Annotated in this window: 50 protein-coding genes and 1 tRNA gene (1 of these 51 running past the window's edge); 50 read left to right on the forward strand and 1 reads right to left on the reverse strand. The window is 43.2% G+C overall.

Annotated elements, in window-relative coordinates; translation table 11 throughout:
* The first annotated feature begins 185 nt into the window (after positions 1-185).
* The 39 genes from rlmN to DMI82_RS01260 all read left to right on the forward strand — a co-directional run bounded on the left by rlmN (position 186) and on the right by DMI82_RS01260 (position 44,685).
* Entirely contained in the window at positions 186-1,169 is a 984-nt protein-coding gene (rlmN, locus tag DMI82_RS01065) for a 23S rRNA (adenine(2503)-C(2))-methyltransferase RlmN (protein WP_002584956.1), read from the forward strand.
* Positions 1,170-1,642: 473 nt separating this feature from the next.
* Positions 1,643-2,080 carry a sigma-70 family RNA polymerase sigma factor gene (locus DMI82_RS01070; RefSeq protein WP_002604474.1) on the forward strand — a complete coding sequence of 146 codons (438 nt, stop codon included), beginning with the start codon at positions 1,643-1,645 and terminating at the stop codon, positions 2,078-2,080.
* On the forward strand, positions 2,064-2,306 hold the full coding sequence (locus DMI82_RS01075) for a helix-turn-helix domain-containing protein (RefSeq protein ID WP_002604473.1): 243 nt from the start codon (positions 2,064-2,066) through the stop codon (positions 2,304-2,306). The genes DMI82_RS01070 and DMI82_RS01075 overlap by 17 nt, the downstream gene beginning before the upstream one ends.
* A gap of 207 nt (positions 2,307-2,513) precedes the next feature.
* Positions 2,514-3,041: a DUF6870 family protein gene (locus DMI82_RS20190; protein ID WP_231311547.1), complete on the forward strand. Its 528-nt coding sequence runs from the start codon at positions 2,514-2,516 to the stop codon at positions 3,039-3,041.
* 94 nt (positions 3,042-3,135) lie between these two features.
* A complete protein-coding gene (locus DMI82_RS01090; protein WP_008979761.1) occupies positions 3,136-4,818 on the forward strand; it encodes a recombinase family protein in 1,683 nt (560 codons plus the stop codon).
* A gap of 102 nt (positions 4,819-4,920) precedes the next feature.
* Positions 4,921-5,316, forward strand: a complete 396-nt coding sequence (locus DMI82_RS01095; protein WP_278308613.1) for a collagen-like protein — start codon at positions 4,921-4,923, stop codon at positions 5,314-5,316.
* Positions 5,317-5,442: 126 nt separating this feature from the next.
* Positions 5,443-6,825: an MATE family efflux transporter gene (locus DMI82_RS01100; RefSeq protein ID WP_326928966.1), complete on the forward strand. Its 1,383-nt coding sequence runs from the start codon at positions 5,443-5,445 to the stop codon at positions 6,823-6,825.
* Positions 6,826-6,964: 139 nt separating this feature from the next.
* Positions 6,965-8,101 carry a flagellin lysine-N-methylase gene (gene fliB / locus DMI82_RS01105; protein ID WP_110102324.1) on the forward strand — a complete coding sequence of 379 codons (1,137 nt, stop codon included), beginning with the start codon at positions 6,965-6,967 and terminating at the stop codon, positions 8,099-8,101.
* Between the two features lie 139 nt (positions 8,102-8,240).
* Positions 8,241-8,723 carry a LeuD/DmdB family oxidoreductase small subunit gene (locus tag DMI82_RS01110; protein ID WP_022426042.1) on the forward strand — a complete coding sequence of 161 codons (483 nt, stop codon included), beginning with the start codon at positions 8,241-8,243 and terminating at the stop codon, positions 8,721-8,723.
* Positions 8,724-8,726: 3 nt separating this feature from the next.
* Complete coding sequence (locus tag DMI82_RS01115; RefSeq protein WP_110102132.1) at positions 8,727-9,977, forward strand: 3-isopropylmalate dehydratase large subunit; 1,251 nt, start codon at positions 8,727-8,729, stop codon at positions 9,975-9,977.
* Between the two features lie 44 nt (positions 9,978-10,021).
* Positions 10,022-10,513: a LeuD/DmdB family oxidoreductase small subunit gene (locus DMI82_RS01120; RefSeq protein ID WP_021653000.1), complete on the forward strand. Its 492-nt coding sequence runs from the start codon at positions 10,022-10,024 to the stop codon at positions 10,511-10,513.
* Positions 10,514-10,532: 19 nt separating this feature from the next.
* A complete protein-coding gene (locus DMI82_RS01125; protein WP_110102134.1) occupies positions 10,533-11,777 on the forward strand; it encodes a 3-isopropylmalate dehydratase large subunit in 1,245 nt (414 codons plus the stop codon).
* Positions 11,778-11,992: 215 nt separating this feature from the next.
* Positions 11,993-13,432: a L,D-transpeptidase family protein gene (locus tag DMI82_RS01130; protein WP_110102136.1), complete on the forward strand. Its 1,440-nt coding sequence runs from the start codon at positions 11,993-11,995 to the stop codon at positions 13,430-13,432.
* Between the two features lie 374 nt (positions 13,433-13,806).
* A complete protein-coding gene (locus DMI82_RS01135; RefSeq protein ID WP_022426047.1) occupies positions 13,807-14,601 on the forward strand; it encodes a CoB--CoM heterodisulfide reductase iron-sulfur subunit B family protein in 795 nt (264 codons plus the stop codon).
* A complete protein-coding gene (locus DMI82_RS01140) occupies positions 14,598-14,987 on the forward strand; it encodes a 4Fe-4S dicluster domain-containing protein (protein ID WP_015524685.1) in 390 nt (129 codons plus the stop codon). Before DMI82_RS01135 ends, DMI82_RS01140 begins: the two co-directional genes overlap by 4 nt.
* 4 nt (positions 14,988-14,991) lie before the next feature.
* A complete protein-coding gene (locus DMI82_RS01145; protein WP_059085575.1) occupies positions 14,992-16,980 on the forward strand; it encodes a CoB--CoM heterodisulfide reductase iron-sulfur subunit A family protein in 1,989 nt (662 codons plus the stop codon).
* Positions 16,971-17,414, forward strand: a complete 444-nt coding sequence (locus DMI82_RS01150; RefSeq protein WP_015524686.1) for a hydrogenase iron-sulfur subunit — start codon at positions 16,971-16,973, stop codon at positions 17,412-17,414. The genes DMI82_RS01145 and DMI82_RS01150 overlap by 10 nt, the downstream gene beginning before the upstream one ends.
* The gene (locus DMI82_RS01155; protein ID WP_110102138.1) at positions 17,402-18,376 is read left to right on the forward strand and encodes a 4Fe-4S dicluster domain-containing protein; all 975 of its coding nucleotides are present in this window, start codon (positions 17,402-17,404) and stop codon (positions 18,374-18,376) included. The genes DMI82_RS01150 and DMI82_RS01155 overlap by 13 nt, the downstream gene beginning before the upstream one ends.
* A 3-nt stretch (positions 18,377-18,379) precedes the next feature.
* Positions 18,380-19,417: a 4Fe-4S dicluster domain-containing protein gene (locus DMI82_RS01160; RefSeq protein ID WP_110102140.1), complete on the forward strand. Its 1,038-nt coding sequence runs from the start codon at positions 18,380-18,382 to the stop codon at positions 19,415-19,417.
* Positions 19,410-20,264: an FAD/NAD(P)-binding protein gene (locus DMI82_RS01165; protein ID WP_015524689.1), complete on the forward strand. Its 855-nt coding sequence runs from the start codon at positions 19,410-19,412 to the stop codon at positions 20,262-20,264. Before DMI82_RS01160 ends, DMI82_RS01165 begins: the two co-directional genes overlap by 8 nt.
* Positions 20,265-20,497: 233 nt before the next feature.
* On the forward strand, positions 20,498-21,211 hold the full coding sequence (locus DMI82_RS01170) for a 2Fe-2S iron-sulfur cluster-binding protein (protein ID WP_330409178.1): 714 nt from the start codon (positions 20,498-20,500) through the stop codon (positions 21,209-21,211).
* Between the two features lie 13 nt (positions 21,212-21,224).
* Entirely contained in the window at positions 21,225-22,835 is a 1,611-nt protein-coding gene (locus tag DMI82_RS01175; RefSeq protein ID WP_022426050.1) for an FAD-dependent oxidoreductase, read from the forward strand.
* 50 nt (positions 22,836-22,885) lie between these two features.
* Positions 22,886-23,728, forward strand: coding sequence for a fumarate hydratase (locus DMI82_RS01180; protein WP_015524694.1), 843 nt, complete (start codon positions 22,886-22,888; stop codon positions 23,726-23,728).
* 1 nt (position 23,729) lies between these two features.
* The gene (locus tag DMI82_RS01185; RefSeq protein WP_022426051.1) at positions 23,730-24,293 is read left to right on the forward strand and encodes a Fe-S-containing hydro-lyase; all 564 of its coding nucleotides are present in this window, start codon (positions 23,730-23,732) and stop codon (positions 24,291-24,293) included.
* Between the two features lie 248 nt (positions 24,294-24,541).
* Entirely contained in the window at positions 24,542-25,594 is a 1,053-nt protein-coding gene (locus tag DMI82_RS01190; RefSeq protein WP_110102142.1) for a Fic family protein, read from the forward strand.
* A 17-nt stretch (positions 25,595-25,611) separates the two neighbouring features.
* Positions 25,612-27,114 (forward strand): class I SAM-dependent DNA methyltransferase, encoded by a 1,503-nt coding sequence (locus DMI82_RS01195; protein WP_110102144.1) that lies wholly within the window; start codon positions 25,612-25,614, stop codon positions 27,112-27,114.
* A gap of 49 nt (positions 27,115-27,163) precedes the next feature.
* Positions 27,164-28,303 (forward strand): restriction endonuclease subunit S, encoded by a 1,140-nt coding sequence (locus tag DMI82_RS01200; protein WP_110102146.1) that lies wholly within the window; start codon positions 27,164-27,166, stop codon positions 28,301-28,303.
* A gap of 14 nt (positions 28,304-28,317) precedes the next feature.
* On the forward strand, positions 28,318-28,776 hold the full coding sequence (locus DMI82_RS01205; RefSeq protein ID WP_110102148.1) for a DUF3990 domain-containing protein: 459 nt from the start codon (positions 28,318-28,320) through the stop codon (positions 28,774-28,776).
* Positions 28,777-29,238 carry a hypothetical protein gene (locus DMI82_RS01210; RefSeq protein WP_110102150.1) on the forward strand — a complete coding sequence of 154 codons (462 nt, stop codon included), beginning with the start codon at positions 28,777-28,779 and terminating at the stop codon, positions 29,236-29,238. It abuts the gene before it with no gap.
* A 45-nt stretch (positions 29,239-29,283) separates the two neighbouring features.
* Complete coding sequence (gene rhuM / locus DMI82_RS01215; protein ID WP_110102152.1) at positions 29,284-30,222, forward strand: RhuM family protein; 939 nt, start codon at positions 29,284-29,286, stop codon at positions 30,220-30,222.
* Between the two features lie 66 nt (positions 30,223-30,288).
* Positions 30,289-31,839 (forward strand): hypothetical protein, encoded by a 1,551-nt coding sequence (locus DMI82_RS01220; protein WP_110102154.1) that lies wholly within the window; start codon positions 30,289-30,291, stop codon positions 31,837-31,839.
* 2 nt (positions 31,840-31,841) lie between these two features.
* A complete protein-coding gene (locus DMI82_RS01225) occupies positions 31,842-32,489 on the forward strand; it encodes a hypothetical protein (protein ID WP_110102156.1) in 648 nt (215 codons plus the stop codon).
* On the forward strand, positions 32,470-34,848 hold the full coding sequence (locus tag DMI82_RS01230) for an AAA family ATPase (RefSeq protein ID WP_110102158.1): 2,379 nt from the start codon (positions 32,470-32,472) through the stop codon (positions 34,846-34,848). The genes DMI82_RS01225 and DMI82_RS01230 overlap by 20 nt, the downstream gene beginning before the upstream one ends.
* A gap of 27 nt (positions 34,849-34,875) precedes the next feature.
* Positions 34,876-38,223 (forward strand): DEAD/DEAH box helicase family protein, encoded by a 3,348-nt coding sequence (locus tag DMI82_RS01235; protein WP_110102160.1) that lies wholly within the window; start codon positions 34,876-34,878, stop codon positions 38,221-38,223.
* 541 nt (positions 38,224-38,764) lie between these two features.
* Positions 38,765-40,159, forward strand: a complete 1,395-nt coding sequence (gene mgtE, locus DMI82_RS01240; protein ID WP_110102162.1) for a magnesium transporter — start codon at positions 38,765-38,767, stop codon at positions 40,157-40,159.
* Between the two features lie 247 nt (positions 40,160-40,406).
* Positions 40,407-41,798: an alanine/glycine:cation symporter family protein gene (locus DMI82_RS01245; RefSeq protein ID WP_110102164.1), complete on the forward strand. Its 1,392-nt coding sequence runs from the start codon at positions 40,407-40,409 to the stop codon at positions 41,796-41,798.
* Between the two features lie 135 nt (positions 41,799-41,933).
* Positions 41,934-42,536: a bifunctional phosphoserine phosphatase/homoserine phosphotransferase ThrH gene (gene thrH / locus DMI82_RS01250; RefSeq protein WP_015524708.1), complete on the forward strand. Its 603-nt coding sequence runs from the start codon at positions 41,934-41,936 to the stop codon at positions 42,534-42,536.
* A 16-nt stretch (positions 42,537-42,552) separates the two neighbouring features.
* Positions 42,553-43,401, forward strand: a complete 849-nt coding sequence (locus tag DMI82_RS01255) for an alpha/beta hydrolase (RefSeq protein ID WP_110102166.1) — start codon at positions 42,553-42,555, stop codon at positions 43,399-43,401.
* 177 nt (positions 43,402-43,578) lie between these two features.
* On the forward strand, positions 43,579-44,685 hold the full coding sequence (locus tag DMI82_RS01260) for a DUF362 domain-containing protein (RefSeq protein ID WP_110102168.1): 1,107 nt from the start codon (positions 43,579-43,581) through the stop codon (positions 44,683-44,685).
* A gap of 598 nt (positions 44,686-45,283) precedes the next feature.
* On the opposite strand, the gene DMI82_RS01265 is transcribed toward DMI82_RS01260, so the two are convergent.
* Positions 45,284-45,871: a cytidylate kinase-like family protein gene (locus DMI82_RS01265; RefSeq protein WP_021650917.1), complete on the reverse strand. Its 588-nt coding sequence runs from the start codon at positions 45,869-45,871 to the stop codon at positions 45,284-45,286.
* Positions 45,872-46,180: 309 nt separating this feature from the next.
* Between DMI82_RS01265 and DMI82_RS01270 the strand changes: the two genes are divergently transcribed.
* The 11 genes from DMI82_RS01270 to DMI82_RS01320 form a co-directional block, all read left to right on the forward strand.
* Positions 46,181-46,513, forward strand: coding sequence for an ABC transporter permease (locus DMI82_RS01270; RefSeq protein WP_110102169.1), 333 nt, complete (start codon positions 46,181-46,183; stop codon positions 46,511-46,513).
* A gap of 163 nt (positions 46,514-46,676) precedes the next feature.
* Positions 46,677-48,722 (forward strand): M28 family peptidase, encoded by a 2,046-nt coding sequence (locus DMI82_RS01275; RefSeq protein WP_199579952.1) that lies wholly within the window; start codon positions 46,677-46,679, stop codon positions 48,720-48,722.
* A gap of 20 nt (positions 48,723-48,742) precedes the next feature.
* On the forward strand, positions 48,743-49,378 hold the full coding sequence (locus DMI82_RS01280; RefSeq protein WP_015524714.1) for a GNAT family N-acetyltransferase: 636 nt from the start codon (positions 48,743-48,745) through the stop codon (positions 49,376-49,378).
* A gap of 11 nt (positions 49,379-49,389) precedes the next feature.
* Positions 49,390-51,066: an alpha-glucosidase gene (locus DMI82_RS01285; protein WP_022426070.1), complete on the forward strand. Its 1,677-nt coding sequence runs from the start codon at positions 49,390-49,392 to the stop codon at positions 51,064-51,066.
* A 122-nt stretch (positions 51,067-51,188) separates the two neighbouring features.
* On the forward strand, positions 51,189-52,001 hold the full coding sequence (locus tag DMI82_RS01290; RefSeq protein ID WP_022426069.1) for an FAD binding domain-containing protein: 813 nt from the start codon (positions 51,189-51,191) through the stop codon (positions 51,999-52,001).
* Positions 51,998-52,468, forward strand: a complete 471-nt coding sequence (locus DMI82_RS01295) for a (2Fe-2S)-binding protein (protein ID WP_015524717.1) — start codon at positions 51,998-52,000, stop codon at positions 52,466-52,468. Before DMI82_RS01290 ends, DMI82_RS01295 begins: the two co-directional genes overlap by 4 nt.
* Positions 52,465-54,759 (forward strand): xanthine dehydrogenase family protein molybdopterin-binding subunit, encoded by a 2,295-nt coding sequence (locus DMI82_RS01300; RefSeq protein ID WP_110102172.1) that lies wholly within the window; start codon positions 52,465-52,467, stop codon positions 54,757-54,759. The genes DMI82_RS01295 and DMI82_RS01300 overlap by 4 nt, the downstream gene beginning before the upstream one ends.
* A 1-nt stretch (position 54,760) precedes the next feature.
* The gene (locus DMI82_RS01305) at positions 54,761-55,825 is read left to right on the forward strand and encodes a DUF6077 domain-containing protein (protein WP_021650910.1); all 1,065 of its coding nucleotides are present in this window, start codon (positions 54,761-54,763) and stop codon (positions 55,823-55,825) included.
* Positions 55,826-55,859: 34 nt separating this feature from the next.
* The gene (locus DMI82_RS01310) at positions 55,860-56,690 is read left to right on the forward strand and encodes a hypothetical protein (protein ID WP_021650909.1); all 831 of its coding nucleotides are present in this window, start codon (positions 55,860-55,862) and stop codon (positions 56,688-56,690) included.
* A gap of 207 nt (positions 56,691-56,897) precedes the next feature.
* Positions 56,898-56,969, forward strand: a tRNA-Arg gene (locus DMI82_RS01315).
* 57 nt (positions 56,970-57,026) lie between these two features.
* Positions 57,027-57,671: the 5' portion of an SH3 domain-containing protein gene (locus DMI82_RS01320; protein WP_022426066.1), read on the forward strand. Its footprint extends 276 nt past the window's final position; the window shows 645 of its 921 coding nt (coding positions 1-645); the start codon lies at positions 57,027-57,029; its stop codon lies beyond the right edge, outside the window.

A 57,671-nucleotide genomic window follows, 5' to 3' on the forward strand; every position in this document is an offset into this window, starting at 1 on the left:
TAAGCCTGCTCCTTAGATTAGATTTAGAGTTTTTAGAGTCAACTCCCAAAACTCTAATCAATAGTTTACATGCAACAGCCAGAAATTTCGATACACCCTCTTATTGGACGCTTACGAAAAATTAGAGATTGTAATCAAAAATACAGAAAAACAAACTTTTATTATTTAGAAGAAAGGATATAAAAATGAAACGTTTACCTAAATATACGCCTGCGGAAGTACGGAATGATCCATACGGATTTACTTACAAAGAAATGTCGGAAGTTATTGGCGAGAATGAAGCAAAAGCCTTATATGAAGAATTATATAAGCAATTACCACGCAAAAAAAATCTATCAATGTTGGTAAAAAATATTTGCAAAAGCAGTGATACTGAAAAGTATGTTTACGAACTGAAAGACAACAAATACATTGAAACGGTTTTTATCAAGCGGCGAGATGGTGGAACTGTTTGCGTGAGCACACAAGTCGGTTGTCCTGTTGGTTGTATTTTTTGTGAGTCCGGGCGAAATGGCTTTGTTCGTAATCTAACATCGTCAGAAATCGTACAACAGATTATATTGTTGCGTCGAAAAGTAAACCGTATCGTTTTTATGGGTATGGGAGAGCCTTTATTCAATTATGACAACTTGATAAAAGCAATCCATATTCTCCGAGATAGATATGGGCTCAACTTTCCAACCGACGGCATTACCATATCAACAGTTGGTCCGGTCGATCAATTAAAAAAATTGCGCGAGGAACATCTTAAAATTCAGTTGACAATATCTTTACACGCAGCAACACAATCTGCAAGAAATCGTATTATTCCTCACATGCGCATATATGCTATTGAAGATGTTGTTAAGCAAGCCTTATCCTATTCTGAAAGGCATAATCGCAAAATTGTCTTTGCGTATTTGCTTTTACCGGGTATAAATGACCGGCCCTCAGATGTAAGACAACTTGCAAAATGGTTTCGGGGCAAAAAAGTTATGATTAACGTGTTACAATACAACCCAACAAGCAATTCAAGAATTAAAGCACCACAGAAACGGGAAATAGTTGCATTCAAACATCAATTAGAGCAAGCAGGACTTGAAGTTACTATGAGAGTTTCTCATGGCAGAGAGATTAACGCGGCTTGTGGACAGTTAGCTAACACATATAATAAATTCAAAAAAAAATGATTAAAAGTGCCAGACGCATAGACGCAGAGCCGATAACGCATTAGGTCAAAAAACCTATGTGTTATCGGCTTTTTTATTTAATATTGCGCAAAAGCCGCTGTTCCCTATTATAGAATGGATTGCGGGTAGTGTATTAAAGTCGCCCTTTTTTAAGGATACGGCGGTATCGGGGAGGTATCGCCGTGTCCATTTTTATTTACTGTAACCCGCCTAATGCTTTGCGGTCAAAAAAAGCTATGCTCCGCAAGCGGGATATTCCGGCTATGAATGTGAACTGTCAATACATTTAGCTACTGCTTACATTTCCTTTGCGCCCGTCCGCGTCTTGCGGACGGGCGCATTTTGCTTTTTTCAACTTTTTTCTGAAAAGCGCACTCAAGAGCCATCTCCCGAACGGGTACGGAGCGAAAGGGGCAGAGAGGACAAGCCCTTAACTCCCGTCCTCTACTCCACGCGGGAAGGAGGTGAACTCTATGGAGCTATCTTCTTCCGACAAGGAAAGAATACAACATCAGTACGACGCATTAGCAAAGAAAACTTTGGTCGGCGAAGCGAAAAGCCACCGCCGCACTCTTGCGAAACGCGCAGCACGCGAAGTTACTTTTTCGGATTTGAGCGAAAGCGAACTCGCGCAGCTTTTCACAACGGACGAATACGAAAGCGATTATTTCCGTTTTCAAGTGTCCGGCTTTGATGTACTCGTCAAAAATGAACTGCTTGCCGAAGCCCTTAACGCTTTGCCCGAAAGGAAACGCGACATTATCCTTTTGTCCTACTTCTTGGATATGAGCGACGCGGAAATTGGCGAACTGCTGAATGTTGTACGCACGACGGTTTTCCGGCACAGGAAATCCGCGCTTGCGAAAATCAAACAGTATTTGGAGGGAAAAGCAGATGATGAATACCGTTAGGAAGTCTGAAAATCTGTTGCCGTTCCCTGTCATTTCCGCAGCGGCAAACGGCGACACAACCGCCATGTGCGCGATCTTGAAGCACTACGAGGGTTACATAGCGAAACTTTGTACCCGCACGCTGAAAGACGACGCGGGCAATACCTATTCCTATGTGGACGAGGAAATGCGTAACAGGCTGCAAGTGCGCCTTATTACCCGCACCCTTGCTTTTCATGTAGGATAATCTTTTAGCCCATGCGGGGAGCGTGTCCCCTTTCCACGCTTCCCGTTATGGGCTATTTGTCGTTCCGCAAAAGCATATCCGCTGTTGATGTGCTTTTGCAGGCCGACAAAGCCTATTGTTCTTTGACAAAGAAAGCGGCCTTTGGTGCGCAGCATAACAGGCAAACGGGTACATTCCGTCTGTACCGAGCCAGTCGGCGGGTACGCCATGACAGCTTTTCCCCTACGGGGAAAAGTCGAGCGACAACTACCGCGCCGTAAAACAGGTTTAGCAGCTTGTGGGCGACGACATACAAGGCGGCACAATGATACTCCCGCGTTGAACACCCTCAAAGTATTGCGCGGCGCACCCATAAGCATGGGCCGGGGTGAAACTCCCGTGAGGTTGCAGCTAACAACCGCCCGTTTCAGCCTTATTTCTCATATCGTACAAGCCGGAGCGCATATTCTGTACTATGCCGCTAACCGGGAGGGAAAGAAGATGATTACCAAGTTACAACTTCAACAAATGAGAAATGTTGATATTACACAGGTTGACCGCAGCACTTTGGTTGATATTCGTAATATCCATATTGACAGTTCTTTGCCAGCAGCAAAAAAAATGCAAAGCTACTTGGAGCAGATCGTCAATCCGTATTGTTTTCTTTGCGGCGATACGCCCGTAAGAATACGGTTTGTCGCAGAGGATAGAACGCTAAAGCAATCATTGTGCGATTACTTTTTAAGTCTGAAATAACCGCCGACTTTCCCTAACTCTATGGGTAAGACCTTGTGATTACGGGGCGAAAATGGTATAATTAACTCGTAATTATAGGGGGAAAGGAGGTATAATGCCCCGCATACGCAAAGACAAAATGGCACGCAGTTATGCAGAGCCGTTTTGGAAAATTGGGCTATACATTCGACTATCCAGAGAGGACGACAACGAGGACGAAAGCGAGAGTGTTATCAACCAAGAAAAGATACTCCGCGACTTTGTAGACAGCTATTTTGAGCCGGGAACCTATGTGATTGTAGACGTGTTTGCCGACGACGGATTGACAGGCACCGACACAGCGCGACCAAACTTCAAACGGCTTGAGGGCTGCATTGTCCGAAAAGAAGTAAACTGCATGATTATCAAATCCCTTGCACGCGGTTTCCGCAACCTTGCCGACCAGCAAAAGTTTTTAGAGGAGTTCATACCCATTAACGGTGCAAGGTTTATTTGCACAGGCACACCATTTATTGACACTTACGCAAATCCCCATTCTGCAAGCGGCCTTGAAGTACCTATTAGGGGAATGTTCAACGAGCAGTTTGCCGCGACCACTTCCGAAGAAATCCGCAAAACATTCAAGATGAAACGGGAGCGCGGCGAGTTCATAGGCGCGTTTGCCCCTTACGGCTACAAGAAAGACCCAAACGACAAAAACAGCTTGATTGTAGATGAAGAAGCAGCGGAGGTTGTCAAAAGCATTTACCATTGGTTTGTCAATGAGGGGTACAGTAAAATGGGGATTGCAAAGCGGCTTAACCAAATGGGAGAGCCGAACCCCGAAGCCTATAAGAAGAAAAAAGGCTTTAAGTATAACAACCCTAATTCCGACAAAAACGATGGTTTGTGGTCTGCCAGCACGATTGTAAGGATATTGCAAAATGAAGTTTATACGGGCGTAATGGTGCAAGGCCGTAATCGCGTAATAAGCTACAAAGTACACAAGCAGATCAACGTCCCCGAAGAAGAATGGTTTGTCGTCCCCAACACACACGAAGCGATTATTGACAGGGAAACATTCGAGAAAGCGCAAGCCCTACATAAGCGCGACACAAGGACAGCCCCCGGCAAACAGGAAGTCTATCTCATGTCCGGCTTTGTCCGTTGCGCGGATTGCAAAAAGGCCATGCGGCGCAAAACCGCCCGCGATATTGCCTACTACTCTTGCCGCAGCTACACCGATAAGAAGATTTGCAGCAAACATTCTATCCGGCAAGACAAGTTGGAAAACGCGGTATTGGCAGCGTTGCAAATGCAAATTGCCCTTGTAGATCGGCTTGCAGAAGAAATTGAACGGATTAACAACGCGCCTGTTATCAACCGGGAAAGCAAGAGATTATCCCATTCCTTGAAACAGGCAGAGAAGCAGCTAAAACAGTACAATGACGCTTCCGATAGCTTGTACCTTGATTGGAAAAGCGGTGAGATTACCAAAGAGGAATACCGCCGCTTGAAAGGCAAGATTGCAGAACAGATACAACAGCTTGAAGCGAACATCTCCTATCTGAAAGAGGAAATGCAGGTAATGGCTGATGGTATCGGAACCGACGACCCGTATCTAACCGCCTTTCTGAAATACAAAAACATTCAGAGCCTTAACCGCGGGATTATGGTTGAACTCGTAAAAGCGGTTTGGGTGCATGAGAACGGGGAAATAACGGTTGACTTCAATTTTGCCGACGAGTACCAGCGAATTATTGATTACATCGAGAATAACCACAACGTTATCCGAGTGATTGAGAACAAGGCAATCTAACGGCTTGCCTATTCAACACAAAGGAAAATCTAATGTTGTGCATAAATAAACGGCTCTACAGGACCAACCGGTCCCAGAGGCTGTCCGGGAGTTCCGGGTCCTATGGGTCCTCAGGGACCGCAGGGGGAACCGGGAATACAGGGATATACGGGAGCCACGGGCCCGGCTGGAGCAACGGGTCCAGCGGGAGTCATCGGTCCGACGGGAGCAACAGGAGCCACCGGTCCTGCAGGAGTAACAGGTCCGACGGGAGCAACGGGAGCGACAGGAGCAACAGGAGCCACGGGTCCAGCGGGAACGACGGGGGTAACAGGTCCGGCTGGTGCGATCGGAGCCACGGGTCCAGCAGGTCCAACAGGAGCAACAGGAGCCACCGGCCCTGCCGGAACAGTAACCCCGGCAGCTGCTGTTGGAAATGCAACAACGGTAGATGATATTGTGGAGGATTTTAATGCACTTCTTGCAAACCTTCGTGATGCAGGACTCCTGGAAAGATAGTGAAATGATAAACACACGTTACTGTGCGGCTGCGTATTTTATGCAGCCGCTGCATATTCTCCATAAAAATATTTCATTGTAGCTTTCCGATGAAAGGTGCTATAATATTCTTATGTAAGTATGAACATGGGGGATGAAATCGTGAAAAAAAACAAGTATGAGATCGATATGTGTAATGGGTCGATCATGGACAAGCTGATTTCGTTTTCACTGCCGCTGATGCTGTCCGGTATCCTGCAGCTGATGTTCAATGCAGTGGATATCGTGGTAGTGGGACGTTTCAGCGGAAGTGAGGCGCTGGCGGCAGTAGGCTCCACTACCGCACTGATCAATGTGTTTACCAACCTTTTTATCGGGATTTCTCTTGGTGCCAATGTGCTGGCAGCCAGATTTTATGCTGCCGGTAAGGATGAAGAAATGTCAGAAACAGTACATACATCGATCCTGCTGGCTCTGATCAGCGGGATCATCATGGCAGTTCTGGGAGTGATCTTTGCCAGAATCTGCCTGGAACTGATGGATACACCGGACGATGTGATCGATCTTTCTACTCTTTATATGCGTATTTATTTCCTGGGAATGCCGTTTTTTATGCTGTATAACTATGGTGCGGCGATCCTGCGTGCTGTGGGAGATACCAAGCGGCCGCTGGTCTTTCTGATCATTTCCGGCTGTGCCAATGCGCTTTTGAATCTGTTTTTCGTGATCGTGTGTCATTTAAGCGTGGCCGGTGTGGGAATCGGAACGGTGATCTCTCAGCTGATCTCCTGCATTCTTGTCCTTCGGTGTCTGTATCAGACAGAGGGAAGCTATCAGCTGCGTTTTTCAAAACTGTCCATAAAGGGAGAGTACCTGAAGCAGATCTTCCAGGTGGGACTGCCTGCCGGGATCCAGAGTACAGTGATCAATTTTTCCAATGTACTTCTTCAGTCTTCTGTAAACTCCTTTGGTTCCATTGCTATGGCAGGATATACAGCAGCCAATAATATTTTTGGATTTCTGTATGTGTCCGTGAATTCGGTTACCCAGGCCTGCATGAGCTTTACCAGTCAGAATTATGGTGTGCGAAAACCGAAACGTATGGACCGGGTGCTTGTTGACTGTATGATCCTGTCCTTTGTCGTATCCTTTGCCATGGGCTGTGGTGCATACTTTTTCGGTCCGCAGCTTCTGAAGATCTATACGGAAGACCCTAAGGTTATCCAATGCGGAATGGAGATTCTTGCCTATACCACAGTTACCTATTTCCTCTGCGGACAGATGGATCTGTTTCCGGGAGCACTGCGCGGAATGGGACGCTCCGGTGTCCCCATGATCCTGTCTATTATCGGAACGGTCGGCCTTCGAATTGTGTGGATTTTCGGAATTTTCCCGGCTCACAGATCACTGAAAGTACTGTTTATTTCTTATCCGGCATCCTGGATCCTTACGATCATCATGCAGGTGACCTGTTTCTGGTTTGTAAGGCGGAAAGTTCACAGGCAGCTTCTGGGAGAGACTGCAGAATAAAAACGAATACACAGAATATCAGAAAAAGCGGATAGAATTCCGCTTTTCTGTGTTTACGGGGAAAATAAAACAGGTCAACTCATGTCCATTTTGCAAACAGGAGACATTGGAGCTGGAAAATAAAGAATATGGAGGAAACATGGAATTATTAAAACCTGATTATTACGACGAATTTACCTGTATTGCAGACAAATGTACCATCAGCTGCTGCAGGGAATGGAAGATCAACATAGATGATGAAACCTACAGAAACTGGAAAACCATCCAGCCGCCGTCAGAGGTGCCCGGACACAGAAGCTGCCTGCAGGCCTATACCATGAAAAAGGACGGCAGCCGGATCATGAAGATGACGGAAGAGCACGACTGTCCTTTTCTTGCAAAGAACAGACTGTGCTATCTGGTAAGTGCTTATGGGGATTCGATGCTTTCAGAGACCTGCCAGATTTTTCCAAGGGAGATCCATGAATTTCAGGATCATAAGGAAGCGACCATGATGCCCTGTTGCCCGGCTGTCCTGGACATCTGGAAGGAGAAGAAAAGAATCGCTTTTCCGGAAACTCCAAAAGAAAAGGAACAGCCGCTTTTTCTTGTGCGCCGGAAGGTTATGGATCTTATAATGGATCCTGAAAAAACACCGGAGGAAATCCTTCTTGAAAGTTTTTATGTTCTGAAGGAACTTCACCGGAACATGCCGCTTACCACAGAGCTTGTGGAAGATTATTTTTCAGAGAAGACAATTCACCAGCTAGAAAGAGCTATCAGCGAGATAGACCTGCCTGTTCTGGATACTATGGACGAATGCAATGAACTTTTGCAGGATCTGGCTGTAAATTACTGGAAAGAAGGACTTTACCGGAAGTATCTGGAGCCGGTGACGGAGTTGGCGGAGGAATTATCGGAAGAGTATGAGGAAGAGGAAATGACGGAAGCCTGGGAGGATTTTTACCGGGAACTTCGTGCATATGAAAATCTTCTCCGAAGCTTTCTTACCAACGAAGTATATTCGGATCTTCTGACATCAGAAGGAGATCTGGAAGATGCCCTGGTTCATATGCAGTGGATCGGTATGGAATATGCCACCATTCGCCAGGCTGTTTTTCTCCGGTGGCAGAAAGAGGGACGGGGAGCACTTCCCTACGAAACACTCCGGGATTATATGGTGGTGATCTCCAGAATGACCGGATATGAGGAAGAAGATATCCGGGAATATCTTGAGAACAGTTTTGAAGAACTTCTGTGGGAGTGGGGATATTTTGCGCTGATCACAGGAAAATGACTTTATAACTTGAAGTTATATTAAGTATTAAAAATATACATTTTAATTATATGACGTTTTGTGTTAGAATATAGGACGAAAAGGGTAACAGAGGAATGTTAACCCGGAAATGGATAACAATCAGAAAGGAACTTGTTTTATGGATAAGGGAACAATTTTTAAATTTCATAATGACCTTGATACCGATCAGATCATTGCATCCCAGTATCTGCTTCTGCCGAATCTGGATGAAATGAAGGGCCACACATTTGAATCACTGGATCCGGATTTTTCCAAAAAGGTTAAACCGGGAGATTTTGTAGTTGGAGGAGAGAACTTCGGATGCGGATCCTCCAGAGAGCAGGCACCGGGTGTTCTTAAGGCACTTGGAGTAAAGGCAGTTATTGCGAAATCTTTTGCCCGTATTTTTTTCCGCAATGCCATTAATATCGGACTTCCGGCAATTGTCTGTAAGGATCTTCCGGATGCTGTGAAGACAGGAGATACCCTGGAGCTTCATATGTCCGAGGGAACTGCTGTTGCCAATGGTAAGACTTATTCCTGCACAAAACTGCCGGAATACATGCAGAATATACTGAATCAGGGCGGCCTTATCGCTTCTCTGAACCGTGAGGAGGAATAAGAGATGGGAATGACGATCGCAGAAAAAATCATCGCGGCAGCGGCTGGAGTGGACAGTGTAAAACCCGGAGATATCTATACAGTTTCACTGGATCATCTGATGAGTAATGACGGAACCACACATCTGACTGTTGATATGTACAACAATAAATTAAAAAATCCTCATATTGCAGATACAAAGAAGCTGGTATTTATCGTAGACCATAACGTACCGTCTGACAGCCCGAAAACAGCGGCATCCCAGAAAAAGATGAGAGATTTTGCAAGAGAAAATAATATTGATTTCTGGGAAGGAAAGGGTGTCTGCCACCAGATCATGATCGAAAATTATGTCCGTCCGGGACAGTTGATCTTCGGTGCTGACAGCCATACCTGTTCCTACGGAGCACTTGGTGCTTTCGGTACCGGTGTAGGATGTACAGATTTCCTTTACGGAATGGTAACCGGAACTTCCTGGGTCATGGTTCCGGAAACCGTAAAATTTAACCTGACAGGGAAGCTTCCTGAGGGCGTTTACGCAAGAGATCTGATCCTTACCATTATCGGCGAGATCGGGGCAAACGGCTGCAACTATCAGGCAATGGAGTTTACCGGTGAGGGCGCCAGAACATTAAGCATCAGCGACCGTATGGCACTTTGCAACATGGCTGTTGAGGCTGGTGCGAAGACAGGTATCTTTGAGGCTGATGATAAAGCTTTGGAATATCTGAAAGAGCATGGACGTGAGCCAAAAGCGGTATATCACAGCGATCCGGATGCCGTTTACGCAAGAGAGTATACCTTTGATCTTTCAAAAGTCCGTCCGGTTGTAGCGAAGCCAGACTTTGTTGACAATGTGGTTCCGGCTGAGGAAACCTGCGGCATCAAGATCAACGAAGCGTTCCTTGGCTCCTGCAATAACGGCCGTATTGAAGACCTCCGTGTAGGCGCAGAGGTGATCAAAGGCAAAAAAGTTGCAGAAGGCGTTCGTTTCCTGGTCGTTCCTGCAAGCCAGACCATCTACCGCCAGGCATTAAAAGAAGGCCTGATTGATATCTTCATGGAAGCAGGCGCTATTGTGATGAACCCGAACTGCAGTGTATGCTGGGGAAGCTGCCAGGGTGTGATCGGTGAGAACGAGGTTCTTATCAGCACCGGAACACGTAACTTCAAGGGACGTGCCGGACATCCGAGCTCCAAGGTTTATCTGGGATCTGCGGCAACGGTTACCGCATCTGCCATTGCAGGTGAGATCGCAACTGCAGACAGAGTATAAAAACCTCAGAAAAGATATTCAGGAATAAACAGGAGAATATACATATGGAAGCATTTACAGGAAAAGTGTGGGTACTGGGCGATGATATTGACACCGATATCATCATTCCGACCGAGTATCTGGCGCTGAAAACCATTGACGATATGAAACAGTACGGATTCAGTCCCCTTCGCCCGGAGCTGGCAGGACAGATCCAGAAAGGTGACATTATTGTAGCAGGAAAGAACTTCGGCTGCGGTTCCTCCAGAGAGCAGGCACCGGAGATCATTAAAGCACTGGGCGTACAGTGTGTTATTGCGAAATCTTTTGCACGGATCTTTTTCCGCAACTCCATCAACAACGGCCTTCTTCTTATCGAACAGCCGGATCTTCACGACAATGTGAAAGAGGGAGATGAAGTTACAGTTGTGATGAACGAGCATGTAGACCATAACGGAAAACAGTACCCGATTGCTTCTCTTCCGGAGAATCTGATGGATATTATTCAGGCTGGCGGACTTGTAAAAGCCATGCGCAAACTGAACGGTCTGGACTAAGACGGAAAGGAGAGAAATAATGGGTGAGACGATCATTGAGAAAATTATCAGACATAACACAGGCAAAGCAGTAAAGCCTGGCGATATCGTGACGGTCAATGTGGACAGAGTGATGATCCATGATATCTTTATTCCGTTTGTAGCGGAAAAATTTGAGGAGATGGGCTTTCAGAAGCTGTGGGATCCGGACAAGGTTGTTCTGATCTATGACCATCTTGTACCGGCAAGTCAGCAGGATGATACCAGACATTTCCATGTGGGAGATGCTTTTGCAGCTAAATATGGCATGAAAAACGTACACAGAAGTGACGGTATCTGTCATCAGCTTATGACTGAGGCAGGTTATGTTAAACCCGGTAATATTGTATTTGGCACAGACAGCCATACCACGACTTATGGATGTGTCGGTGCGTTTTCTTCCGGCATCGGTTACACAGAGATGGCCAGCATCCTGGGAACAGGAACCATGTGGATCAAGGTTCCGGAAACCATAAAGGTTGTGATCGATGGAGAACTTCCGGAGAATGTCATGTCCAAGGATATCATCCTCCGCCTGATCGGTGACCTTCGTGCAGATGGAGCTACTTACCGTGCTCTGGAATTTTGCGGAAGCACCATTGAAAATATGTCTGTGGCAAGCCGTATGACTATGGCGAATATGGCAATTGAGGCCGGTGCGAAATGTGCACTTTTCACACCGGATGAGAAGACAGCTGCTTACTGCAACGTAGAGCTTGATGATTATCAGAAGAGTCTTGTGGGAGATGAGGATGCTGTCTACATGAAGACCATAAGTTATAAAGCAGAGGATTTTGTGCCGGTAATGGCATGTCCGTCTCAGGTGGACAAGATCCGTGATGTCAGTGAGCTTCAGGGTGAGACCATCGACCAGGTATTCATCGGTTCCTGTACCAACGGACGTCTGGAGGATCTTATGGCGGCAGCAGAGGTGCTGAAGGGCAAAAAGGTTGCAGACTTTGTAAAGCTGGTCGTGACTCCTGCCAGCCGCAAAATTTACCGTCAGGCTATTGAGCTTGGCATTCTGGATACTCTTGCGGAAGCAGGGGCTATCATTACACATCCGGGCTGCGGACTTTGCTGCGGAAGGACCGGCGGAATCCTGACAGACGGTGAAAAGGTCGTGGCAACCAACAATCGTAATTTCCTGGGACGTATGGGAACTTCCAAGGTTCAGATCTATCTGGCATCTCCGAAAACAGCAGCAGCCTGTGCCGTTGCAGGCAAGATCGTAATGCCGGAATAAGAAGCAGAAGATCCTGAGAGAAATACTGTTGCCAGAAACAGATAAAGAAACGTATGAGAAAGACAGATTTTCGCAGAGGCGTCAGTCTGTCTTTTTTTACCGGATCAGAAGGATCCGGGATAAGTCATTTTTACAGAAAATGGGATTTATTGTATTATAATAACAGCCAGTGTGACAACATAACATATATTACATAAGACTCGAGGGATAAGGGTATGGAGAAAAGATCAACCATCAGTAAAAAGACACTGAAGATCATACTTGGAATCTGCATTGGCGTAACGATCCTGGCAGTGGCAGGGTTATTTGTCTATACATACTTGGCAGATCACAATACGCTGGGACGGAAGATTTCCATATGGGGAGTGGATGTTTCCGGACTGGATGCAAAGCAGGCAGAAGAAAAGATCACTGCGGAATTTGCAGATCGTCCGGTATCCTTTCAGGAAAATGATCAGGAAGTTTACAGTACAACTTTGAAAGAGCTGGGCTACAGTCTCAATGAAGAAGCCCTTCTGAGTAAGCTTACAGAAATTCAGAAACAGCGGGAAGAGAGCCGGAAGCTTTTTCCAAAGGAAGAAAATATAGAACCGGAATGTCAGATCGAGGAAGATGAGGAGCAGGAAAAGCAGGCTCTTGATCTTTCAAATTTCGGTACGGAAGAAAGAAAAGCTTCTGTTGATGCAGCCATTCAGTACGATAAGGAGAAAAAAGAATTCACCCTTGTGAAACAGGTACAGGGGACGGAGATCGATCCGGATAAGCTGGAGACTACCGTGGACACAAATCTGAACGCAGCATTTGATACGGCTATGCTTGGGGATACCATCACAGTACCGATCAACAAGCATGTGTATGTAAGCCCGACGGTCACTGTAACAGAGGATATGAAAAATAAGATTACAGATCTGAACAGCCAGCTGAAGAAATACCGCAGCAGTACAGTAACTTATACATTCGGAAGTGAAATGGCTGTTCTGGATTCCGATACGATCACATCCTGGCTGAAGGCTGAGGGGGAGACGCTGACTTTAGATGAAGAAGCCATTAAAGCCTACATCAGTGAGCTCGCCAACAAATACAATACCATTTATGTTCCCCGCATCTTTCATACATCTGCGGGAACGGATGTGACTATTGAGGGAAATGAGTACGGATACCGGATCGATCAGGACGGAGAGTATGCTCAGCTTCTGGAAGACCTGAAAAGTGGTACTGCTGTAACAAGAGAGCCTGTTTACAGCAAAAAAGGATACCAGAGAAACGGAACAGACGATCTGGCAGGCAGTTACATAGAGGTCAGTCTGGATGCACAGCATTTGTGGCTGTATAAGGACGGATGCCTTGTGACGGAAACAGATATTGTCAGCGGTAAGCCGGTGAAGGGGCGTGAAACATATCGTGGTGCATGGCCGATCGCCTACAAGGCGAGTCCCTTTAACCTTACCAGCAATGAATATGGTTACGATGTAAAGGTTAATTACTGGATGCCTTTTGTCTACGGACAGGGACTTCATGATGCGTCCTGGCAGTCATCCTTTGGCGGGAACCGTTATAAAACTAACGGAAGCCACGGCTGCATCAATCTGCCTAAGGATCAGGCAGCACTGATTTATAACACTATTGATGCAGGTTATCCGATTATTATTTACTGATATGAGCAAAAAAGCCTCGGAGAGATCCGGAGCTTTTTTTATGTCTGAAAATGAAAATTATTATGGAAGCAGGATAGTAAATGATAAGGTTTTTCAAAAGTACGTTAAAAAAAACACAAAAAATATTGAAAAAGTCTTGTCGAAACAGAAATAACGTGATATGATGATTTCGGAAATCGAGCTAATACACTTCTTAATTGCGGAGGAAGAGTGTTTTTCTCTTTTATTTGGGTGCAAATTGATAAAAAAACTCAAATAAGTGTTAGTTGAGATTTCATTTTTTTATTCATGTATCGTTAAAAAAAAGACAATATATGAACAAGAATATCTACTATAAACGTCAGATTTTAGACTAAGAAAGGATAATGAAAGGTATGAAGTACAGTTATTATCCGGGTTGCACCCTGAGAACAAAGGCCAAAGATCTGGATGAGTATGCCAGAGCCAGTGCCACAGCCCTTGGGTTTGAGCTTGAGGAGATCGAGGACTGGCAGTGTTGTGGTGGTGTTTATCCGCTTGGCACAGACGAGATCGCCACAAAGCTTTCTTCCGTCCGTGCGTTAAACCAGGCAAAAGAAAAAGGCCAGGATCTGGTGACGATCTGTTCAGCCTGTCATCATGTGATCAAGCGTGTCAATGATGATATGAAAAATGTGGAAGATATCCGGACCAGAGCCAACAATTATATGCAGTTGGAAGCTCCCTATGAAGGAGAGACAACCGTTCTCCATTATCTGGAGGTTCTCCGGGACAGAGTCGGTTTTGATAAACTGAAAGAAAAAGTAGTAAATCCTTTTACCGGAAAGAAGATCGGAGCCTATTACGGATGTCTGCTTCTGAGACCTGGAAAGATCATGGCATTTGATGATCCGGAAAATCCAAGGATCATGGAGGATTTTATCCGTGCCCTTGGCGCTGAGCCTGTGATCTATCCTTACAGAAATGAATGCTGTGGAGGATATATATCCCTGAAAGAAAAAGAAATGTCACAGAATATGTGTGAAAAGATTGAAGAAAGCGCAGCAGGCTTTGGCGCAGATATGCTGATCACTGCCTGTCCGCTCTGCAAATACAATCTGAATAAAAATTCCGGAAATAAAATGCCGGTTTACTATTTTACAGAGCTTCTGGCAGAAGCCCTTGGCGTCAAAGAGGAGGTGGCAAAATGAGAGATAACCATTCTGCTGCGGAAAAAATAAAGGAGATCAGCGGGACCAATCCTCTGAAATGTATGAAGTGTGGCAAATGCTCTGCTACCTGCCCATCCTTTGACGAGATGGATATCAAGCCTCATCAGTTTGTGTCCTACGTGATCAATGAAAATATCGAAGCACTTGTAAATTCAGCATCCCTGTGGAAATGTCTTTCCTGTTTTGCCTGTGTGGAGCGCTGTCCGCGAGACGTAAAACCCGGAAAGATCATTGACGGGGCAAGACAGCTGGTTGTTCGGGAAAAAGGCGGAGACTATCTTTCACCAAATGAAATTCCGGAGCTTCTTGATCCGGAGCTTCCTCAGCAGCTGCTTGTAAGTGCGTTCAGAAGATACAGGAGGTGAGAAAGTGCAGAGAATCGGTGTATTTGTCTGTCATTGCGGAAGTAATATTGCCGCTACGGTAGACGTGAAAAAGGTTGTGGAGATCATTGCAAAAGAGCCAGGAGTTGTCCATGCAGAAGATTATCAGTATATGTGTTCTGAAGCAGGACAGTCCAGGATCCAGGAAGCCATCCGTGAAAAAAATCTCACAGGAGTGGTTGTCTGTTCCTGTTCTCCGCGTATGCATGAGGCAACTTTCCGTAAAGCAGCGGAAAAGGCCGGCCTGAATCCATATATGGTGGAGATCGCAAATATCCGTGAGCACTGTTCCTGGATCCACAAGGATATGCAGGAGGCTACGGAGAAGGCCGTGATCCTTGCAAGAGCAGCAGTAGCAAAAGTCAATTTAAATGCTCCTCTTCAGCCGGGAGAAAGCCAGGTTACAAAGAGAGCCCTGATCATCGGAGGCGGTATCGCCGGAATCCAGACGGCTCTTGATATTGCCGATGCAGGCTATGAAGTTGATATTGTGGAAAAAACACCAAGTATCGGCGGAAGAATGTCACAGCTTGACAAAACCTTCCCTACTCTGGATTGCTCCGCATGTATCCTTACTCCAAAAATGGTAGAGGCTGCAGCTCACGAAAAGATCAATATCTATACATACAGTGAAGTAGAAAAAGTTGCAGGTTTTGTAGGAGATTTTACTGTTGATATCCGCAAAAAAGCGCGAAGTGTCAACATGGACAAATGTACAGGCTGTGGAGTCTGCCAGGAAAAATGTCCTTCCAAAAAGATTCCAAATGAGTTCAACAGAGGGCTGAACAACCGGTCAGCTATTTATACTCCGTTTGCACAGGCGATTCCAAATGTTCCTGTGATCGACAGAGAGCATTGCCTGAAATTTAAGACAGGCAAATGTGGTGTCTGCTCCAAAGTATGTCAGGCAGGAGCCATTGATTACGACCAGCAGGATGAGATCGTAACACAGAAATACGGAGCAATCGTGGTGGCAACCGGATTTGATACCATCAAGCTTGACAAATATGATGAATACGCATACAGCCAGAGCAAGGATGTGATCACATCTCTGGAGCTGGAGCGTATCATGAATGCTGCAGGACCTACAAAAGGACATCTTGAGCGTCTTTCCGATGGAAAAGCACCGAAGGAGATCGTATTTATCCAGTGTGTTGGAAGCCGTTGCTCCGATGACCGTGGAAAGCCATACTGTTCCAAGATCTGCTGTATGTACACAGCTAAGCATGCCATGCTGATCCGTGATAAATATCCGGATACCAATGTGACGGTATTTTATATTGATGTCCGTACACCTGGTAAAAACTTCGATGAGTTTTACAGAAGAGCAGTTGAGCAGTATAACGTAAACTACATCAAAGGTCAGGTAGGAAAAGTAATTCCGCAGCCGGATGGAACACTTCTTGTTCAGGGCTCGGATCTTCTTGATAATAAGCAGATCTTCAAGAAAGCAGATATGGTAGTTCTTGCAACAGCCATTGAGCCAAATCCGGATGTACGTAAGATCGCTACCATGCTTACTGCAAGTATTGACACCAACAATTTCCTTACAGAAGCTCATGCAAAGCTTCGTCCTGTAGAATCACCGACAGCAGGAATTTTCCTTTCCGGTGTATGCCAGGGACCAAAGGATATCCCGGAGACAGTTGCCCAGGCAGGAGCTGCGGCTGTTAAGGCCATAGGACTTCTTGCAAAGGACAAGCTGACAACCAATCCATGTACGGCAAAATCCGACGAGCTTCTCTGTAACGGATGCTCTACCTGTGCAAATGTATGTCCTTACGGAGCGATTTCCTATGAGGAGAAACAGGTCAACGATCACGGTATCCGTGAGACAAGAAGAGTTGCGGTTGTCAATACAGCACTTTGCCAGGGCTGCGGTGCCTGCACAGTAGCCTGCCCGTCAGGAGCCATGGACCTTCAGGGCTTCTCCAACAGACAGATTATCGCGGAGGTGGATGCAATATGTCGATAGAAACAAAGGAAGAATTCAGACCAAAGATCGTGGCATTCTGCTGTAACTGGTGTAGCTACGCCGGAGCAGACCTTGCCGGAAGCAGCCGTTTAAGCTATCCGGCGGATGTAAAGATCATCCGTGTTCCATGTTCCTGCCGTGTCAATCCCATGTTCATCCTCCGTGCCTTTGAAAAAGGAGCCGATGGTGTGATCATGTGCGGATGCCATCCGGGAGACTGCCATTACAGTACCGGAAACTATTATGCAAGAAGACGTATGACACTTCTGTTTTCAATGCTGGATTATATTGGGGTGGAAAACGGAAGAACACGTGTGGAATGGGTATCTGCCGCAGAAGGCGTGAAATTTTCACAGACTATGAATGAGTTTGTTGAGAAGATCCATTCACTTGGTAAAAACGTGAGATTGGAGGATATAAGATGCAGGAGCTGATAAAACGTGCAAAAGAACTGCTTGCAGATGGCACGGTAGTCCGGGTTCTTGGGTGGAAAGCCGGAGATCTTGCCTTTAATCCGGAACCAGCCTATTTTGAAACACCGGAATCTCTGGAGGATTTTGTCTATGATGGATTCTGCGGTGCCAATTTAAGCAAATATATGATCGAAGCTTCCAAGCTGGAAGGAAAAACCATGGTCTGTCTGAAGCCCTGCGATACATATAGCTTTAACCAGCTTTTGAAAGAGCATCGTGTAGACAGAGAAAAAGCCTATATCGTAGGTGTTGGCTGTAAAGGAAAGCTGGATATTGAAAAGATCCGCAAAATGGGGATCAAGGGTATCCGGGGAATTTCCGGAACAGAGATTACCGGAGATGCAGAGACATTGACTGTGGATACTGTTTACGGAGAAAAAACCTGTGCATACAAAGATGCCATGCTGGAACGCTGCCATGTATGTAAAGGAAAAGAGCATAAAATTTACGATGAACTGATTGGTGAGTCAAAGGAGACAAAGGACGCTGACCGTTTCGCAGAAGTTGAGCGGATCGAGGCAATGAGTCCGGAAGAAAAATTTGCATTCTGGCAGAGCGAGCTGAGTAAATGTATCCGCTGTAATGCCTGCCGTAATGTATGTCCGGCCTGCAGCTGCCGCAAATGCGTTTTTGACAGCAACAAGTTCGACAGCGCCCAGAAGGCAAATGTGGATTCCTTTGAGGAAAAGATGTTCCATGTGATCCGTGCCTTCCATGTAGCCGGAAGATGTACGGACTGTGGCGAGTGCAGCAGAGTCTGCCCGCAGGGAATTCCCCTTCATCTGTTTAACCGTAAGTTTATCAAGGATATTGATAAATTTTACGGTGAGTACCAGGCAGGCGAGGATGCGGAGTCAAAGGGTTCGCTTACCAGCTTTACCTTTGAGGATGTAGAGCCAGGGATCGTGGCAGAAAGGGGATAATGTATGTATAAGATCGCAGTAGAAAATCTGCCGGCATTATTCCGGAAAATTGCCGCAGACCAGGAATTATATTTACCGGTAAAGGTAAGTGAACAGGTGAACTTCAAGGCATGGAGCGAGGATGCAGAAGTTTCCCTTGAAACACTGAAAACCGTGAAATCACCGAAGGATGCTTTCTTTCCGCAGAGTGAAAATCTCTATACCTGTAAAAAGGACGGAAAAAATATCAGCATTGAGCCTCAGGCGCTGAAAGACCAGAATTTTGTTGTATTCGGAATGAGAGCCTGTGATGTACAGGGCGTGAAGGTCCTCGACAAGGTGTTTCTTGGGGATCCGGTGGATACTTTTTACCAGGCAAGAAGAGAACATGGAACTATCGTAGCTCTTGCCTGTCATGAACCGGAGGAAAGCTGCTTCTGTAAAGTATTTGGCATTGATGCCGCAGATCCGGAAGCAGATGTTGCAGCCTGGATCATCGAGGGAGAACTTTTCTGGAAGCCTCTCACAGAAAAAGGAAATGCTCTGACAGAAGCTGTGAAGGAGCTTTTGGCAGACGCTGATGAGACAAAGGTAGAAGGGGAAAAGAAGGCGATCCGTGACATTATCGAGCTTCTTCCATATACACATCTTTCACTGGAAGGATGGGCGCAGGAAGAATACATGGACCGTTTCAATTCTCCTGTATGGGAGAAACTGTACAAGCCTTGTCTTGCCTGCGGAACCTGTACCTTCGTATGTCCGACCTGTCAGTGCTATGACATTAAGGATTACGACACAGGGCACGGTGTTCACCGTTACCGCTGCTGGGATTCCTGCATGTACTCTGATTTTACCATGATGGCTCACGGAAACAACCGTACCAGCCAGATGCAGAGATTCCGTCAGAGATTTATGCATAAGCTTGTTTATTATCCGTTAAATAATGACGGCATGTTCTCCTGTGTTGGCTGCGGCCGCTGCGTGGAGAAATGTCCGGAATCTTTAAATATCGTAAAAGTCATCAAGGCCTTTGAAAAACAGGGAGGTGAAAAGAATGAGTGAATGTACCTGTCATAAAAATTATACACTGGATACGCTGATCCCCAAGGTTGGCGTGATCACAGATATCCGTCAGGAGACACCGGATGTAAAAACCTTCCGTGTGGAAGCTCCGGAGGGTGGAAAGCTTTTCGAGCATATGCCAGGACAGTGTGCCATGGTCTGTGCACCAGGAGTCAGTGAAGGTATGTTTTCCATTACTTCTTCTCCGACTGTAAAGGATTATCAGGAATTCAGCATCAAAAAATGCGGATCCCTTACCGATTATCTCCACAGCCTTCAGGTTGGAGATGAGATCGCAGTCCGCGGACCATACGGAAATCATTTTCCGGTGGAAGATAAGTTAAAGGGAAAAAATCTCCTGTTTATCGCAGGTGGAATCGGTCTGGCACCTCTTCGTTCTGTGATCAATTATGTGCTGGATAACCGTGAGGATTACGGAACAGTAGATATTCTCTATGGTTCCCGTTCCGCAGATGATCTGGTGCAGCTTAAGGAAATCCAGGAAGTATGGATGAAAACAGAAGGTGTAAATGTATATCTTACCATTGACCGCGAGCAGGAAGGCTGGGACGGTCATGTAGGATTTGTTCCGAATTATCTGAAGGAGATTGGTTTTGATACCAATAAGACCGCTCTGGTCTGCGGCCCGCCGATCATGATCAAATTCGTTCTGGCAGGACTGGAAGAGCTGGGCTTCTCCAGAGATCAGGTATATACCACACTGGAGCTTCGTATGAAATGCGGTGTCGGAAAATGCGGCCGCTGCAACATCGGAGACAAATACGTCTGCAAAGACGGCCCGGTATTCCGATGTGATGAGGTGGATGAATTACCTAATGAGTACTAAGTTATAGATTGCACCTTAAGAAACTTTCAAATATATGCGCTGGTTATAGCCAGTACACAGCCATGTGGAACAGCCATCTCGCTAAGATGCCCATTTTAGGAGCGGTTTTAGCGGCGCTGAAATCCAGTACTTACGAAGACTTAGGAGTGAAGGCTCTCCTGAACTCCTTAGTCGCAGTTAGTACTTAGTTCAGCAGAGCGTTGCGACGGGCACGTGTGAGATGGCTGTTCCACATGGCGTACGATTTGGATAAAAGAAAGGACACCAACATGGAAAATAATATGGTAAACGTATATTTTTTCGGTAAAAAATACAGCGTTCCCGGTGATCTGACCATTATGACAGCTATGGAATATGCCGGTTATACATTAAAAAGAGGATGCGGCTGCAGACACGGATTCTGCGGCGCCTGCGCGACCATCTACAGGATCAAGGGACAGAATGAGCTGAAAACCTGTCTCGCCTGTCAGACACAGGTGCAGGAAGGAATGTATGTGGCAAGTATCCCGTTCTTCCCTACAGACAAGAGACTTTATAATATAGAAGATCTTAAGCCGAACCAGCAGGTAATGATGGAGCTTTATCCGGAGATCTACAGCTGCATCGGATGCAATGCCTGCACAAAGGCCTGTACACAGGACTTAAATGTCATGCAGTATATTGCATATGCGCAGAGAGGTGAGCTTGAAAAATGTGCAGAGGAATCCTTTGACTGTGTAAGCTGCGGCTGCTGTTCCGTAAGATGTCCGGCAGGAATTTCCCATCCGATGGTAGGCCTTCTGGCAAGACGTCTCACCGGAAAATATATTGCGCCGAAAAGCGAGCATCTGGAGAAACGTGTGGAAGAGATCCACGAGGGCAAATTTGACGGTATGATCGAGAAGATCATGCAGAAGCCGATCACAGAGATGCAGGAACTTTACAACAGCAGAGAAATCGAGAAGTAGGAGGGCGTAAAACATGTATGCACCATATCCAGAAAATATGATGGAATCCATCAAAAAGGTAGAGGCTACAAGAGCGGAGCGTATGGCAACAGAGCCAAGACGTCTGAGTGCAGATGAGAAAGATGCTCTTCTCAAAAAATTCCATCCGGATTATAACCCGGATGCATTTGCAGAGATTAAGGTAGGACCGAACAAGGGACAGAAAGCACCACTGGAACTGACAAAAATGCTCCATTCAGAAAGCCGTCTGCTCAACGAAAAAATCGATCTTACAAAAATCGATTATGATGTAGATGTACTGATCATCGGCGGTGGCGGAGCAGGCTCTTCCTGTGCCATCGAGGCCCACAACGCAGGTGCCAACGTTATGATCGTTACAAAGCTCCGTATCGGTGATGCCAACACCATGATGGCAGAAGGCGGGATCCAGGCAGCAGATAAAGAAAATGATTCCCCGGTACAGCATTATCTGGACTGCTTTGGAGGCGGACATTTTGCCGCAAAACCGGAGCTTGTAAAAAGACTGGTAATGGAAGCACCGGATGCGATCAAATGGCTCAACGACCTTGGTGTTGAGTTTGATAAAGCAGAAGACGGAACCATGGTCACTACACATGGCGGCGGTACCTCCAGAAAGAGAATGCATGCTGCAAAGGATTATTCCGGATCAGAGATCATGCGTACTATCCGTGATGAGGTCTTAAATCTTAAGATCCCGGTAGTGGAATTTACATCCGCTGTAGAACTTCTGAAGGATGAAAAAGGTCAGACTGCCGGTGCAGTCCTTCTCAACATGGAAACCGGAGACTATTCCGTTGCAAGAGCAAAAACAGTTGTAATTGCAACCGGTGGTGCAGGAAGAATGCATTATCAGGGATTCCCGACCTCCAATCACTACGGAGCAACTGCTGACGGACTCGTGCTTGGATACAGAGCAGGCGCTTCCCTTCTTTACCAGGATTCTATCCAGTATCATCCAACAGGTGCGATCTATCCGTCACAGATCCTTGGTGCCCTGGTAACAGAGAAGGTTCGTTCCGTTGGTGCACAGCTTGTAAATGCAAACGGAGAAGCTTATATCCATCCGCTGGAAACCCGTGACGTAAATGCTTCCGGTGTTATCCGTGAGTGTGAGGAAGGCCGTGGCGTGGAAGTTCCAGGTGGACGAAAAGGTGTATGGCTGGATACTCCGATGATCGAGATCCTGGGCGGTGAGGGAACTATCGAAAAGAGGATCCCTGCCATGTTCCGTATGTACATGAATTACGGCATTGATATGAGAAAAGTCCCGATCGTGATCTACCCGACCCTTCATTATCAGAACGGCGGACTTGAGATCAACGGAGACGGCTTTACAAAAGAAATCCCGAACCTTTTGGTTGCAGGAGAGGCAGCAGGCGGAATCCACGGAAGAAACCGACTGATGGGCAACTCTCTTCTTGATGTAATTGTATTCGGACGAAATGCAGGTAAAAAAGCAGCTGCCAAATGCAAAGAGGTAGAGCTTGGCACTATGAATCTGGATCATATCAGAAAATATGAAGAGGAACTGAAAAATGCAGGAGTTGATACAGGAGACGTATCTCCTATGCTTCTGCCGAAATATGCCCGCCACGAACGTTAACAATATGTTATGATAATAAAAACATATGAGATAAGCGAAAGGAGTCTATTATGAGAGAAATCGAAGTAAACAGACTTACAGAGATTATCGAAAAACTCTGTATCGAAGCCAATGAACATCTCCCGGAAGATGTGAAGGATGCTATCAAAACCTGCCGTGCCTGCGAGGACGGCGAGATCGCAAAAGGTGTCCTTGATAACATTATCGAGAATTTTGATATCGCGGACAGTGAGAATGTTCCGATCTGTCAGGATACCGGAATGGCATGCGTATTCCTTGAAATTGGTCAGGATGTCCACTTTACAGGCGGAGATTTAAATGATGCCATTAATGAAGGTGTACGCCGCGGATACGATAAAGGTTACCTGAGAAAATCCGTTGTCAAGGATCCGGTACGCCGTGGAAACACAGGTGACAATACACCGGCTATGATCTATACAGAGATCGTTCCTGGAGATCAGGTGAAAGTAACTGTAGGACCAAAAGGCTTCGGAAGCGAGAATATGAGCCAGATCCGTATGTTCAAGCCATCTGCAGGCCTTCAGGGAATCAAGGATTTCATTCTTGAGGTTGTAGAAACTGCAGGTCCGAACCCATGTCCTCCTATGGTAGTTGGTGTTGGTATCGGAGGAACTTTTGACAAATGTGCACTTCTTGCAAAGAAAGCGCTGATGCGTCCTCTGAATACAGAGAACCCGGATCCTTACTATGCAGATCTTGAGAAAGAGATGCTGGAGAAGATCAACAAGCTTGGTATCGGACCTCAGGGCTTTGGCGGAAAGACCACAGCTATCGGTCTGAACATTGAGACTATGCCTACTCATATCGCAGGTATGCCATGTGCAGTTAATATCAACTGCCATGTAACACGTCATAAAACGGAGGTGCTTTAATATGGAAAGAAGAAAGATCACACTGCCTCTGACAAGAGAGCTGGCAAGAACTCTCCATGCAGGCGACCAGGTTTTACTGACAGGAACCATCTATACGTCCCGTGATGCAGGTCACAAGAGAATGTGCGAGGCCCTTGCAAAAGGAGAAAAGATTCCTTTTGACCCTACAGATGCTACCATTTACTATGTAGGTCCGACTCCGGCAAAACCAGGCGAAGTCATCGGCTCCGCAGGCCCTACAACCAGCGGCCGTATGGATGCCTATGCACCGACCATGATGTCCGTAGGCGCCAGAGGAATGATCGGAAAAGGTGCCCGCCTTCCGGAAGTCGTAGATGCAATGAAAAAATATGACGGCGTATATTTCGGAGCCATCGGCGGTGCAGGTGCACTTCTTGCAAAATGCATCAAAAAAGCAGAGCTTATCGCTTACGAAGACCTCGGAGCAGAAGCACTCCGCAAGCTTTATGTGGAAGACATGCCGCTTGTAGTCATCATTGACAGCGAGGGAAATAACCTCTACGAAGAGGGACGTGCAGAGTACCTGAAAGACCACGCAGAATAATCTTTTGCCCCAAAATGTGATATTGTGATATATTTCAAAAAGGAATAAAAAGGATAAAAGTCCGACAGTAAATGCTGAAGATCCGTGCAGAAGCATTTATTGTTGGGCTTTTTAATTTTATCATTTCACTTTCAATTTAATCATTCTTGCGAAAATGATCAAATTAAAGTTGACAATGATAAGATTGATTTATATACTTGAAGTAAATAAAATCCAAAAAGAGTGATAAAGAAGGTGATGAAAAATATATGAGACAGTTTGATTATCGGGAAAAGTGGAAAAATCTGTTGACTCCTGAAATTGTATCTTACCTGACACAGATACATGAATTTAAAGGAGAACAAACTCTTTTTATTGAGGCCAAAGCAGATACTCTTACACAATTAGTTGAAATCGCCAAGATTCAAAGTACGGAAAGTTCCAATAAAATAGAAGGTATTTATACATCAGACATTAGATTGCGGGAATTGGTAAAAGACAAAACAAGGCCAAGAACAAGAAATGAACAGGAGATTGCCGGATACAGAGATGTATTGAATACAATTCATGAAAGCCATGACCATATCCCACCAAAGTCTGCGATTATTTTACAGCTTCACAGAGATTTGTATAAATTTGAAAGTTACAATATTGGAGGGAAATATAAAACTGCAGATAATGTCATTGAGGAAGAAGATTCTCAGGGAATAAAAAAAATACGGTTTAAACCAGTACCGGCATGGGAAACACCGGAAGCAATGGAAGAACTATGCAGAGCATTTGAAGAGGCAATGGCAACAGGAGAAATAGATCCGCTTCTTTTGATTCCAATGTTTATTCTGGATTTCCTATGCATACATCCGTTTAATGACGGCAATGGAAGAATGAGCCGTTTACTTACACTGTTACTTTTGTACAGATCCGGCTATATTGTGGGAAAATATATCAGTATCGAGAGAATGATAGAAAATTCAAAGGAATTATACTATGAATGTTTAAGGGAAAGTTCTGAGAACTGGTATGAGAATAAGAATGATTATGTACCATTTGTAAAATATATGCTTGGCGTTATCGTAGGAGCATACAGAGAGTTTTCTTCAAGAATAAAATTGCTGATAACGCAGAATATATCAAAACCGGAGCGAATAGAAGAGATTATAAAAAACACTCTGGGAACAATTACAAAAAAGGAAATCGCAGAAAAGTGTCCGGATATTAGTGTGGTAACGATACAGAGAACACTGGCAGAATTACTGACAGCAGAAAAAATTTTAAAAATCGGCGGCGGAAGGTATACGAAATATACCTGGAATAATGAGTAATAGATGGGAGATAAAAAATGATCACTGGTGAATTAAAAAACAAAATAGATGGTTTATGGGATATATTTGCGGCAGGAGGACTTGTCAATCCACTGGAAGTAATCGAACAGATTACATACCTGATGTTTATTCATGATCTGGATGATTCCGATAATATGCGTGCAAGAGAAAGTGCAATGCTTGGCTTGCCATTTCAGAGTATTTTTTCCGGAGAAGTAAAAATAGGTGAGAGAACAATTGACGGAAGTCAGCTGAAATGGTCCGTATTCCATGATTTTCCGGCAGACAGAATGTATATGATCATGCAGGAATGGGTATTTCCGTTTATAAAAAATCTTCATAATGATAAAAACAGTGCATATTCCAAATATATGGACGATGCGATATTTAAGCTTCCGACACCACTCCTTTTATCCAAAGTGGTGGATTCTCTGGATGAAATTTACAAACTTATGAATGAAATCCAGACAGCAGATGTCAGAGGAGATGTATATGAATATCTTCTTTCAAAAATAGCTCAGTCCGGACGGAATGGACAGTTCCGTACACCAAGACATATTATCCGGATGATGGTTGAGATGATGGATCCGTCCAGTGATGAGATTATCTGTGATCCGTCATGTGGAACCTCCGGATTTCTGGTTGCAGCAGGAGAATATCTGAAAGAAAAAAGAAAAGAAGAAATTTTTTATGATAAGCAGAAAAAAAATCATTACATGAATCATATGTTCCATGGATACGATATGGACCGCACCATGCTTCGTATTGGAGCTATGAATATGATGACTCACGGAATAGAAAATCCTTATATTGAGTATCGGGATAGCTTATCTGATCAGAATGCAGATAAAGATCAGTATTCTCTTGTGCTGGCAAACCCTCCTTTTAAAGGAAGCCTGGATGCAGAATCTGTTTCAGGAGATCTTCTTAAAGTTTGCAAGACAAAGAAAACAGAACTTTTATTTCTGGCTTTGTTCCTGAGGATTATGAAAATTGGAGGAAGATGCGCCTGTATTGTACCAGATGGTGTACTTTTCGGATCATCACGGGCACATAAATCCATCCGAAAAGAAATCGTTGAGAATCAGAGACTGGAAGCTGTAATATCCATGCCTTCCGGTGTATTTAAACCCTATGCAGGAGTATCCACAGCGATCCTCATTTTTACAAAAACAGAACACGGTGGAACAGATCAGGTATGGTTCTACGATATGAATGCAGACGGATTCAGTCTGGACGATAAACGTACTCCGGTCACAGAGAATGACATTCCGGATATTATAGAGCGTTTCAAAAACCTTGATAAAGAAGCAGAACGGAAACGAACAGACCAGTCATTTATGGTACCGAAAAAAGATATTGTAGAGAATGATTATGATCTCAGCATCAATAAATACAAAGAAATCGAATACACTCCGGTGGAATATCCGCCAACATCAGAAATCATGGCCAATATCCGGGAGCTGGAGATGGAAATTGGAAAAGAAATGGATGAACTGGAACGGTTGTTGGGATTATAGAAGAAAGGATAGCAGATTCGAAAATTCGGGTTTGTGTGGAATGATGTAGATGGAATATACTAAATTAAAATATATAAATCAATATAAGAGTAAAAGTATCAATCCAGCCAAAACACCTGATACTATTTTTGAAATGTATAGTGTTCCTATTTATGCAACAGGACATCCTGAGTATTTGCGCGGAGATGAAATTGCATCGAATAAAGCAATAGTTCGGAAAAATGATATTTTGCTGTGTAAGATTAATCCAAGAATTAACAGAGTTTGGGTGGTTTCTGATGAGTCAGGTAAACAAAATATTGCTTCATCAGAATGGATAGTGATAAGAAATAGTGAATACAATCCTGAGTTTTTAGCGTGGTATTTTAGAACACCAAAATTTCAAAAATTTATGACAAGTGAGATAACTGGTATAGGAGGATCTTTAACAAGAGCGCAGCCTAAATGTGTAGCGGAGTATCCGGTTCCTGTTTTAAATAGAAAAAAGCAAGATGAAATTGTTAATATCCTTGACAAATGTAAGTTTGTGATTGACTCTCGAAAAAGAGAATTGCTTGAATTGGATAACATCATTAAAGCCCGATTTGTCGAGATGTTTGGAAGTATTCATGAAAGTACAGGATATCCATATTTAGCTTTAAAAGATTTATCAGATGTTATCAGTGGAGGTACTCCAAGTAGAGGAAAGGCTGAATTTTGGAATAATGGGACAATTCCGTGGGTAAAAACGACTGAATTGAAAAATAATGTAATCACTGATGTAGATGAGTACATTACAGAAGAAGGCTTAGTTAATTCTTCTGCAAAACTAGTTCCTGCTGGTACAATTTTAGTTGCAATGTATGGTCAAGGAAAAACGAGGGGCATGACTGCATATTTGGATATTGAAGCTTCTACGAATCAAGCATGTGCGTGTATTTTGCCTTCGGATAAAATTGACTCAATGTTTATGTGGAAATATTTTGAACTGTCATATGACAAGTTAAGAAGTTTGGCACAAGGTGCTGGACAACCTAATCTTAATGGAAATATGATAAAAAATTTTAAGGTATTAGTTCCGCCAATAGAGATGCAAAAATCATATGTTAATTTTGTTAATCAAGTCGATAAATCAAAAGTTAAAGTGCAAAAAGCACTGGATGAAACACAAAAATTATTCGACAGTCTCATGCAACAGTATTTCGGATAAAAAGGAGAAACTGAATGGCGATAATGACGGTGTATCATGGTGGATATCAGGCTGTAGAGAAACCGGAAATTCGAAAAGACCGTAATATAAAAGATTTTGGAACAGGTTTTTACTGTACAATTATAAAAGAACAGGCTCAAAGATGGGCCAGGAGATATGATACGAAGGTTGTATCTGTTTATGATGTTCGTTTAAAATCGAATCTGAAAATAAAAGAATTCAAAGATATGACAGAAGAATGGTTGGATTTTATAATTGCATGTCGGAGTGGGAAAGACCATGAATATGATATTGTAATCGGCGCAATGGCAGACGATCAGATTTATAATTTTGTTTCTGATTACATGGACGGTACGATTACCAGAGAACAGTTCTGGGTTCTGGCAAAGTTCAAGTATCCAACTCATCAGATAGCATTTTGTTCCAAAGAATCATTGAAATGCCTGAAGTATAGAGATTGTGAGGTGCTATAAATGGCAGGAGAAGGACGTGAAAGCAAAAAAGATAACGATTTATTTTACACATGCAGCCTGATCGATTACATTGCCAGGAAAACAAAGAATACACGGGCAGATGTTGTAAATAAACTTGGAAAGCAGAGAGTTGATAAAATCTATGACCTGGCAGATATTTACCATTGTGACAACATTGACAGAGTCAGTGAGGATTTTATTGAAGAAGCAGGAATACAAGAAGGAAATTTTAACAATGTTGGTGATTGTAAATACAGCATTCCATCACATTGGGACATTGGAAAAGTATATAAGCGGCTGATAAAAATGGTTGCTGCAGATGAAAATATTGGAATCGTAGATGCTTTAATAAAAGTATACAATTCCTTTATCAGTGCAAAGATTGATGACTACAACAGCAGTGTATATTACGAAAATCCGTCATATATATTTGAATCGTATCGGGAAAATAGAATGCTATAAATGAAATAGTCGAAAGACATTGGTATATCTTGAAAGGATAATCTCATGAAAAAAGAATTGGTAATATTTGAGACGTTAGATAAAGAGATATCATTATCTGTAGAGATTCTTAAAAATACGGTATGGCTTACACAGAATCAAATGGCAGAATTATTTAAAACGACAAAGCAGAATATTAGTTTGCATGCTAATAATTGTTTTAAAGAGGGTGAACTTGATAAAAAATCAGTTGTCAAGGAATCCTTGACAACTGCGGCAGATGGAAAAAATTACAAAACAAAGCTATATAATTTGGATGTGATAATTTCGATTGGATATAGGGTAAAATCTAAAAGAGGTGTTGAATTTCGGCAGTGGGCTAATGAAATCCTTAAACAATATATACTAAAAGGTTATGTAGTAAACAAAAAACGTTTACAAGCTCTTGAAAAAACGGTTGATATTCAGACAAAAATGTTGGCAAATGCATTGGATGTAGAAGAGGCCGATATACTTAAAGCAGTAAATGAATATACGGATGCATTGCTTCTTTTAGACCAATATGATCATCAAGCTTTAAAAAAGCCTTCAGGAAAAATGCCAACATATCGTATTACATATGATGAGTGTGTTACGATGGTTAATAATATGAGAGATTCGTTTAATACAGATGTTTTTGGAGTAGAAAAAGAAGCTGGTAAGGTTAAAGGGATAATTGCAGCTATATACCAGAGTGCATTTGGATATGATGCATATCCTTCATTGGAGGAAAAAGCAGCATATTTGTTGTACTTTATGATTAAAGACCATCCATATGCAGATGGTTGCAAACGAATAGCAGCTTCGCTATTTTTGGAATTTCTTGACAGAAATAATGCATTGTTTGTTAATGGAGAAAAGAAAATCAGCGATGGTGCATTAGTAGCAATTACTTTAATGATTGCCGAATCAAGACCTGAAGAGAAAGATGTAATGGTTACACTTGTGATGAATTTGTTGAAATAATTGTTTTGGATAAATATAAAAAAATGAAGGCTAAGCAAAAAGGAATGATATAAAGGGGGCCGATTTGTGGATACGAAAATATACACAGATGAACAGAAGTTATCAATTATGTATGAAGGGGATAAAGCTAGAGATGCTACAGACAAGATTAGAGGATTTTTATTTCAAGATCTTATTACAATTATGTGTCTCCTTCAAAAAAATGTAAAATATGTTTGCTCAGAATACATCGAGGATGTGGATGTGTTTTTTGAGGACAATACATTTGAATTTATTCAAGTGAAGTATTATCCAAAAACAAGCCCATATATGAAAGAAATTTTAACGGATCTTTATTATCAATATCTTAGACTTGAGATGCTTCAAAGTACTTTAAAGGTAAGTCCGAAACTTTATATTCATGGAAAATCAAAAGTTAAGAAACTAGAGATTACGGATATGAAAACTTATATTGGACTTGAAAATAATCTTCATAAGTCAGCGAGTTACCTAAATGTTGCAGAATCAGTTAATTTGTTAAGAACAGATATTTATTCAACAAATAAGAAGTCTGAACAAAAAGAAAAGCTTTTTAGAAAGATGGCTTCAGAAAAATCTCTGGAAGGTTTTGTCTCAAAGTTTAATATTGTTCAACAAGAGGATATTAATTGCTATAAGCAGAAATTGATGGAAAAATTAGCTGAAGAATATAAAAATCCAGATGAGGATGGGGACGAGGAAAAATGGCAATTAATTTTACTTGGTCTTGCAATTTCGTACATACAACGACGCTATGTGTTAGAAAATCCGAATTTTGAACAGCTACGAGTGGACAAAAAAGAATTTGAACAGTATATGAAAGAGTCTGCTAATCTGAATACAGAACAAACGATTGCAAATTATTTACTGGGGCTTGTTTGCGAAAAATATGGAGAAATCATAAATAATAATGAAATGTCTGTTTTGCAGATGAGTATGTTGGATTTGATATATCAGAATACCTTACAATGGATAAGTGAAATTGGCAAAACTATAGAGGGACAATATCAGTTGCTAAATACATTAAGTACGCGTGAAGCAAGTAAAATTTCAGGATATAGAAAAAAATCTATAAATAGTAGATTAAGGAATATAGCAGAGTGTAATTTGACGTTTTTAAAATTTTTAAGTTATTTCTGGAAGATTATGCTGAATATTTGTCAGGAAAAAGTACACAACGAAAATGATATTTCTACTTATAAGGAGTTATTTGACCCATTATGTTACATAGATTCTTCAGTGAAACACTATATTTGTCTGAATTTTCCTGAAGATAAATATGTAGATCGGTGTGTGATTCTTCCTCCAGCGGCAGGAGAATTTAAAAGTACAAAGCGAAATATTGTAAATCGTATGGTAAATGTATCACCAAGGCCTGAAAAATGGTTTTTTCAAAATAGTAATATTATGCAGGGAAAAAATTATTACGACTATAGCACAGCAGACGTAAGTGAGAATCCTACGATAGCTGATTTGGGTGAAGATAGCTTTTATATTGAATGTATGGAGTGCATTGGGATTGATGAAGATGAATGGGGTAAAAAGGAAGAGTGTGGTAAATGTATTTTTTTGGAAAACTGTATTAAAGAGGAAAGATAGTTATGATTTTACAGGAAGAGTTTAGGAAAAACGGCTATACAGATATTCTTAAGGGAGATGTAGCTTCTGAATATGGAATTAATATGGAAGATATTTTTGATTTAGATGAGAAACCGGAAGAGTTATTAGGTATTTTTATTAGTGAACAGAAAGATGATTTGTTTTTTCTTCTGGATGGAGATTCGATGGAAATTAATTCATTATGTGATGGTTGGGATAATCGAATTCGTGTGTTTGCAATTATTAATAAAAAAGCAAGTGCAATTCAGAAGCTGAGGTATAATATTGTACAGTTGATTGTTTATTCTGGAGATACACCTGATAAAAACAGAGAAGGAAATTTATCAATATCAAGAAAAATTATTATTAAAGGCGATATGACAGATAGGAATCAAATTATAATTGGTGATGATGAGGTGATTGAATTACCATTTCATATGATTTCGTCAGCTTCATTTGCACCGGATGAAAAAAAGATGGAGCGATTAGAACAATTACTTCCGGAGAATGAGAAACTTTTGACATTAATGAAAAGAAAGAATATAAAAGTACAAAAAAAAGAAAGAGAAGGAATATGGAACAAGTCTTTTGAAGTACAAGATTATGAGCTGATTAAGGAGTGGCTGAAAAATGATAATACACAAGATTAAAATGATAAATTTTAGATGTTTTCAAAATAAAACAATTGATTTTGAGAATAAATCGGTTGTGCTTCTTTCAGCTGCAAATGGAATTGGAAAAACAACAACTATTGATGCAATTGAATGGTGTTTGACAGGTAACATTGGAAGACTAAAAACTACTTTTGATACCAGAAGTACTAATGAAGCTGATCGTAGGATGAATACAGATGGCATTTTGAAGAATAGAAATGCTAAATCAAAGGAAAATATTATAGTATCTCTTTGGTTATATGATGGAGAAAAAGAAAGAATTCTTTGTAGAAGGCAGAAAAAGGATGAATTAAATTCAGAATTTTCTAAAGTTACGCTTGATGAAAATGAGGAAATGGCGAAAATATTTATACGTGAATATGTGGGAAATAGTTTTTATAATTTTCATTTTTGTGATGTCCAAAAGTCATTCAATGTACAAAATAAAAAGAGAAAGGAACTGAAAGACTTTTTTGGTGAATTTATTACAAATTATGATGAACAGAAACAAATTGCAGAGAATTTGGATATTTTTGCTGAGGATGTAGAACGTTATATTGAAGATAAAACAAAACAGAAAGTGTCACAAGACTTAATTAAGAATCAAGAAGAGGAGTTCGCGAAAACTTGTGAAGAAGCAAAAAAGATTCCATATCCTGCGACGATATTTTATCCGAATGAAAAAATAGAAATTGTTGAATTGAATAAAGCTGAATTGACGGAACAAAAAAAAGAGGTGGAAAATTGTGGATATTTGATAGTAGAAGAAAGACTGTTTAAACTTATAAAAAATGAGACTTTAAAGAATCAGCAAAGAGTTATCAAAGAAATTGTTTCTTACTGGGAGACGAAGAGTGTGTCTATTCAACGTGCGGTAAAAGCGGGGCTATGGAAGAGTATAGAGACGATTACAAATTTAGAAGAAAAACTTAAAAAATTGAAGACTTTGTCTCTTTCTAAAGACTCGATTCTTCAGGACGGAGAATATATACTTGCATTAGAAAGTGCTGGTTTTACGAAGGTTGATTTTGACGCGGATAAACAGAAAATTAATGAAAAACAGAAAAAAGTGAAAGCTCTTTCTGATGAGATTGATTTACTTTCTAAGAATAATAAGATGTTAAAATTGTTATCTTCTCTTTTAGCGAATAAACAAGTGGTAATAGAGCATAGAAATAATATTTTTAAGGAAAAAGGTTCTGTTCGATGTCCTATTTGTGGTTCTGAGTTATTTGCGACTATGGATGAGGAGATGATTCTTAAGGAAGCGGATACTTATATTGAAGAAAATGGAAAAACTGTAAGTATAAAAGAAGCAGATAAGATTACGTTACAGAATGAAATTGAAATTCTTTATCAGAATGTCATTAATCGGGCAAAACTTGTAGTGGAGAATGAGGAGAAAACATTAGAACTTAAAAGTAGTAATCTGAAAATTCTGAAAGATGAAATTCAGCCATATTTTTCTGAAGTCAAAGAATTGCAAAAAACTCGAAAAGAGATCAACGCAGAAAATTTGACTGCTGAAATGGCGAAAGAATTATTGGCTGGTGTAGAAGAGCAACTTTTAGGGGAATGTAAAGAGCAGGAAATTAAAGAGGGATATCAACAGATTTTAACAGTTCTAGGTTATAAATTTGAAAATGAGACGGTGCAGCAGACATATGAAAAGGTGAAAAATATTATAAAAAAATCATATGTAGTTTCAAGTTTTTCTTACGATATATTTGTGTCAAAACTTAATGCCATAGATAGTATTCTTGCAAATAAAACATTATCTGATCTGAGGAAGAAAATAGAAGAAAATACAGAGAAAAACAAGATTCTTGATACAGAGATAGAAGAGCTTCAGGAACTAAAAGATATTGCATCTCAAAGAGCGAAAGATATCCGAGATGCTGTGGAGAAACTTTCGCAAGATGAATACAAAAGGGTAGGACCTGCTCTTGGTAAATTTTATAATAAGTTAGCGAGATTTAATTCTAATGAGGGAATTAATATTATTCCGGAAAAAGAAGGAATTTCGTTAGTTGATAATAACGGTAAAAATATCGTTAATATTTTGAGTAATGGTCAAATTAGTGTATTCATGTTGGCCCATTTTTTTGCTAGTATCAATGTAAGAAATGATCGCGAAAAGATGAAAATATATTTTATTGATGATTTAACTGCATGTATGGACGATGTAAATATGTTAGCATTTATGGATTTGCTTAAATATCAAATGTCATCGAAAGCGACTATGGAACAGTTGTTTTTTGCTACCTGCGATAATCGTATTAGCAATTTGTTGAAATATAAATTAGATGGACGAGGCATTGAATTTTGTGAACTTTTAGAATCGGATTTTGAGTAATGGTAAGTAAAAGAGGGAGGTTTCATAATGGTAACAAACTTTGATTACTTAAAAAATGAATCAAAATTCTCTGCATTTGCAAATGTTGCCATATCTGCGGAGAAGATCATATTGGCAGATCCGGATGCGAGTATTCTTAACAGCCGGCGGGCTATGGAATTTGCTGTAAAATGGTTGTATTCTGTGGAAAACAGTTTGCAGATTCCGTACCAGGATAATCTTCATACTCTGATGAATACAGAAGAATTCAGACAGTTAGTGGGACCAGATCTTTGGAAACGGATGGATTATATCCGCAGATGTGGAAACAGTGTGGCACATAGCAATAAAAAAACTGGCAGAGATGCAGCGATGCTCTGCCTTGAAAATCTGTCAATTTTTTTAGATTACGTTGCATATTGTTATGGAGAACAGTATCAGGAGCATCCATTTGACAAGTCGATTATTGATGACAGAATTGAGAAGGCAAAGGCATCCAAGGAAACAGCCAGAACAACAAAGGAAACACTTCTGAAAGAACAGGAAAAAACTGCCCAGCAGGAACTGGATCTACAAAAACTAATGGCAGAAAATACTTTTCTCAGGGAAGAACTGTCCGCACGTCACGAGAAACAGCAGCAGACATATGTTCCGAAACCTCTGGATCTGTCCGAATATGAAACCAGAAAACTTTACATAGATTCCATGCTTATTGATGCAGGGTGGACCCAGGGAAAAGACTGGTTAAATGAGATGACTGTGACAGGAATGCCGAATAAATCAGGGATTGGACGTATTGATTATGTTCTTTATGATGATACGAGTAAACCTCTGGCAATTATTGAAGCAAAACGTACCTGTAAAGACGTTGCCGAGGGCAGGCAGCAAGCGAAACTTTACGCAGATCTGCTGGAACAGGAATACAAACGGCGTCCGGTAATTTTCCTTACCAATGGTTTTGAAACCCGGATCATAGACGGACAATATCCGGAAAGAAAATGTTCGGTTATTTATTCCAAACGGGATCTGGAGAAATGGTTTAATCTTTTGAGTATGCGGACAAGCCTGCAGGATATTTCTGTAGATAAAAAAATTGCAGGACGCTATTATCAGGAAGCCGCGATAAAAGCAGTATGCCAGAGTTTTGATGAAAAGAATCGGAGAAAAGCACTGCTGGTTATGGCCACAGGTTCCGGAAAAACCAGAACAGTAATGGCTTTGTGCAAGGTACTGGTTGATGCGGGCTGGGTAAAGAATATCCTTTTTCTGGCGGACAGAAATTCACTGGTAACGCAGGCGAAAAGAAATTTTGTAAACTGGATGCAGGATTTTTCCTGTACAAATCTGGTTGAAGAAAAGAATAATTATATGTCACGATGTGTTTTCTCCACATATCAGACCATGATAAATTGTATTGATGTGATAAATGATAAAGAAGGAAAAGTTTTTACCTGTGGTCATTTTGATCTGATCATTTGTGATGAAGCGCACAGATCTATTTATAATAAGTATAAAGATATTTTTACATATTTTGATGCACTGCTTGTAGGACTTACTGCAACACCGAAAGATGAGATTGACAAAAATACATATGAAGTATTTGAACTGGCAAACGGAGATCCTACTTATGGATATGATCTGGCGCAGGCGGTTAAGGATGGATATCTGGTTGATTATCTGTCAGTAGAATCCAGGGTAAAATTTATTGATCAGGGAATTGTATATGATGAACTTTCAGAAGCAGATAAAGAAATCTATGAAAATACTTTTGAAGACGAAAATGGAAAGCTTCCGGAAGTGATAAATTCGGCTGCATTGAATACCTGGATTTTTAACGAAGATACAATTAAAAAAGTTCTTCATGTCCTGATGAGAGATGGAATTAAAATTGAATATGGACAGAAGATTGGAAAAACAATTATTTTTGCGAAAAATCATGATCATGCAGAAAAAATCCTTGAGATTTTTAATAAGGAATATCCGCATTTAAAGAATTATGCCATGGTGATCGATAACAGAATGAAATATGCACAGAGTGCAATTGATGAGTTTTCAGATCCGAAAAAACTACCGCAGATCGCAATTTCTGTAGATATGTTAGATACCGGAATTGATGTATCTGAAGTTCTTAATCTTGTATTCTTTAAGAAAGTCATGAGTAAAGCAAAATTCTGGCAGATGATCGGACGAGGAACAAGACTATGCCCGGGATTGCTGGATGGGGAAGATAAGAAAAAGTTTTACATTTTTGATTTCTGTGGGAATTTTGAGTTTTTCCGAATGAATAAGGGAAAAGCAAGTGCAAATCTGATGGCGTTGCAAAGTGCGGTTTTTAATCTTCAGTTTGAGATTTCGTACAAGCTTCAGGATATTAAATATCAGACAGATAAATTAACTGCGTACAGGACTGCGCTTGTAAAGCACATGACTGAAAAAGTAAAAGAGCTCCCAAGAGATAGTTTTACAGTTCGCCAACATTTGAAATATGTAGAATTATATTCAGAAGAGTCGAACTATCAGATGCTTACTTATGAAGATACTTTACTTGTAAGGGAAGAAGTTGCACCCTTGATTTTGCCTGAAAGTGATGAAGTAACAGCAGTACGTTTTGATGCACTTATGTATGGAATAGAACTTGCATCTCTGGTTGGAAAGAAATATACAAGTGCACGAAAAGATCTTTTAAAAAAGGTTTCCGGAATTGCCGGTGTGGCAAATATACCGGAGATTCAGGCACAAGCAGGGCTGATCGATCAGATTTTGCATACAGATTATATGGAAAATGCAGGAATCAATGAATTTGAAAATATCAGGGAAAATCTGAGAGATCTTATGAAGTATATTCCGGATAAGAGCAGGAATAAATATATGACCAATTTTACAGACGAAATTCTTTCAACGGAATGGAAAGAAGCAGAATTGGAAAACGATGATCTGAAAAACTATAAGGCACGGGTAGAATATTATGTCCGGCAGCATCAGGATGACCATGTGATATCAAAGTTGAAAAAGAATCAGCCACTTACAGAAAAAGATGTAGATGAACTGGAAAAAATTCTCTGGAGCGAGCTTGGTACAAAAGAGGATTATGAAGCAGAATTTGGCAGAAAGCCATTGGGAGAATTTATCAGAGAAATGGTAGGTCTTGATATGAATGCAGCCAAGGAAGCTTTTTCAAAGTATCTTGAGGATGTAAGTCTGGACAGCAGGCAGATTTATTTTGTAAATCAGATCATTGAGTATATTGTTCATAATGGGATGATGAAGGATCTTTCTGTTTTATTGGAATCTCCGTTTACAGATCGTGGGAGCATTTCAGAAATCTTTACAGATATGAGTGTTTGGCTTGGAATAAAAAAAGTCATTGATACGATCAACGGAAATGCAGCAGCATAAACTCCACCTCTGTAAAGTAGAAAAATTTTACCCGGATTTACAATAAATTTAACCATAAATCCGGTTGACAAAACCCGGCCGGGAACGTTATAATGGCCGGGTTGATAGAATATTTTAAGAAAAAAGGCAGGTGAACAGAATGGACAGTTGTGATTCTCATGGGCGAAGTTGTAGCTCTCAGAGTGAAAGATGGAAAGAACAGAGAAGGATGAGACTGTTCCATTCTGTTTTAAGTATACAGAATATCTGTGAGAATAGTATATCTGTATATCGGAAGGATATGTATGACAGGGCGGAACAGCGTCATCAGGACCTGTACGGTATTATTCCATTGTAATTGCAGCAGGATTATAATAGATATTTTTTTCATTCTTCTCATTCTGAGAATCTTACAGTAAAGCGATCATGTATAAATTCATTTCGCTTTATACTCAAATCCCAAGGAAACACAATCAAAAATCAGACAGCACATAGACATGCTTTAACATGTCTGTTTTTGGTGTGCGTATTTTGTGCGATACTATGTGAGGAGGATGAGAAAATGACAAAAAGAAATCAGGATTTTTCAAAAGATATTCTGAGTCTGATCCGAAGCAGTGTTTCTCCGGCAGTTTTAAGTGAAAGGCTGCAGGATTTCCACGAAAACGATCTGGCGGAAGTATTAAGAGAATTAAGCACTGCGGAGCGCAGCAGACTATACCGTATCCTGGAAAGCAGTATGCTGGCAGATGTTTTTGAGTATCTGGAGGAAGAAGAAACTGTAAAATATCTGGAGGAGATGGATGTTAAAAAAGCGGCAGCCATTCTTTCCAAAATGGAAACCGATGCCCTGGCAGATGTTTTAAAGCAGATCGATAAAGAAAAACGCAAGCTTCTGATCCAGCTTCTGGATGAACAGGTGCGGAAAGATATCGAAATGATCCGCTCCTTTGATGAGGATGAGATCGGAAGCAGAATGACAACGAACTGCATTGTGATCCGTGAAAACCTGACCGTAAAGCAGGCCATGAGTGAGCTGGTTTCTCAGGCGGCAGATAATGATAATATTTCTACGATCTTTGCAGTGACGGACAGAGGGGAGTTTTATGGAGCCCTGGATCTGAAGGATCTGATCACAGCAAGACAGGACCACCCTATGGAAGAGCTGATCGTAACTTCCTATCCATATGTGTATGGTACTGAGCAGATCGACGACTGTATGGAACGACTGAAGGATTATTCCGAAGATTCCATTCCTGTGCTGGACGATGACAATCGTTTCCTTGGAGTGATCACATCCGCAGGGATCATCGATCTGGTAGATGATGAGATGGGAGAGGATTATGCAAAGCTGGCCGGTCTGACTGCAGAGGAAGATCTGAAAGAACCTCTTTTTGAAAGCATGAAAAAAAGAATGCCCTGGCTGATCGTTCTTCTGGGCCTTGGTATGCTGGTATCTTCTGTTGTGGGAATATTTGAAAAAGTAGTTACCTGTCTGCCGATCATCATGTGCTTCCAGTCTCTGATCCTGGATATGGCAGGAAATGTTGGAACCCAGTCCCTGGCTGTAACCATCCGTGTACTGATGGATGAGACGCTGACGGGCAGACAGAAAGCAGAGCTTGTGCTGAAGGAAATGCGGATCGGTCTTTGCAACGGTGGTCTGCTCGGTATTCTGTCTTTTGTACTGATCGGATTGTATATTTTCTTATTTAAAGGAAAAACACTCGTATTTGCCTATGCGGTATCCGGCTGTATCGGATTATCCCTGCTGGTGGCCATGCTGGTATCCAGTGCAGTGGGAACCTGCATACCGCTGTTTTTCAAAAAGGTTGGTGTGGATCCGGCAGTGGCCTCAGGTCCTCTGATCACTACGGTAAATGACCTTGTAGCTGTGATAACATACTATGGAATGAGCTGGATATTCCTGATCGAGATGTTCCACCTGGCTGGCTGAGAGTAAAATGCAGCTATGCTCATAAAAAGAGACAGATATCAGAAATCTGTCGAATAACAGAAAAGTTACCAATAAAAAAAATTCCGGATCGAAAGATTCGGGATTTTTCTTTACATACGAACAGAAAGCTACTATAATAAAAAATACGCTTTGCCCGTTTAAAACGTTGCAGAAATAAATACAAACAACGGGCAGAAAAAGAGAACAAAACGATCACATGGGGTGATTGGGGAAAGGAAACAGTAACATGATAGTAACAATGATCGAAAAGGTCTATTCATTTCTGTGGGGAGATCTGATAAGGATCCCGCTTCCGGGAGGAAGTACGCTGGGAATCTCACTTCTGATCCTGCTTCTGATTCCGACTGGTATTTATTTTACCATCCGGACAAAGCTTCTGCCGATCCGTCTTTTTCCGGATATGGTGCGAGCCCTGTCAGAAAAGAAAAGTGACAAAAAAAATCTTTCAGCATTTCAGACGCTGATCGTATCTACAGCTACCCGTGTGGGAATGGGAAACCTGGTCGGTGTGGTAGCTGCAATCTCAGCAGGAGGTGCAGGAGCGGTATTCTGGATGTGGATCACGGCGCTGATCGGTTCCTCCACTGCTTTTATCGAAGCGACCCTGGCACAGCTCTATAAAGAAAAGGATCCTCTTTATGGTGGCTACAGGGGCGGTCCTGCATACTATATCCATCGCTACTGGGAAGAAAAACAGGGCAGAAAACGAAAAAAGGTTCTGCTTTCCGTTCTGTTTGCCATTTCCGGCCTGATCTGCTGGTGTGGGATCAGTCAGGTTATCAGCAATTCCGTCACGGCGTCTTTCAAAAATGCTTTTGATATTCCGCCGCTGTATACTACCATCGTGCTGGTAGTGATCGCAGCTGTGATCGTGCTTCGGAAGAATGCAACGGTTAAAGTTCTGGATATTCTGGTGCCGGTGATGGCAGTGCTTTATTTTGTGATCACACTGTTTATTATATTTACAAATCTCGGAAGTATGCCAGGAGTATTTAAACGGATTTTTGAAGAAGCTTTCGGATTTCGTCAGGCTGCTGCCGGCGGATTTGGCGTCGTGCTGATGAACGGAGTAAAAAGAGGTCTTTTTTCCAATGAAGCGGGAAGCGGCTCCGCTCCCTGTGCAGCAGCGGCAGCAGAATGTGACAGTCCGGTAAAAGCCGGATTTGTCCAGGCCCTGGGTGTATTTGTGGATACGATCGTGATCTGCAGCTGTACAGCCATGATCATGCTTCTGGCACCGGAAAATCTGGTACAGGGACTTTCCGGAATGGAACTTCTTCAGACTGCCATGCATTATCATATGGGACAGTTTGGAGTGATCTTTATTGCTGCAACACTGTTTATGTTCAGCTTTTCCACATTCCTGGGAATCCTGTTTTATGCAAGAGGCAATGTGTCCTATCTTTTCGGTGATAACTGGGGCTCACAGACAGGATATAAGGTGCTGGCACTGGTGATGCTGTTTATCGGTGGGATCGCGGCTTACACATTTGTATGGGATCTGGGAGATGTAGGAATTGGCCTGATGACGATCTTTAATATTTTCATGCTGTATCCTCTTGGGGAAAAAGCACTGAAAGAGCTGAAAATCTATGAATCGGAAAAGAAGAAAAAATAAAACTGTTTACAGACCTTGAGAGCATATGATAATATCAGGGTAAAGCGCTAAAAGAATAAAGAGTTCTGACAGCCGGAAGAAGTCAGACTCTGTGAAATATCAACGGTAAGTTGGATCAAGAGGAGGATATGAAAGATGTATATTACATGTCTGGACGTAGAAGGTGTACTGGTACCGGAGATCTGGATCGCATTTGCAGAGGCAAGCGGAATCCCAGAGCTTAAGAGAACAACCCGTGATGAGCCGGATTATGATAAACTGATGAACTGGAGACTTGGAATTTTGAAGGAGCATGGTCTGGGACTGAAAGAGATCCAGGAGACTATTGCAAAGATCGATCCCCTTCCGGGAGCAAAAGAATTTCTGGATGAGCTGAGATCTTTTTCCCAGGTGATACTGATCAGTGATACCTTTACACAGTTTGCAACTCCACTGATGGAGAAGCTTGGACGACCGACACTTTTCTGTAATTCCCTGGAAGTAGCAGAGAATGGAGAGATCACAGGCTTTAAGATGCGCTGTGAGAAATCCAAGCTGACAACTGTGAAGGCACTGCAGTCCATGGGATTTGAGACTATCGCAAGCGGGGATTCCTACAATGATCTCGGAATGATCCAGGCAAGCAAAGCAGGCTTCCTTTTCCGCAGTACAGAGCAGATCCGTGCAGATCATCCGGAAATTCCTGCTTACGAAGAATACGATGAACTTCTTGCAGCGATCAGAGAAGCGATGAAATGAAGAGGGGAAAACCGGAATGGTCAACGAAAGAATTGTGATCGAAGAGAAAACAAAGGATTATAATGAGGCATGGATAGAAACTTATTTCTGGCAGGAGTCGGAAGAACTCTATCCGGGACAGAAGCGTCCGGTCATAGTGATCTGTCCGGGTGGAGCCTATTGCATGACTTCAGACAGAGAAGCAGAAGCCATTGCTGTCCGGTTTATGGGAATGGGCTATCACGCCGTGGTACTTCGTTACAGTGTGGCACCTGCCAGATATCCGGTGGCTCTCCGTCAGCTGGCAAAAACAGTAGCTCTTCTCAGAGAGAACAGCGATAAGTGGCATATTGAAAAAAATAAGATCATTGTATCCGGCTTTTCGGCAGGAGGCCATCTGGCAGCTTCTCTGGGAGTATTCTGGAATACTGAGGAGCTTGCCGGGATCACGGGAATGGAAAACGAGCGGATTCGTCCCAATGGCATGATCCTGAATTATCCGGTGATCACTTCAGGGAAAGCTGGCCATGAAGAAAGCTTTCGAAATCTTCTGGGAGATCGTTATGAGGAGCTGAAAGATCGGATGTCTCTGGAATTTCAGGTTACGGAAGATACACCCAGAAGCTTTATCTGGCATACCTTTGAGGATCAGACGGTGCTGCTGGATAATACACTTCTCTTTGTTCAGGCACTCTATAAAAAGGGCATTCCAGTGGAGTATCACGTTTTTCCGCAGGGTCCCCATGGAATCGGCTTGGCAAATGAGCTGACTGCCAACGAAAACGGCAGAGGGATCGCAAGAGCCTGTGAACCATGGAGTGAGCTTGCAGGAAAATGGCTGAACCGTGAATTCCCATGGTGGAATGGGGCAAAGATCGAAAGATAATACGAGACTGCTATGTCGGATAAAATATCCTTTTTACCGGGAAACCGGTAGAGAGGGTATTTTTTATAATTGTGATGACTGCTGTATTTGTCGGCTGTTTTGTCTGGCCTGTCTGATGAAAAAAGCTTTGCTATAGATCAGTATTCACATTTCAGAAAGAAAGGAATTTTGATAATTATGGATAAAAATCAGATTTTTATTACCAGTGGCACGGAATATAAAAGAATGACAAAGGAGCTTCTGGAAAAAGCGGATCTTCAGTCCCATATCGGGGACAGAAAGAAAAAGATCGGGATCAAGCCGAATCTGGTTTCTCCTTCAGAGGCTTCCTGGGGTGCAACGACTCATCCGGAAGTGGTTGCAGGAATTATCGAGTATCTGAAGGAGCATGGCTTCCGGGATATGGTGATGCTGGAGGGATCCTGGGTAGGAGATAAGACAGGGGAGGCTTTTGAGACCTGTGGCTTTGACAGGCTTGAGGAAGAGTATCAGGTGCCGTTCTGGGATATGCAGAAGGATAAAGGTGTTTCTGTGGACTGTGGCGGCATGGAGCTGAATGTCTGTGAGCGGGTAAAGGAGCTTGATTTTCTGATCAATGTGCCGGTTCTGAAAGGCCATTGTCAGACAAAGATCACTTGTGCCCTTAAGAATATGAAGGGGTTGATCCCAAATAAGGAAAAGAGACGTTTTCATTCTCTGGGGCTTCATAAACCCATTGCTCATCTGAATATGGGGATACAGCAGGACTTTATTGTTGTGGATAATATCTGCGGGGATCTGGATTTTGAAGATGGCGGAAATCCTGTCGTGATGAACCGTGTAATGGCTGCCTGTGATCCGGTTCTCGTGGACGCGTATGTGTGTCAGATGATGCATTATGAGGTAGCTGAGGTTCCCTATGTGAAGCTGGCAGGTGAGCTTGGCGTGGGCTGTTCAGATATTTCAAAGGCAGATGTCAGATTTCTGGAGGATGGTGCGGATCAGAGGATGCCGGTATCCAGAAAGGTTGTGGAGCTTGCGGATGCCGTGGAGGAAGTGGAATCCTGCAGTGCCTGCTACGGGTATCTGATCCCGGCATTGGAGATGCTGAAGGAAGAGGGGCTTTTTGAGAAGCTGGATGAAAAAATCTGCATCGGGCAGGGGTATCGTGGTAAGACGGGTGTGCTTGGTGTGGGACACTGTACCTGTAAGTTTCAGAATTATGTGGAAGGGTGTCCGCCGCTGGAGGGGGATATATATGAGTTTTTGAAGGGGTATATTGGCGAACGGACGCCTGGGAAGTGACAGTCCTCCGGGCCGGACTCCGTCGGGGGATGCTGCTAAGGTTCCGTGAGCCGGCTAAAACCATTGCGGAAGGGCCCAGAACTCGCCTTCGGCTCAAACAGCTGGGCCCTTCCGCAATAACGCCGTCTCCCGCAACCTAACCATCATCACCCCTCCTCCGTAGCAGCCCGGAGGACTGTCACTTCCCCGGCTGGCGTTTTAGCCGGAGAGGTGGAAGCGGACGCGTGGTGTCCTGTCCTTACGTTTTGATGAGTTGAGCGTCCGCAGTTGGAGGTGTGGGAAGGATATGTTGCTTGTTGAAAAATTAATAGTTAATATTTCAGTGTTGTACAATGAGTTGGAAGTGTGGGAAGGATACGTCTTCTTGTTGAAAGGTGTTATGCCGATGAGATCGGCACAGCCTGGCGTTTTAAACAAACGCAGAATCCATCACCCTGTCAACAGCGTAACATAACCAAAACGTACGGTTCATAGCGGGGCCAGAGGGAAGGGGTGCAGGGGAGGGGAAACGGCCTTTCGCAACTACGAGTGCTTCCCCTCCCCTGCGGTTTCACTTACGCTTCCAAAGTGTAAAAACATTTTTCAGAAAAAAAGAATCCTAAAGACATCTCTTTACAATCTCAATAATCTGCTCCATAGAGAACCGGCTGCTGTCAATACAGAGATCATACTGTGTCATATCCAGCCATTTGCTGTCTGTAAAGTATTCATAGTAAGCCTTTCTCTCTTTATCCATTTTTTTGACCAGCTTCCGTGCGCTGGCTTCTTCTCTGCCGGTACGGCGTATCACATTCTGAACTCTTTCCTCAAAAGGTGCATGGATAAAAAGTTTAAGTGATTTATCCTTCAGGATATTGGTCGCACAGCGGCCGACAATTACGCAGTCCTCTCTCTGCGGAAGGGACAGGATGATCTTTCTCTGGAGATCATAGAGCACATCGTTCATTGGTACAAAAGAGAAATTATCTGTAAACTGCAACTCACTGTCAACGGGAAATACCCACTGACTGGCTTTTTTCTCGTCTACCTTTGCCAGGGTGTCGAAGGGGATATTGTTTTTCTTGGCAGCCATGTCGATCAGTTCTTTATCATAAAAACCGATGTCCAGGTTTTCAGCCAGAGTCTTGCCGATAAGGCGTCCGTTGCTTCCAAACATACGATTGATGGTGATAATACGTTTTGCCATAAAGATACCTCCTTTATTTCGGACCGAAAGCAGGAATATCTGATTTTCGGTAGTTTTTCTTACTTCTTTTATAACATATTTCAGTAAAAAATACCAGAAAATAATATATAATTTTTGAAATAATATTTAATATATACAAAAAATAATGGCAACAGACAGAAAATATAATTAATTATTTGTATTTGCATATGAAAAATATCATACCTTTTTCACCGGGTTTTCACAGATCACACAAAGACTTTACACATTTTTTTAAAAATATTTTTAAAACAGAGAGAACATACACAGCATATTTGGAGGTTAAGGAAAATGAAACGACGGCATAAAAGGCTTATGGTGATCATCCCGTTTTCTACTATGACCAGGCTTGCGGATAATGTACTGGATGTGACCATGTTTTACGCATCCGGAGCAGATGAGGATAGCCTGGAGCCGGCAGAAAATGCGTTTACAGAGCTCCTGATGGAACGCTTTGAGCAGGACGAAGACGCTTTTTCCATTGTGGATCAGTCAGAGATCATGGAAGCCATGTTCGGTGTCACCAACACCATGTCTTTGATGATCGGTGTGCTTTTTGGCCTGTATCCGGCTAACAAGGCAGCATCCAGGAAGCCTATTGATGCGCTTCGGTATTCCGGCTAAAAAGAAATTATAATAACGTGATTTGTGAGATGGATTTTTTGTCAGAACAAATCGCGTTTTTTTATCTGGAAATCCGCACATTGATAAGGTATAATCTATAACAGTTAGAGGAATATCTCTGCCGTGAGGACGGAACTGCCGGCAGGGAACTGCCGAGAAAGGGATGACAGTAAATTTGAACATCGTGGAGAAATGTGTTTCATGCCTGAATATAAAAGAATCTTATGATCTGGCCAGGCACATGGAACAGGAAAAAACAAATCCGGTTCTGGGATACCGTACAGCAGGCTCCCTGGCAGAGCGAAAAACCGGAGATATGCTTTTGGAAGAAATGAAAAAAGCCGGTCTCACACAGGTAGAAAAAGATAAGATCCGTGTGGATGCATGGAAATTTAAAAAAGCGGTGATGCGCTGCCATGACAGAGAGGGAACCTGCCGGGAGATCCAGCTTGGCGCATATCAGACAGATTTTAAGACCAATGGCTTTCAGAGGTTTGATCTGGTATATCTTGGAAAGGGTACAGCTGACGAATATAAGGATATCGATGTGAAAGGAAAGCTGGTTCTTATCGAGATCAATCAGAGAGAAGAATGGTGGATCAACTACCCGGTGTATCAGGCACACCTGAAGGGTGCAGCAGCTCTGATCGCCGTACAGAGCAGAGGATACGCACAGATCGATGATACGGCTTTGAATGCACAGGATATCGCAGGACCTTCCTGTGCGCCTGCATTTTCCATGTCACGGGCAGATTTTCTTATGATCCGTCAGCTGATGGAGGAAAAAAATGAGAATGGGAATCGTGTTCCGGAGCTTTCCGTGGAATTTGATGCGGACACAGAGGTACTCAAAGACCAGTATACCTACAATATCGTTGGCAAAATCCCGGGAACCGATTCGGATTCCATGATCCTGTTAAGTGCTCACTATGATTCCTATTTTGAGGGATTTCAGGACGATAATGCGGCAGTGGCCATGATCATTGGAATTGCCAGGGCGCTGCTCCGTGGTGGCTATAAACCTCGCCATACTATTGTGGTATGTGCTCTTGCAGCAGAAGAATGGGGGATTTCCGACACAAAATATGACTGGTCCACAGGTGCTTACCGCCAGGTATTTGAGGCGAGACCGGAGTGGCAGGGGCACGTGATCGCAGATCTGAATTTTGAGCTTCCGGCTCATGCACACAGTACCAGAGATGCAGTACGATGTACCTATGAGTATGCGGATTTTGTGCGCAGCTTCGTGGATGCTGTGCAGATGCCGGAGGGGATTTATCCGGAGGGCATGACCACGTTGTATCCCATTGAAACCTGGTCTGATGATTTTACCATGGCTATTTCCGGGATCCCGTCCATGGTCAATGATTTCAGCGGTGGTCCCTTTATGGAAAATTATTATCATTCCCAATACGATAACCAGGATGTTTATGAGGAAGAGGTATACAGATTCCATCATGAATTTTATCTGAAACTTCTTCTGGCTATTGACAGCCTTGCTCTGCCGCCAATGGATTTCGGGCGGGTACTGGACCAAAGTATTAAGACCCTGGATACGGATCTGTGTATGCAGACCGGCGCCGACAGTACACTCCTTCTGAAAAAAACAGAAGAGGCAAAAAAAGCGGCTGCCATCCTTGCAGAGCAGGTACGGCGCTTCAACAGCCTTCCGGAAGAAAAACGTGACTGGAAAAAAGCCGATGCCATTACCGAAAAGCTTCTCGGTGTATTCCGAAAATCCCAGGATTATCTGGTACGTCTGGACTGGGATGACAATGTGATCTTTCCGCAGCAGGCAGTGCAGAACAATCTTTATGCACTGAAGAAAGCGATGGGATATCTGGAAAAAAGAGAGATCGCACCTGCGCTGGAGGCTTTTTACAGTATTGACAACAACTGTTATGCCTTTCAGTTTGAGCGGGAAGTCTTTTATCATTTTACGGAATATATCTTGAAGCAGTCCCCGGATCGCCTGATGTGGGGAAAGGGCAGGATCATCCACCATGAGAACCTTTATGATCTTGTGGAAAGCCTGAAGGAAAAGAAGCCGGGTGACAGCCTGGAGGCAGAAAAGCAGAGCCTCAAGGAAGCCTGGGAAAGACAGAAGCGTTATTATGCGGATGATATTGAATATCTGATCCGTGCAGTGGAAAAGCTCAGGAATCTGATCTGCGAGGTCAGTGATATGTTTGAAAAAGGAACAGAATAAAACCATACCTGGAGGAAAGAATGGAAAGCCATAATTTATACCGAGTGAAAGAAGAAGATCTGGATAAGCTGATCCGGATATTGACCGTATGTTTTTCGGAGGATCCTCTGTATCATGCACTGATCCCGGACAGGGATACCAGAGAACGGCTGATGCCGGAGCTTTTTACCTGTGATCTTACGGAGTTTTTTGAGACCTGCGAGATCTATGCAGACAGCAGTGAGCTGAACAGTATCCTGGTAGTATCCGACGGAACGGAGCATGAAGCAGCCTTACATAATCTGATGGTGGATTTTTTTGCCCTTCTGAAAACAGATGGCTATCTGATCAAAGAGGATCCAAGTCTTGCGACCCTGCGGAAATTCATCCAGGGAAAAGACTATCTGAATTCCAGCTGGACTTCCCAGCTTCATACAGCAGAAAGGCTTCATGTGATCTATCTGGCAGTGGCGCCGAAGATGCAGCATCACGGTCTTGCTGAAAAGCTGATGGATGAGGTGATCGATTATGCGGACAGGCATAAGCTGATGATCTCTCTGGAAACCCATAATCCGGCAAATGTTTCCATGTATGAGAAATTCGGATTTAAATTATACGGCATTGTACAGAAAAAAGGATTTGATCTGAAGCAGTACTGCATGATCAAACAGGCATAGGAGGAATTACGATGAAACGAAAATGGTGGCATGACAAAGTGGTATATCAGATATACCCCAAGAGCTTTTATGATTCCAACGGAGACGGAATCGGAGACATCCCAGGAATCATCAGCAAGCTTGATTATCTTAAGGAACTGGGAGCAGATATCCTCTGGCTTTCCCCAATCTATAAATCTCCCCTTGCAGACCAGGGATATGACATTGCAGATTATTATGCGATTGATCCGAGGTTTGGGACCATGGAGGATATGGATCGTCTGATCGCAGAAGCAAAAAAAAGAGAAATGTACATCCTTATGGATCTGGTGGTAAATCACTGCTCCGATGAGCATGAGTGGTTTCAGCAGGCCATTAAGGATCCGGACGGAAAGTATGGAAATTTCTTTTATATCCGGGACAAAAAGGATGATAAAGCTCCCTGCAACTGGAGAAGCTATTTCGGTGGTCCGGTATGGGAAGAGCTTCCGGGACATCCGGATAAACAGTATCTCCATGTATTCCACAAGAAGCAGCCGGATCTCAACTGGGAGAATCCTGAAGTAAGAGAGGAAGTCTACAAAAACATCCGCTGGTGGATGGAAAAAGGGCTTGGCGGATTCCGTATTGATGCCATTATCAATATCAAGAAGAAGCTTCCGTTTTCCGATTATCCTGCCGATCGTGCAGATGGGCTCTGCAGCGTCGGGAGGATGCTGGAGGAGGCAGAAGGGATTGGAGAATTTCTGGGAGAGATGGCTGAGAAGTGCTTTCATCCCTATGATGCTTTTACTGTAGGAGAGGTCTTCAATGAAAAGGAAGATGAGATCAAAGATTTTATCGGAGAAAACGGATATTTTTCATCCATGTTTGATTTTGAAGAAACCTGTTACGGAAAGAGCGAGGATGGCTGGTATGCATCCAAACCGTACCTGACTCCGGAAGAGTACAAGAAGTGTATTTTCCATACGCAGAAAAAGATTGGGGATACCGGCATGATCTCCAACATTATTGAGAATCATGATGAGCCAAGAGGTGTCTGTCACTATATTTCTCCGGAAGACCGCTGTCCGGATTCAAGGAAGCTCCTGGCAGGTGTTTATTTTCTGCTGAAGGGAATTCCGTTTATTTATCAGGGTCAGGAGATCGGTATGGAAAATATGGAGTTTACTTCTATGGATCAGATCGATGACATCAGTACCATCGATGAATACCAGGTAGCGCTCCGTGCCGGATGCAGTGAAAAAGAAGCGCTTGATGCTGCTTCCGCATTTTCCAGAGACAATGCCAGAACTCCGGTACAGTGGAGCGCAGAGAAAAATGCGGGATTTTCAGAAGGAGAGCCGTGGCTTGGGGTCAATCCCAATTATAAGGAGATCAATGTAAAGTCCCAGTTAACGGACAGTGATTCCCTCCTTTCTTTCTACAAAAAGCTGACTGCACTGAGAAAAGCTCCGGAATATAAAGAAACGCTTGTATACGGAACATTCGCTCCATATCAGGAAGAACAGAAGAATCTGATCGCATATACAAGAAACGGTGAGAAAAATCTTCTGATCCTGGGAAATATGCAGGCACAGTCACAGAAGGTATCTTTGCCGGGAGAAGTAAAAGAGGTGCTTCTGAATAATCAGAAAGCTGTGGAGATCACAGAAAAAGAGATCATTTTGAAACCGTATCAGTTTATCGTTCTGGAGACCGCTGTCTAATGCGGCGTCAGAACAGCAGAGAAAAAAACAATAGCTATTTAGCTGACAGTCTGTTAAAATAAATGTTCGGCTGAAAAAACAGCCGTAAAGAAAGAGAATGAGAATTCAGAAGGGAATAAAGTATGCTGAAGATAAAGAATTACGTAAAGGCAGAAAGCCTTGAACAGGCATATGAACTGAACCAGAAAAGAACAGCCTGTGTGCTGGGCGGTATGGTCTGGCTGAAAATGGGAAACCGGAACATCATGACAGCCATTGATCTGTCAGGTCTTGGGCTGGATACTATTACAGAAACAGAAGAAGCATTTGTGATCGGCTGTATGACACCACTTCATGCGCTGGAAACCCACAAAGAGCTGAATGCCTATACAAACAGTGCTATCCGTGAAAGTGTACGGCACATTGTGGGTGTGCAGTTTCGAAACTGTGCCACAGTGGGCGGAAGTATTTTCGGAAGATTCGGATTTTCCGATGTACTGACCATGTTTCTGGCACTGGATACCTGGGTGGAGCTGTACAATGGCGGAACCATTCCGCTGGCACAGTTTGCATCCATGGAAAAGGATAACGATATCCTGGTAAATATCATTGTAAAAAAACAGCCGCTGAACAGTGTGTACTTAAGTCAGCGGAACAATTCCACAGATTTTCCTGTGCTCACCTGTGCGGCCGCTCTTATTGACGGAAAAGCAAGAACTGTCATTGGGGCCAGACCCGGAAAAGCAATGATCGTGGAAGATGAAGAGGAAATCTTAAAAGATTTTGTACAGATGAATGCACAGCAGAAAAAGGATGCAGCAGCATCTTTTGCCGCATATGCAGCGGAACATGTTTCTACAGACAAGAACATGCGTGCTTCAAAAGAATACAGAAGTCTTCTTGTGAAAGTCCTTACAAGAAGAGCCTGGGAAGAGATCGGAGGGAGAGCAGAATGAATATCACTTTCTGGCTGAATGGTGTAAAACGGCAGGCAGAGGTACGTCCGGATGAACTGCTTCTGGATTTCCTGCGGAAAAACAGCTGTTACAGCGTAAAACGTGGCTGTGAGACTGCAAACTGTGGTCTCTGTACTGTGCTGATGGATGAACGTCCGGTACTGTCCTGCTCCATGCTGGCTGCCCGCGCAGACGGGAAACGGATCGTGACTCTGGAGGGAATGCAGGAGGAAGCAAAGGAATTCGGCGCTTTTATGGCAAATGAGGGAGCAGAGCAGTGCGGATTCTGCAATCCGGGATTTATCATGAATGTATTTGCCATGTTAAAGGAACTGGAAGATCCCACAGAAGAGGATATCCTGGAGTATCTTTCCGGAAATCTGTGCCGTTGTTCGGGATTTGTGGGACAGACCAGAAGTATCCTGAAATTTCTCGACTATAAAAAAGGACAGGAGGAAGGAAAATGAAATACGTAAACAAGCCGGTGCCAAAAACAGATGCAATGTCGCTGGTAACCGGAAAACCGGTCTATACCGATGATCTTGCACCTTCTGACTGTCTGATCGTCAAGCTCTTAAGAAGTCCTCATGCCAATGCCTGGGTGGAAGAGATCAAGACAGATGCTGCAAAGAAGATCGAGGGGATTGCCTGTGTTCTGACCTATGAGGATGTTTCCCACAAAAGATTTACCCTGGCCGGGCAGACAGCGCCGGAGATCAGTCCATGGGATCGCTATATCATAGATAAGCATGTGCGTTTTGTAGGGGATCCGGTTGCCATCGTAGCCGGTGAGACAGAAGAGGCAGTAGATAAAGCCCTGAAACGCATTAAGGTAAAATATCGTGTGGAGGAAGCAGTTCTGGATATCCACACAGCCAAGGATAATCCCATTCTGGTGCACCCGGAGGATGACTGGTATATGCCGATCCCGGCCGGCGGAGATAATAAGCGTAATCTCTGTTCCTCCAATGTAGAAGAAGTGGGTGATGTGGATGCCATGCTGGAAAAATGTGCGTATACAGTAGATCAGGTTTACCACACAAAGGCAAATCAGCAGACCATGATGGAGACCTTCCGTACCTACTGTTATATGGACCATTTTCAGAGACTGACGGTGGTTTCTTCCACTCAGATCCCGTTCCATATCCGAAGGATCGTAGGAAATGCGCTGAACATTCCGTCTTCCAAAGTTCGTGTGATCAAGCCTCGTATCGGCGGGGGCTTTGGTGCAAAACAGTCTTCTGTCAGTGAGGTTTTCCCGGCACTGGTAACATGGGTTACCGGGCGTCCGTCCAAGATCGTTTTTTCCAGAAAGGAATCTATGATCGCGTCTTCTCCGCGTCATGAGATGGAAGTCCATATCCGTATGGGTGCAGACGAAAACGGTATTGTAAAGGCAATCGATCTTTATACTCTTTCCAACACCGGTGCCTATGGAGAGCATGGGCCTACAACCGTAGGACTTTCAGGCCATAAATCCATTGCGCTGTATCGTCATACGGAAGCCTACCGTTTTGCCTATGATGTTGTTTACACCAATATGCAGGCAGCTGGCGCTTATCGTGGCTATGGTGCCACACAGGGTATTTTTGCTGTGGAGTCCGCAGCAGATGAGCTGGCTCATAAGATGGGGATGGATCCGGTAAAATTCCGCGAGCTGAACATGCCTATGGAGGGAGAGGCACTTCCGGGATATCCGGATGTACCGATCAACGGCAGCTGTACCATGGATAAATGCCTCGCCCGTGCAAAGGAAATGATCGGATGGGATGAGAAATATCCGTTCCGTGATATGGGTAACGGCAAAGTACGGGGTGTCGGTATCGCTATGGCCATGCAGGGCTCATCTATTGCAGGGATCGATGTCGGCGGAGCAGACATTAAATTAAATGAGGATGGTTCCTATACCCTGGCACTTGGATGTTCTGATATGGGAACCGGCTGTGATACCATTCTTGCTCAGATGGCAGCAGACTGTCTGGATACAGATATGAAAAATATCGTGGTATTCAGTGTGGATACAGATATTTCTCCCTATGATTCCGGTTCTTATGCATCTTCCACAACCTATGCAACTGGAAATGCCGTGATCCAGGCCTGCGGAGAACTCAGAAAGAGAATCCACGCTTTTGGCGCACAGATGCTTGGAGTATCTGCAGAGGATTCTGATTTTGACGGAGAAAAAGTCCGCACAGAAGACGGAAAAGAGGTAACGCTGCAGCAGATCGCAGGAAAAGCGACCTGTGGAGTCTGCAGTGAGCTTCAGGTTGTAAAAGAATATTCTTCTCCGATCTCTCCGCCACCGTTTATGGTAGGTGCCGCTGAAGTGGAGGTCGATAAAGAGACCGGACAGATCGATGTCATTGATTATGTGGGCGTGATCGACTGTGGAACTCCGATCAATCCAAATCTTGCCAGAGTGCAGGCAGAAGGCGGTATCGGTCAGGGAATCGGAATGGTTCTGTATGAGGATGTGCAGTATACAGATAAGGGAAAGATCCGTAACAATTCTTTTATGCAGTATAAGATCCCCAACCGTATGGATATTCCGAAGGTGCGGATCGAGTTTGAGAGCAGCTACGAGAAGACAGGTCCTTTCGGTGCAAAATCCATTGGTGAACTTGTGATCGATACACCTTGTCCGGCTATTGCCAATGCGGTTTATAATGCAACAGGTGTACGTGTCAGAGAGCTCCCGATCACTCCGGAGAAGGTTGCAATGGGAATCCTTGCCAGAGAAGCCGGAGAGAAGGTGTGAAATGCAGGAGCTGATACTGGCAATTGCCGGACTGATCCTGGAGCTGCTGGTATTTTTCTGTGCAGGAAGTCTGCTGACACGGATACTGAAAATGAAGACGGAAGTAACCATGGAACTGGTCTTGGGATATCTTTTGTATTTTGCGGTTTTTGAGATACTTGCAGTTCCTATGACACTGAAATGGGTAAAACTGAGTACCTTTTCGTATCTGTGGATGGTGATCATGGCAGCTTGTGTACTGGCAGCATGTCTGTTTTCGCATAAACTTTGGAAGGGACAGCTGGACCGGATAGGAGAAACATTTCGGAAGCATTCACTGCTGCTGCTTTTGATCGCTGCGGCAGTGATCCTGCAGTGTTTTCTAGTGGCTGCATATCAGGACGTTACTGCAGATGCAACACATTATATTGGCGCAGTAAGCACTTCCGTGTATACAGACACTCTTGCTCGATACAGTCCGCTTACCGGTGTTATCCAGAGAAATTTTAATCTCCGCTATGATCTTTCAGCATATCCGATGAACAATGCGGTGTGGTGTGTCCTTCTGGGCATCCACCCGATCGTTCAGTCCAAGGTCGTGATGTCTGTGATCAACATGCTGATGATCAATCTTCTGATCTACCAGATCGGAAAAAGCTTTTTTCGTGGAGATGAAAAAAAAGCAGACCTGATGGTTCTTTTTGTGTGTCTGATGCAATTGTTTTCTTTTTCTATCTATACAACAGGAACCTTTGCGTTTATGCGGGTTTATGAAGGGAAGGCCCTGCTGGCAAATATTTCTATCCCGGCAGCGCTTCTGGTAAGTATACGGCTCTGGCTCAACAAAGATGGCAGAAATAAAGAGAGCTGGGTGCTGCTTTTCATTGCTGCAGTCAGTGCGTTGACGTTTTCAGGATCCTCCCTTATTTATCCTGCGGTAGTCAGTACGGCGATCCTTCCGGTGATGGTGCTGAAGAAAAAGCTTTCCTACGCGATTCCCTATGCGCTTTGTATGCTGCCGGGATTTTTGTATGCCCTGGTTTATTTTTCGGCGAAGCTTGGATGGATCGCATTTCCGGCATCATAGGAAACTGGGAAGATACTATGGATAGGAGAAGAAAATGGCGGGAGTAACGATCGAAGAACTGGGACTGCGTTTTGTGCAGATCTGTATGGAAAATTACTGGAGTGGCTGTATGCTGCCTGTATTTTTTCTGGCAGGTATACTCTGGGATATTTTTTACCGCAGGAGAAAAGAATCTAGAGTATTCCTGTATTATCTAGTCTTTCTGGCACTTACGGTATATAATCCGGTTCTTGTAAAATATGTGATACCAAAGGTACATTTTGAAAGTGAATATTATCGCTTTATCTGGATCCTTCCGGTGATCCCGGGTGCTGCCTATTATGCTGTACGGATCGTAGAAGCGGTAAGGTTTCGATGGCTGAAGGCTGTAACAGCGCTGATCCTTGCGGCAGTGATCGTCACTACGGGGACACCTGTTCCCGGCATTGCAAAAGATTATGTGATGGCGGAAAACATCTATAAAGTCCCGAATGAGCTGCGCTCAGTATGCGATGTGATCCATCAGGACTGCGATAAAGAACAACCCAAGGTTGTTTTTGACAATGAGCTGAATCTGGTGGCTAGACAGTATGATCCGTCACTGATTCTTGTTCTGGATCGTAATTTTATCCTGTATCGTGCAGGAAGTACTGTGGTAGGAAACTACGAAAACAGCAAGGCCTACCAGATCCAGAAAGTGATCATGGATGTGATCAGTTATCAGATGGATGTAGGGATCGATAAGTTCCGGCAGGTATTGAAAAGAACGGAAACCGATTATCTCGTTCTTCCGGTAGATCTTACAAATCATGACTATATCCGTCAGGCAGGATGTACCCCTATTGCACAGACAGAAAAATATGTGGTATACAGGTTTGAAGGGTGAATGTGTTCGCCCTTCTGGCCTGGAAAAATGACTAAAGTGCGTAAAATGATACGGAGAACGGAGTGAACAGCAACCATAAAATGTGTGATGAATATGTACTGTTTAAAAAAATCTTTACAATTTCATGGATTTGTGTTAAAATCATAAACAGTGTAAACCTACTTTGATAATTTCATACCTGAATTTAGAAGTTATGTTTTTCATTATGCACCTGTAGCTCAGTGGATAGAGCAGTGGTTTCCGGTACCATGTGCGGGGGTTCGATTCCCTTCAGGTGTGTTACCCGGAACAGTGGGAATTGTTCCGGCGTGTTGTTATGATAAGGAGGACAAGAACTTGGATGATTTCAGAGAATGGTTATCAGATAACCTTCGCTATTTTATGTTAGGCGGAGCCATTCTGGTGATCGTGCTTGTTCTGATCTTTGGCGTCCGCGCCTGTGTTGGAGGTAAGAAGGGGAATTCCAATAAAGATCAGACAACAGCCCAAAGTAACCAGGAAAATGATCCTTCTTCTCCGGCAAATGATGGGGAGACAGACGAGAAGAAAGACGCCAGTTCCGCGGCAGATACGGATGCGGAGACAACCATGGAAAAAGCCAGCACGGAAGTAACCGAGCTGATTCAGAGCTATTATAAAGCTTTTGGGGAAAAAGACATTGCAACACTTAAGACGATTGAGGACGGATTTACGCCGGCTGACGAGTCGCAGATTAATTCAAGGGATTATATTGATGGGTATGAGGTACAGAATGTTTACGCTAAGAAGGGACTGACGGACGATTCGTATGTCGTTTATGTAGTCTTTAATTATATCTGTACTGGAATTGAGACTCCGGTTCCGGCACTGAGCCAGTTTTATGTGGAGACGGGCAGTGACGGCAATCTGAAGATCAAAGGTGGTGCTGATGACGATGCAGATATCAGTGCCTATGTGAAAAAACTGGAATCTGAGAAGGATGTGCAGGAGCTTATCACAAAG

The sequence above is a fragment of the Blautia sp. BCRC 81119 genome, from assembly GCF_003184505.1.
Classification (GTDB): Bacteria; Bacillota; Clostridia; order Lachnospirales; family Lachnospiraceae; genus Blautia_A; species Blautia_A fusiformis.

Coding starts and splice junctions, on each gene's coding strand:
- DMI82_RS01095 (WP_278308613.1), top strand. CDS start 4,921: ATGGGTCCTCAGGGACCGCAGGGGGAACCGGGAATACAGGGATATACG.
- thrH (WP_015524708.1), top strand. CDS start 41,934: ATGTATATTACATGTCTGGACGTAGAAGGTGTACTGGTACCGGAGATC.
- DMI82_RS01285 (WP_022426070.1), top strand. CDS start 49,390: ATGAAACGAAAATGGTGGCATGACAAAGTGGTATATCAGATATACCCC.
- DMI82_RS01170 (WP_330409178.1), top strand. CDS start 20,498: ATGGCGTACGATTTGGATAAAAGAAAGGACACCAACATGGAAAATAAT.
- DMI82_RS01235 (WP_110102160.1), top strand. CDS start 34,876: ATGGTAACAAACTTTGATTACTTAAAAAATGAATCAAAATTCTCTGCA.
- DMI82_RS01305 (WP_021650910.1), top strand. CDS start 54,761: ATGCAGGAGCTGATACTGGCAATTGCCGGACTGATCCTGGAGCTGCTG.
- fliB (WP_110102324.1), top strand. CDS start 6,965: ATGGAATTATTAAAACCTGATTATTACGACGAATTTACCTGTATTGCA.
- DMI82_RS01090 (WP_008979761.1), top strand. CDS start 3,136: ATGCCCCGCATACGCAAAGACAAAATGGCACGCAGTTATGCAGAGCCG.
- DMI82_RS01165 (WP_015524689.1), top strand. CDS start 19,410: ATGAGTGAATGTACCTGTCATAAAAATTATACACTGGATACGCTGATC.
- DMI82_RS01175 (WP_022426050.1), top strand. CDS start 21,225: ATGTATGCACCATATCCAGAAAATATGATGGAATCCATCAAAAAGGTA.
- DMI82_RS01225 (WP_110102156.1), top strand. CDS start 31,842: ATGATTTTACAGGAAGAGTTTAGGAAAAACGGCTATACAGATATTCTT.
- DMI82_RS01130 (WP_110102136.1), top strand. CDS start 11,993: ATGGAGAAAAGATCAACCATCAGTAAAAAGACACTGAAGATCATACTT.
- DMI82_RS01295 (WP_015524717.1), top strand. CDS start 51,998: ATGAATATCACTTTCTGGCTGAATGGTGTAAAACGGCAGGCAGAGGTA.
- DMI82_RS01120 (WP_021653000.1), top strand. CDS start 10,022: ATGGAAGCATTTACAGGAAAAGTGTGGGTACTGGGCGATGATATTGAC.
- DMI82_RS01100 (WP_326928966.1), top strand. CDS start 5,443: ATGGGGGATGAAATCGTGAAAAAAAACAAGTATGAGATCGATATGTGT.
- rhuM (WP_110102152.1), top strand. CDS start 29,284: ATGAAAAAAGAATTGGTAATATTTGAGACGTTAGATAAAGAGATATCA.
- DMI82_RS01075 (WP_002604473.1), top strand. CDS start 2,064: ATGATGAATACCGTTAGGAAGTCTGAAAATCTGTTGCCGTTCCCTGTC.
- DMI82_RS01280 (WP_015524714.1), top strand. CDS start 48,743: ATGGAAAGCCATAATTTATACCGAGTGAAAGAAGAAGATCTGGATAAG.
- DMI82_RS01260 (WP_110102168.1), top strand. CDS start 43,579: ATGGATAAAAATCAGATTTTTATTACCAGTGGCACGGAATATAAAAGA.
- DMI82_RS01150 (WP_015524686.1), top strand. CDS start 16,971: ATGTCGATAGAAACAAAGGAAGAATTCAGACCAAAGATCGTGGCATTC.
- DMI82_RS01265 (WP_021650917.1), bottom strand. CDS start 45,871: ATGGCAAAACGTATTATCACCATCAATCGTATGTTTGGAAGCAACGGA.
- DMI82_RS01180 (WP_015524694.1), top strand. CDS start 22,886: ATGAGAGAAATCGAAGTAAACAGACTTACAGAGATTATCGAAAAACTC.
- DMI82_RS01290 (WP_022426069.1), top strand. CDS start 51,189: ATGCTGAAGATAAAGAATTACGTAAAGGCAGAAAGCCTTGAACAGGCA.
- DMI82_RS01205 (WP_110102148.1), top strand. CDS start 28,318: ATGGCGATAATGACGGTGTATCATGGTGGATATCAGGCTGTAGAGAAA.
- DMI82_RS01125 (WP_110102134.1), top strand. CDS start 10,533: ATGGGTGAGACGATCATTGAGAAAATTATCAGACATAACACAGGCAAA.
- DMI82_RS20190 (WP_231311547.1), top strand. CDS start 2,514: ATGACAGCTTTTCCCCTACGGGGAAAAGTCGAGCGACAACTACCGCGC.
- DMI82_RS01155 (WP_110102138.1), top strand. CDS start 17,402: ATGCAGGAGCTGATAAAACGTGCAAAAGAACTGCTTGCAGATGGCACG.
- DMI82_RS01310 (WP_021650909.1), top strand. CDS start 55,860: ATGGCGGGAGTAACGATCGAAGAACTGGGACTGCGTTTTGTGCAGATC.
- DMI82_RS01185 (WP_022426051.1), top strand. CDS start 23,730: ATGGAAAGAAGAAAGATCACACTGCCTCTGACAAGAGAGCTGGCAAGA.
- DMI82_RS01140 (WP_015524685.1), top strand. CDS start 14,598: ATGAGAGATAACCATTCTGCTGCGGAAAAAATAAAGGAGATCAGCGGG.
- DMI82_RS01135 (WP_022426047.1), top strand. CDS start 13,807: ATGAAGTACAGTTATTATCCGGGTTGCACCCTGAGAACAAAGGCCAAA.
- DMI82_RS01245 (WP_110102164.1), top strand. CDS start 40,407: ATGATAGTAACAATGATCGAAAAGGTCTATTCATTTCTGTGGGGAGAT.
- DMI82_RS01115 (WP_110102132.1), top strand. CDS start 8,727: ATGGGAATGACGATCGCAGAAAAAATCATCGCGGCAGCGGCTGGAGTG.
- DMI82_RS01270 (WP_110102169.1), top strand. CDS start 46,181: ATGAAACGACGGCATAAAAGGCTTATGGTGATCATCCCGTTTTCTACT.
- DMI82_RS01200 (WP_110102146.1), top strand. CDS start 27,164: ATGGAATATACTAAATTAAAATATATAAATCAATATAAGAGTAAAAGT.
- DMI82_RS01195 (WP_110102144.1), top strand. CDS start 25,612: ATGATCACTGGTGAATTAAAAAACAAAATAGATGGTTTATGGGATATA.
- DMI82_RS01110 (WP_022426042.1), top strand. CDS start 8,241: ATGGATAAGGGAACAATTTTTAAATTTCATAATGACCTTGATACCGAT.
- DMI82_RS01190 (WP_110102142.1), top strand. CDS start 24,542: ATGAGACAGTTTGATTATCGGGAAAAGTGGAAAAATCTGTTGACTCCT.
- DMI82_RS01275 (WP_199579952.1), top strand. CDS start 46,677: ATGACAGTAAATTTGAACATCGTGGAGAAATGTGTTTCATGCCTGAAT.
- rlmN (WP_002584956.1), top strand. CDS start 186: ATGAAACGTTTACCTAAATATACGCCTGCGGAAGTACGGAATGATCCA.
- DMI82_RS01070 (WP_002604474.1), top strand. CDS start 1,643: ATGGAGCTATCTTCTTCCGACAAGGAAAGAATACAACATCAGTACGAC.
- DMI82_RS01300 (WP_110102172.1), top strand. CDS start 52,465: ATGAAATACGTAAACAAGCCGGTGCCAAAAACAGATGCAATGTCGCTG.
- DMI82_RS01230 (WP_110102158.1), top strand. CDS start 32,470: ATGATAATACACAAGATTAAAATGATAAATTTTAGATGTTTTCAAAAT.
- DMI82_RS01160 (WP_110102140.1), top strand. CDS start 18,380: ATGTATAAGATCGCAGTAGAAAATCTGCCGGCATTATTCCGGAAAATT.
- mgtE (WP_110102162.1), top strand. CDS start 38,765: ATGACAAAAAGAAATCAGGATTTTTCAAAAGATATTCTGAGTCTGATC.
- DMI82_RS01210 (WP_110102150.1), top strand. CDS start 28,777: ATGGCAGGAGAAGGACGTGAAAGCAAAAAAGATAACGATTTATTTTAC.
- DMI82_RS01255 (WP_110102166.1), top strand. CDS start 42,553: ATGGTCAACGAAAGAATTGTGATCGAAGAGAAAACAAAGGATTATAAT.